Source organism: Paenibacillus sp. EB106-06-01-XG199, assembly GCF_058791575.1.
Map to the genome: position 1 here is coordinate 1 of NZ_JBYTDQ010000007.1, position 57,671 is coordinate 57,671.

General features: G+C 52.2%; 41 protein-coding genes, 1 rRNA gene, 3 pseudogenes and 3 riboswitches (1 of these 48 running past the window's edge). Of the genes and pseudogenes, 10 read left to right on the forward strand and 35 right to left on the reverse strand.

Features of this window, described 5'->3' with window-relative positions; genetic code table 11:
• The 13 genes from AC3WT9_RS23285 to AC3WT9_RS23345 all read right to left on the reverse strand — a co-directional run.
• Window positions 1–281: ribosomal RNA gene (locus AC3WT9_RS23285) — 16S ribosomal RNA — on the reverse strand; the annotation flags it as partial.
• Window positions 282–642: 361 nt separating this feature from the next.
• Window positions 643–1,449: a transglutaminase-like domain-containing protein gene (locus tag AC3WT9_RS23290; RefSeq protein WP_341377225.1), complete on the reverse strand. Its 807-nt coding sequence runs from the start codon at window positions 1,447–1,449 to the stop codon at window positions 643–645.
• A 13-nt stretch (window positions 1,450–1,462) separates the two neighbouring features.
• Window positions 1,463–1,545: riboswitch (cyclic di-GMP riboswitch) on the reverse strand.
• 73 nt (window positions 1,546–1,618) lie between these two features.
• Window positions 1,619–1,700, reverse strand: a riboswitch (cyclic di-GMP riboswitch).
• A 77-nt stretch (window positions 1,701–1,777) separates the two neighbouring features.
• Window positions 1,778–2,389 (reverse strand): class D sortase, encoded by a 612-nt coding sequence (locus AC3WT9_RS23295; RefSeq protein ID WP_341377224.1) that lies wholly within the window; start codon window positions 2,387–2,389, stop codon window positions 1,778–1,780.
• 96 nt (window positions 2,390–2,485) lie between these two features.
• Window positions 2,486–2,890: a GtrA family protein gene (locus tag AC3WT9_RS23300; protein ID WP_341377223.1), complete on the reverse strand. Its 405-nt coding sequence runs from the start codon at window positions 2,888–2,890 to the stop codon at window positions 2,486–2,488.
• Window positions 2,880–3,860, reverse strand: a complete 981-nt coding sequence (locus tag AC3WT9_RS23305; protein WP_341377222.1) for a glycosyltransferase family 2 protein — start codon at window positions 3,858–3,860, stop codon at window positions 2,880–2,882. The genes AC3WT9_RS23300 and AC3WT9_RS23305 overlap by 11 nt, the downstream gene beginning before the upstream one ends.
• A gap of 42 nt (window positions 3,861–3,902) precedes the next feature.
• The gene (locus tag AC3WT9_RS23310; protein ID WP_341377221.1) at window positions 3,903–7,727 is read right to left on the reverse strand and encodes a phospholipid carrier-dependent glycosyltransferase; all 3,825 of its coding nucleotides are present in this window, start codon (window positions 7,725–7,727) and stop codon (window positions 3,903–3,905) included.
• Window positions 7,724–9,727: a glycosyltransferase family 39 protein gene (locus AC3WT9_RS23315; RefSeq protein WP_341377220.1), complete on the reverse strand. Its 2,004-nt coding sequence runs from the start codon at window positions 9,725–9,727 to the stop codon at window positions 7,724–7,726. The genes AC3WT9_RS23310 and AC3WT9_RS23315 overlap by 4 nt, the downstream gene beginning before the upstream one ends.
• A 175-nt stretch (window positions 9,728–9,902) precedes the next feature.
• The gene (locus tag AC3WT9_RS23320) at window positions 9,903–11,303 is read right to left on the reverse strand and encodes an NCS2 family permease (RefSeq protein WP_341089655.1); all 1,401 of its coding nucleotides are present in this window, start codon (window positions 11,301–11,303) and stop codon (window positions 9,903–9,905) included.
• 128 nt (window positions 11,304–11,431) lie between these two features.
• A riboswitch (purine riboswitch) is annotated at window positions 11,432–11,531 on the reverse strand.
• 117 nt (window positions 11,532–11,648) lie between these two features.
• Window positions 11,649–11,975 carry a hypothetical protein gene (locus AC3WT9_RS23325; RefSeq protein WP_341089654.1) on the reverse strand — a complete coding sequence of 109 codons (327 nt, stop codon included), beginning with the start codon at window positions 11,973–11,975 and terminating at the stop codon, window positions 11,649–11,651.
• Between the two features lie 108 nt (window positions 11,976–12,083).
• On the reverse strand, window positions 12,084–13,622 hold the full coding sequence (guaA, locus tag AC3WT9_RS23330) for a glutamine-hydrolyzing GMP synthase (RefSeq protein WP_341089653.1): 1,539 nt from the start codon (window positions 13,620–13,622) through the stop codon (window positions 12,084–12,086).
• Window positions 13,623–13,840: 218 nt separating this feature from the next.
• Window positions 13,841–16,222 (reverse strand): DUF4129 domain-containing transglutaminase family protein, encoded by a 2,382-nt coding sequence (locus AC3WT9_RS23335; RefSeq protein ID WP_492407970.1) that lies wholly within the window; start codon window positions 16,220–16,222, stop codon window positions 13,841–13,843.
• Window positions 16,191–17,552, reverse strand: coding sequence for a DUF58 domain-containing protein (locus AC3WT9_RS23340; protein WP_492407971.1), 1,362 nt, complete (start codon window positions 17,550–17,552; stop codon window positions 16,191–16,193). Before AC3WT9_RS23340 ends, AC3WT9_RS23335 begins: the two co-directional genes overlap by 32 nt.
• Before the next feature lie 200 nt (window positions 17,553–17,752).
• Window positions 17,753–19,183 carry a polysaccharide deacetylase family protein gene (locus AC3WT9_RS23345; RefSeq protein WP_341089650.1) on the reverse strand — a complete coding sequence of 477 codons (1,431 nt, stop codon included), beginning with the start codon at window positions 19,181–19,183 and terminating at the stop codon, window positions 17,753–17,755.
• A gap of 108 nt (window positions 19,184–19,291) precedes the next feature.
• On the opposite strand from AC3WT9_RS23345, the gene AC3WT9_RS23350 reads away from it, so the two are divergent.
• Window positions 19,292–19,921, forward strand: a complete 630-nt coding sequence (locus tag AC3WT9_RS23350; RefSeq protein ID WP_341089648.1) for a DedA family protein — start codon at window positions 19,292–19,294, stop codon at window positions 19,919–19,921.
• 155 nt (window positions 19,922–20,076) lie between these two features.
• Here AC3WT9_RS23350 and AC3WT9_RS23355 read toward each other — a convergent pair whose 3' ends face one another.
• A complete protein-coding gene (locus AC3WT9_RS23355) occupies window positions 20,077–21,339 on the reverse strand; it encodes an MFS transporter (RefSeq protein ID WP_341089646.1) in 1,263 nt (420 codons plus the stop codon).
• 150 nt (window positions 21,340–21,489) lie between these two features.
• On the opposite strand from AC3WT9_RS23355, the gene AC3WT9_RS23360 reads away from it, so the two are divergent.
• Window positions 21,490–22,422, forward strand: coding sequence for a helix-turn-helix transcriptional regulator (locus AC3WT9_RS23360; RefSeq protein ID WP_492407972.1), 933 nt, complete (start codon window positions 21,490–21,492; stop codon window positions 22,420–22,422).
• A gap of 370 nt (window positions 22,423–22,792) precedes the next feature.
• Window positions 22,793–23,095, forward strand: a complete 303-nt coding sequence (locus AC3WT9_RS23365; protein ID WP_341377215.1) for a zinc ribbon domain-containing protein — start codon at window positions 22,793–22,795, stop codon at window positions 23,093–23,095.
• 79 nt (window positions 23,096–23,174) lie between these two features.
• Here the strand turns inward: AC3WT9_RS23365 and AC3WT9_RS23370 are convergent, their stop codons facing one another.
• Together AC3WT9_RS23370 and AC3WT9_RS23375 are read right to left on the reverse strand one after the other, a co-directional pair.
• Window positions 23,175–24,704 carry a DHA2 family efflux MFS transporter permease subunit gene (locus AC3WT9_RS23370; protein WP_341089643.1) on the reverse strand — a complete coding sequence of 510 codons (1,530 nt, stop codon included), beginning with the start codon at window positions 24,702–24,704 and terminating at the stop codon, window positions 23,175–23,177.
• A gap of 2 nt (window positions 24,705–24,706) precedes the next feature.
• Entirely contained in the window at window positions 24,707–25,153 is a 447-nt protein-coding gene (locus tag AC3WT9_RS23375) for a MarR family winged helix-turn-helix transcriptional regulator (protein ID WP_341089642.1), read from the reverse strand.
• 231 nt (window positions 25,154–25,384) lie between these two features.
• Here AC3WT9_RS23375 and AC3WT9_RS23380 point away from each other — a divergent pair, with 231 nt between their 5' ends.
• On the forward strand, window positions 25,385–26,071 hold the full coding sequence (locus AC3WT9_RS23380; RefSeq protein WP_341377214.1) for a DinB family protein: 687 nt from the start codon (window positions 25,385–25,387) through the stop codon (window positions 26,069–26,071).
• A 97-nt stretch (window positions 26,072–26,168) separates the two neighbouring features.
• Here the strand turns inward: AC3WT9_RS23380 and AC3WT9_RS23385 are convergent, their stop codons facing one another.
• Window positions 26,169–30,458: an acyl-CoA dehydratase activase-related protein gene (locus AC3WT9_RS23385; RefSeq protein ID WP_492407973.1), complete on the reverse strand. Its 4,290-nt coding sequence runs from the start codon at window positions 30,456–30,458 to the stop codon at window positions 26,169–26,171.
• Window positions 30,459–30,577: 119 nt separating this feature from the next.
• A complete protein-coding gene (gene bcp, locus AC3WT9_RS23390) occupies window positions 30,578–31,042 on the reverse strand; it encodes a thioredoxin-dependent thiol peroxidase (protein WP_341089638.1) in 465 nt (154 codons plus the stop codon).
• A 102-nt stretch (window positions 31,043–31,144) separates the two neighbouring features.
• Between bcp and AC3WT9_RS23395 the strand changes: the two genes are divergently transcribed.
• Together AC3WT9_RS23395 and AC3WT9_RS23400 are read left to right on the forward strand one after the other, a co-directional pair.
• Window positions 31,145–32,197, forward strand: coding sequence for an LCP family protein (locus AC3WT9_RS23395; protein WP_341089636.1), 1,053 nt, complete (start codon window positions 31,145–31,147; stop codon window positions 32,195–32,197).
• Window positions 32,198–32,296: 99 nt separating this feature from the next.
• Window positions 32,297–33,613 (forward strand): glutamate-1-semialdehyde 2,1-aminomutase, encoded by a 1,317-nt coding sequence (locus AC3WT9_RS23400; RefSeq protein WP_341089635.1) that lies wholly within the window; start codon window positions 32,297–32,299, stop codon window positions 33,611–33,613.
• Between the two features lie 140 nt (window positions 33,614–33,753).
• Here the strand turns inward: AC3WT9_RS23400 and AC3WT9_RS23405 are convergent, their stop codons facing one another.
• The 9 genes from AC3WT9_RS23405 to AC3WT9_RS23445 all read right to left on the reverse strand — a co-directional run bounded on the left by AC3WT9_RS23405 (window position 33,754) and on the right by AC3WT9_RS23445 (window position 41,498).
• Window positions 33,754–34,374 (reverse strand): hypothetical protein, encoded by a 621-nt coding sequence (locus AC3WT9_RS23405; protein ID WP_342481023.1) that lies wholly within the window; start codon window positions 34,372–34,374, stop codon window positions 33,754–33,756.
• 152 nt (window positions 34,375–34,526) lie between these two features.
• Window positions 34,527–35,090 (reverse strand): peptide deformylase, encoded by a 564-nt coding sequence (gene def / locus AC3WT9_RS23410; protein ID WP_341097536.1) that lies wholly within the window; start codon window positions 35,088–35,090, stop codon window positions 34,527–34,529.
• Window positions 35,091–35,241: 151 nt separating this feature from the next.
• On the reverse strand, window positions 35,242–36,528 hold the full coding sequence (locus tag AC3WT9_RS23415) for a stalk domain-containing protein (protein WP_341089631.1): 1,287 nt from the start codon (window positions 36,526–36,528) through the stop codon (window positions 35,242–35,244).
• A gap of 105 nt (window positions 36,529–36,633) precedes the next feature.
• Entirely contained in the window at window positions 36,634–36,924 is a 291-nt protein-coding gene (locus AC3WT9_RS23420) for a hypothetical protein (RefSeq protein WP_052091784.1), read from the reverse strand.
• Between the two features lie 22 nt (window positions 36,925–36,946).
• On the reverse strand, window positions 36,947–37,825 hold the full coding sequence (locus tag AC3WT9_RS23425) for an inositol monophosphatase family protein (protein WP_340895002.1): 879 nt from the start codon (window positions 37,823–37,825) through the stop codon (window positions 36,947–36,949).
• Window positions 37,826–37,987: 162 nt separating this feature from the next.
• Window positions 37,988–38,995, reverse strand: coding sequence for a UV DNA damage repair endonuclease UvsE (gene uvsE, locus AC3WT9_RS23430; protein WP_341089627.1), 1,008 nt, complete (start codon window positions 38,993–38,995; stop codon window positions 37,988–37,990).
• A complete protein-coding gene (locus AC3WT9_RS23435) occupies window positions 38,992–39,309 on the reverse strand; it encodes a hypothetical protein (protein ID WP_038585586.1) in 318 nt (105 codons plus the stop codon). Before AC3WT9_RS23435 ends, uvsE begins: the two co-directional genes overlap by 4 nt.
• 49 nt (window positions 39,310–39,358) lie before the next feature.
• The gene (locus tag AC3WT9_RS23440) at window positions 39,359–40,450 is read right to left on the reverse strand and encodes a D-alanine--D-alanine ligase (RefSeq protein WP_492407974.1); all 1,092 of its coding nucleotides are present in this window, start codon (window positions 40,448–40,450) and stop codon (window positions 39,359–39,361) included.
• Between the two features lie 19 nt (window positions 40,451–40,469).
• Window positions 40,470–41,498: an amidase domain-containing protein gene (locus AC3WT9_RS23445; protein WP_341089624.1), complete on the reverse strand. Its 1,029-nt coding sequence runs from the start codon at window positions 41,496–41,498 to the stop codon at window positions 40,470–40,472.
• 266 nt (window positions 41,499–41,764) lie between these two features.
• On the opposite strand from AC3WT9_RS23445, the gene acnA reads away from it, so the two are divergent.
• The gene (gene acnA, locus AC3WT9_RS23450) at window positions 41,765–44,509 is read left to right on the forward strand and encodes an aconitate hydratase AcnA (protein ID WP_492407975.1); all 2,745 of its coding nucleotides are present in this window, start codon (window positions 41,765–41,767) and stop codon (window positions 44,507–44,509) included.
• 174 nt (window positions 44,510–44,683) lie between these two features.
• Here the strand turns inward: acnA and AC3WT9_RS23455 are convergent.
• Both AC3WT9_RS23455 and AC3WT9_RS23460 read right to left on the reverse strand, forming a co-directional pair.
• Window positions 44,684–44,887, reverse strand: a pseudogene (locus AC3WT9_RS23455) (response regulator transcription factor); the annotation flags it as partial.
• 2,191 nt (window positions 44,888–47,078) lie between these two features.
• The gene (locus AC3WT9_RS23460; protein WP_341089622.1) at window positions 47,079–47,825 is read right to left on the reverse strand and encodes an IclR family transcriptional regulator; all 747 of its coding nucleotides are present in this window, start codon (window positions 47,823–47,825) and stop codon (window positions 47,079–47,081) included.
• 288 nt (window positions 47,826–48,113) lie between these two features.
• On the opposite strand from AC3WT9_RS23460, the gene AC3WT9_RS23465 reads away from it, so the two are divergent.
• Together AC3WT9_RS23465 and AC3WT9_RS23470 are read left to right on the forward strand one after the other, a co-directional pair.
• Window positions 48,114–49,154 carry an alpha/beta hydrolase gene (locus AC3WT9_RS23465; RefSeq protein ID WP_341089621.1) on the forward strand — a complete coding sequence of 347 codons (1,041 nt, stop codon included), beginning with the start codon at window positions 48,114–48,116 and terminating at the stop codon, window positions 49,152–49,154.
• Window positions 49,155–49,406: 252 nt separating this feature from the next.
• Window positions 49,407–50,582 (forward strand): Fe-Mn family superoxide dismutase, encoded by a 1,176-nt coding sequence (locus AC3WT9_RS23470; protein ID WP_341097534.1) that lies wholly within the window; start codon window positions 49,407–49,409, stop codon window positions 50,580–50,582.
• A gap of 146 nt (window positions 50,583–50,728) precedes the next feature.
• Here the strand turns inward: AC3WT9_RS23470 and folE are convergent, their stop codons facing one another.
• The 5 genes and pseudogenes from folE to AC3WT9_RS23495 form a co-directional block, all read right to left on the reverse strand.
• The gene (gene folE, locus AC3WT9_RS23475; RefSeq protein ID WP_492407976.1) at window positions 50,729–51,322 is read right to left on the reverse strand and encodes a GTP cyclohydrolase I FolE; all 594 of its coding nucleotides are present in this window, start codon (window positions 51,320–51,322) and stop codon (window positions 50,729–50,731) included.
• A gap of 50 nt (window positions 51,323–51,372) precedes the next feature.
• Window positions 51,373–51,624: a YneF family protein gene (locus AC3WT9_RS23480; RefSeq protein ID WP_341089619.1), complete on the reverse strand. Its 252-nt coding sequence runs from the start codon at window positions 51,622–51,624 to the stop codon at window positions 51,373–51,375.
• A gap of 103 nt (window positions 51,625–51,727) precedes the next feature.
• Window positions 51,728–53,495, reverse strand: a pseudogene (gene queG, locus AC3WT9_RS23485) (tRNA epoxyqueuosine(34) reductase QueG).
• 18 nt (window positions 53,496–53,513) lie between these two features.
• On the reverse strand, window positions 53,514–54,131 hold the full coding sequence (gene lepB / locus AC3WT9_RS23490) for a signal peptidase I (protein WP_492407977.1): 618 nt from the start codon (window positions 54,129–54,131) through the stop codon (window positions 53,514–53,516).
• Between the two features lie 181 nt (window positions 54,132–54,312).
• The gene (locus AC3WT9_RS23495) at window positions 54,313–54,732 is read right to left on the reverse strand and encodes a GNAT family N-acetyltransferase (RefSeq protein WP_076112803.1); all 420 of its coding nucleotides are present in this window, start codon (window positions 54,730–54,732) and stop codon (window positions 54,313–54,315) included.
• Between the two features lie 597 nt (window positions 54,733–55,329).
• Here AC3WT9_RS23495 and AC3WT9_RS23500 point away from each other — a divergent pair.
• Window positions 55,330–55,938: a superoxide dismutase gene (locus AC3WT9_RS23500; protein WP_341089615.1), complete on the forward strand. Its 609-nt coding sequence runs from the start codon at window positions 55,330–55,332 to the stop codon at window positions 55,936–55,938.
• Window positions 55,939–56,876: 938 nt separating this feature from the next.
• Here AC3WT9_RS23500 and mutY read toward each other — a convergent pair.
• Window positions 56,877–57,671 (reverse strand): annotated as a pseudogene (gene mutY, locus AC3WT9_RS23505) (A/G-specific adenine glycosylase); its annotated part runs 294 nt beyond the window's last position; the annotation flags it as partial.

Genomic DNA, 57,671 nt, shown 5'->3' on the forward strand with positions numbered 1-57,671 from the left:
GTGAGCCGTTACCCCACCAACTAGCTAATGCGCCGCAGGCCCATCTCCTTGTAGCAGGTTGCTCCGCCTTTCATCCTCCGTCCATGTGAACAAAGGAATTATCCGGTATTAGCTACCGTTTCCGGTAGTTATCCCAGTCAAAGAGGTAGGTTGCCTACGTGTTACTCACCCGTCCGCCGCTAAGTTAATCCGGAGCAAGCTCCTTCATAACTCCGCTCGACTTGCATGTATTAGGCACGCCGCCAGCGTTCGTCCTGAGCCAGGATCAAACTCTCCAAATTGGTATTTAGAAAGAGCGATTGCTCAATTTGAAACATCTGACGAGAATTTACATTCTCTAATTTTTGGATCTCACTTACGTGATTTCCATACTCACTCGTTGTTCAGTTTTCAAAGATCAAGCTCGTTGTCAGTGCCGATTATCTCGTCACCAGCAACTCTTATAATATATCATGTTTGATTTAGAAACGCAAGCTTTTTTTGAACCAACTTTTCAGCCACTTCTTATTTACTTGGGTGCGCTCTAACAACGCTTACCTATAATACCCCACATCAATATAAAAAAGCAACCCCTTAAACAAAAAAAGATAACCGGCTTAAATATTAAGCGGGTTATCTTAGGGTAATCATCATTCTACAGGATTAGTAGATCTTAGCTGCTGTATATTTGCTCGACGCTTTGGTGAAGCCTGTTTCTTTGTTCTTACCCAAACCGGCGTCCACTGTCGTATCGATCGTTACCCATTTGCCGTTAAGCAATACTTCATTCCAGGCATGGTATACAGATACATAACTCGTATTGCCCATTACCAGCTTCGTCGGAATCCCTTCACTGCGGAGCATGGTGGCGAACAAAGATGCATAATCGTAGCAAATCCCTTTCTTACTAGCAAGTGTGTTATCGTTGTTCGGGATATAATCCTGCGTAACATTAGCTGCTAAGGTGTAGTCGTACTTTACATTCGCCACGATGTAATTATAGATAGCTTGTACCTTTGCTTCATCAGTGGTCAGCCCTTGCGTGAGCTGCTTGGCTTTCAGTACTGCTTTATCGGAAGAATTCCATTTCACATTCTGTACGGAACTCAAATATACGGCGTTGGTGTTGCTCATGCTCAGGTCTACGGTTTCGGAAGAAAGCACTTTATATTTGTTGCCGCTGGTGTTCTCTAAGACTGACACTTTATAAGCGCCATTCCCCTGCTGTAGTGGAAACGTTTCTGTAGATTTGGAGGCATATAAGTTATAAGAGTAGCTCTTATTGTCTTTGGTAATCATGAGCTTGATACGTTTGTCTTTGGGAACATCATAGGAAACTTGGACAACCCCTTGGCTCAATTGCGATGTATTTAACCAGCCCGACTCTACGCCGGAAGCATTAGCTGTGCTTACTTGAACTGAAGTAACCAGGACGAACAAGGTCAAGAACATATAATAGAACTTCTTCATGGATAAAACCCCTTTCGGTAGCTGGCTGCCATCCATACCCGGGAAGGCCCTTTAGCTTTGCGTCCCTACCTTTCGATAGGTTTGCCGTTATCGTTTAAGCTTTATCTGTTCCTACTACTATTGGAATATACTAGATTCATCTTAAGAACAAACAAAAAAAGCCTCTTCATTCGGTAGCTGGCTGCCATCCTTACAGGGAAGGCCCTTTAGCTTTGCGTCCCTACCTTTCGATAGGTTTGCCGTTATCGTGTTTAGCTTTTATAGTTATATAGTATCATATTAATGCCTAGTTACAAGACCTAAATCACTAGATTTCTACTTCATTCATTTAAATTTTTATAATTTTCGCATGGATAATCAACCGATGGGTCGGATTTACCAAAGGATCACATGTAATGAGGGTAAGGATTTTATCTTGTTTATTCCCGTTCAGTACAGACACATCCGTAGGCTCAACAATCGAGATATCATAAACCTCATATTCATACTCCTGATCGCTTGTCTTGACGGAAATGGTATCTCCGACCTTCACTTCGTTCAGTCTGTTGAATAATCTCCCTGCAGTTCTGGATCTGTGTGCAGCTATGGCAGCATTGCCTATTTCACCGATTGGAGCGGTTTCCTTCATATGGGCTGCGGCATGCTTCATGTTGGCTTTGGTCGCCCCTTCCAATATGGGCAATTCCAAATCGATTTTGTCGATTGTGATAATTCCGGTTACTTTACCGCCGACCTCTATTTCCTGCTCTGCCGGTTCGGTAGCCTGCGCCTGTTCATCTCCAGCTGATTCTTCTGCCAGCAGTGCAGTGACCTCGGCGTAATGCTTTTTCAGATCGGGCTCTGACGAAGGGGCTAGCTCACTATAAGCCTGTTCAGCCTCCTTCAGCAGCTTCTCTTGCTGCCGGTCGTTATACCATTCGCTCGCTTTTGGATACAGCATAACTAGAACTCCTGCAATGATAATCAAATAGGAAAACTTACGCATCAAATCCCCCCGATCTTTAAGATAAAGAAACTCCACGGCCCAACATCTTACTTAAAATACCCATTTACGGCTGCCAAAGAAATTGATGATGACGGTAACAAACGTAACCAGTACTTTGGAAATCAGCACCTGAACTTCAAATTTGTCCGTTAGCAGATGCATCAGCAGCACTGATATCCCCAATACAACCAGGTTCAGTATGATGAATCGGATTAATTGCATACGGTCAAAACTGTCCTTGCTAGTCTGACTCTTATCCTTAAAGGTCACCTTCTTGTTCCAAAAGAAACTGTTCGCTGTCCCTGCGCTATAAGAAATAATCTGTGCCGGGGTATTCATCATACCCAGAGAATGCAGCAAGGTAAATACGGCGAAATCAATCAGCGTATTCAGTAAGCCTACAGCATTGAATTTTAAAAACTGGACAAATCCCGCATTCAGCTTCCTATCTGACATAATCATTGTCCTCTTGCCGCTCCTCATGCTCTCCACCCCGGTAACCCTTGGTCTCACGCACGATATACAGCGGTCTATCCTTGGATTCATCATATATCCGTCCAATATATTCACCTATTACGCCAAGCAGCATCAGCACGATGCCGTTAAACAACAAATTGACGCCGACGATGGAAGCCCAGCCCGGAACCGTCCATGAGGTGAAAAAGATTCTCTGGAACAATACAAAGAACAGATACACAAAACTGGAGAAGGAGAGAAAGAAGCCTATATATGAGGCTATCTTCAGCGGCTTATGTGAAAATGAGGTGATGCCGTCAACCGCAAACCGGATCATTTTCTTCAACGGGTATTTGGTTTCACCTGCAAAACGTTCCTCCCGCACATATTCCACCATCGTCTGCCGGAAGCCGACCCAGCTTACTAAACCTCTGACATAGCGGTTTTTCTCTTTGAGACCGCGCAGCACATCGCATACTTTACGGTCGATGAGCCGGAAGTCGCCTGTATCGGTTGGAATCTCCACACTGGTCATGCTGCTGAGCAGACGGTAAAAGAGCTTGGCGGTCACTTTTTTGAAAATAGTCTCCCCATGCCGTTTCAGCCGTTTGGCGTAAACTACCTCATAGCCCTCTTTCCACTTGGCAATCATCTGCAAAATGACCTCGGGCGGATCTTGAAGATCCGCGTCAATCACCACGACAGCCTGGCCTTGCGCATAGTCCATTCCGGCCGTAATCGCGACCTGATGACCGAAGTTACGGGAGAAGTCAATCAGCTTAACATGCTCGTCGCTGCTGCTGATTCCACTCATGATCTCAGCTGTGCGATCCCGGCTCCCGTCATTGACGAAGATCAGTTCATAGGTATCACCGCATTCGTCCATGACTTTCTTAAGCCGCTCATACGTATATTGAATAACTTCTTCCTCATTGTACATGGGGACAATTACACTGTATCTGGCATTCACCTTTGTTCCTCCTAAAAGTTTTGTAGCATTACGCCTCCCTTCCTAGAATACCCAGGAAGGGAACCAGCGCAGCACATCCGTCACATATTCTTTGTCAACCACCATTCCCGACAATACCGGATAGAACAGTACAAAAAGCAGGGCTGCGACAGCCACGTATGCATACCGGATGTACCTAGCCTCCCGGTATTTGCTGTCCAGCAGCCTCATGATATATACAATAGCAAGAATCATGAACGGTACCATCGCAAAATAATGGTATAGGAACGTCTCACGCGGTACAAGCATCCAAGGGACATACTGCGAGAAAAAGCCGATCCAGATCATATACATGCTTTTGTCTTTCCGTTTTATGGTAACCCATACCGTAGCCAGCATCGCGAAGATCCCGGTCCACCAGATTAGCGGATTGCCTATGGTGACTATGCTGCTTACCTTGCCTTCCGGCAATCCTTCGCCGCCGCTGAAGAACCATACCGGCCTTTTCATAAACGGCCATTCCCACCAGGAGGAAGCAAACGGATGCGTGGCGACAAGCTGGCTGTGGTAGTTATACATATTCTTTTGCGCATCGATCAAGCCTTTTACAGTAAACCCGTCGGCTGTTACGGACAGCACAGGGATAAAGGACAGGCTATAGATCACGGCAGGAATAACTACAAAGAATACAACACAGCTGGCCAGCGTAACGATGGTGTTCTTCCAGAAGGAACTATCTGCCGTCCGGCAGGCGTCCTTGAGCTCCTGGTCACTTAATTTGCCTTCTGCCAGCACACGCCCAGCGGCCTTATGTTCCCTATAGCGTTCAAATAAGGCAAGCGCCAGCATAATGGCCAGCCCGGCTCCTCCATAGAGCACAATCCATTTGGAGGCGACGCCGATGCCGAAGAACAATCCGGACCAGAACAGCGGGACGAGTGTCTTGCGCAGCGGAACACGGTAGAAATTCATCATGAAATACCGCTGCATGAAATAGAACATTAACATGATGAAGAATACGCCGTATACATCAATTGTAGAAATCCGCGTCTGCGTGAAATGCATGAAATCCAGTGCGAACAGTCCCGCGGCAAGGGCGGCGTAAATGCTCTTTTTGAACAAACGCAGCGCCATGATATAGATTAGCGGCAACATAGCGATTCCGAACAAGGTACCGATAATCCGCCAGCCGAACGGATTAACACCGAATACCTCCATGCCGATAGCAATCAGAAGCTTGCCGAGCGGCGGGTGGGTATTCTCATAAGGGACGATGCCATGCGTGTATTCATAAGCTGTCCGTGCATGGTAAATCTCATCAAAATAGGTGCTGTTCATGAAACCGGTATTTTCAGGTATGATTGACTGTTCGTCAAACAGGTTGGAGGGGACGCCTCTTTTTGGCGCTGCACCGGCATCCGGGGTGACACTTGTAACCGGAAGCGGAGTTTTTCCGCCCCCCTGCTCGTAGAAGGCCATTTCATTTAAAGTAAAACCCGGTGAAGTCACTGTAAGTTTCACGTATCTTGCCGCAACGTTCAGCGGCTGGCTTTTCCAGATGAATACATTGCCGACATCCTCATTCACATCGAGCGGACTGCTCCAGGCATCCGGCGTCTGGCTGAATTCGAGTTTGAATTTACCGGTCCCGACACCTCCAAATACGTTGACACGCTCCAACTGGCGGCTCTGGCCCAGGTCGACATAATAGCTTTCGCCGCTGGCAGCTGGTTCCCATAAGGTTTCGGGAGCTTTTGATGAGCCCAAGTGGTAAAGAGCCAGGGCTGCGTAGATGGCAGTAATAGCCAGCATCCAGATCCAGTCTTTACGCTGCAGTCTGAACCTGGATTTCTTACCCGGCTGCGGAAGCGGACGAAGCTCCCCGGCGAGTTTCATATCAGCTTCATACTTCTCTGCAGGGGCAGAAGGCAGCGGAAGCAGCTTCGTTTCGTTACGGATATACACCGAATACCCAATGTACAGCATATATAACAACAAAGCGAGATTGGCAATCGACGTAACCAGAACTATTCCGTCCGAAGGCGGATTATTTCCGGCGTTCAGATGGGCAAGCGTGTAGCCTACATTAATGTATTGCGTCAGCGAAAATCCGAGAAACAACGTCAGAAAACGGCGGTCCCGGCTTTCAATATAAGCGAACAGCGAGAGAATAAGAACCGGATACATGTAACGCTCATGCATTTTGGTTCCGAGTACAAACATAATGACAATCAGCACCATGCCGATGAAGAAAGATTTGGACAGCTCCTTGCGGTCCCGCTTGAAGGAATAATAAGCCGCCACGGCTACCGCTGCCAGGATGCAGACATAACCCCAGACTCGGTATGTAATCCCAAGCCATGTAAAATCGAGCGGGGACCACATCGGGTCAGTCAGTGCATAGAGATTAAACGCATTAACCGTAGAGTACGGATAGGAAGACAGCGTGCTCTTATACAGATCAATAAGCGCATCTAACCCGCCGTTATTCCAGAAGAATGGTGCCGCCAGCAAGGCAAAGATCCCAAGTCCGTAAAGAGCCCCCACCGCAAGCTGCTTCCAGGCCCGGTGATGATAGAAGGCAAACAGCAGGACTGGTGTGAAGATAAGTGCCTGCGGTTTGATCAGCGTGGCCAAGGCAAAAAATATCGCTGCACGCACAAAGGCCTTATCGGAGACCCCGGCAATGCTAAGCAGCAGGAACACTAAAAAGAACGAATCTGCCTGTCCCCAGGCAGCAGAATCCATCAGCACCGCCGGATTAAACAGGAAGAGCAGCGTTAAGCCGATTGCCATGCCTGATCCGAGCTTTTTGCGGCCGCCTTTGTAAATCAAATACCCCAGCACCAGATCGGAAAGGACCGCCGGCAGTTTAAAGAGCAGCGTTTCCCCGCCTGAGCCATGCGCCAAGCCGAATAAACCGCGGATCGAGGCCAACAGGTACAATATATATAAATACCCTGGAGGATAGTCTGCAAAATACCCCTCCTCATAGAACTTGCCCGGACCCAAATCCACCATGCGCTGACCCCAGGCTATAAAGGTATTCATGTCATTCTGATAGCCCTGCGCAGTCAGGCCAATCCAGACCCGCAGGATTAAAGCAGCTCCAACGATGAGATAAAGCCATCTTGTATAAATCACATCCGGCTGCTTCAGCAATCTGTCGCTCCTGAAGGCTCTATTATATAGAAAAGCGAAGAACACACTGAATAACGCCGAGATCAGCAGCAGCTTGGCTGGTGATACCTTATGCGGTGTTTCCTCTGCCGGATTGTCACCTCCCTGGGCGGCGGCGCCGCTATCCAGCGAAATGACGCCAGTTCCCTCGGGGGCGGCATCCAGCTGTTCTACAGCCAAATCATCAAAATAAGCTTTGCCCTGAATCAAATTGGCGTATCCGCCAAGGGCTGCACCTATACCAAGTTCGGTCTGCTCTTTCCCGGTCTGACCGATAAACTCAAGATACTGCCAGTCTCCGGCAGTATCCGTTGTAGCAGGATACCCGCTGCCGATGCCGACCGGGAATATATTAGCCCCCAGCCCCTGGCCTGCGGCGCTGGCGATTTTGACAAACCCCGAGATCTTGTAATAGCTGTCTGGAGCAACGCTTATGTTCTGCACCCATTTCAGATGGTTCGGTTCAAGATTCTCAATGACTGCGGCTTTACTGCCGGAATGAACCTCCTCAGACTGGACCGACAATACGCCGGAGCCGTCTCCGGATATCCATGCATCCTTGGTCCAGCTGGAGGGTGCACCCTCCTCCCCATCTTCAAAGCCTGGATTCTGCAATAAGTTTCCTTCTGCATAGATGCTTGTTGCCGGAAGCACAAACAATAACAGCATCAAAACAATGATAGCAGCCGCGCGTGTATTTTTGATCATCGTTCCAACCTCACCTCGTCAATGTTAATCCAGCCGTTCCCGCCGGTTATGAAAATCTCTGCCCGATCTCCCTGATTTAGAGCAACAGGCGGCAGTGTAATCTGATGGTATTCATCTCCCTTGGTCAGCTCTGCTTCAGCCTGCACGATACCGTTCACCCGCAAGCCGATCCTTCCACCCTCGCCGCCGGCACTGACCATGGCTGCCAGCTTGTATTCCCCCGGCTCTGTTGGTGCTGCAAAAGCCTGCACGACACTTTTGTCACCACCGGCATCAAGATAGGCAAGATAAGTTCCGGCACCCGGGTTATTGCTGGCAACCCCCGTTCCCTCTGAAAAACTCCAGCCTGCGGCCCCCTCTTCAAAACCACCGTTTGAAAACTCCTTATCCGCTGTTGTGTCCAGGGGCGTTCCCCCGTCTGCATACTCTTTAACAAGAAGAACACTATAATTAGCAAAATGCTTGACCGTCCCCTCTCCTGCCACGGCTTCAGGGAGGGGGGTTCCATTCCTGAAGAGGTATGCCGAATTCCCAGTCACAACATCCGGTTTGCCGAACCTGTATCTGCCAAAAGCAGATACCTGCTGAAACGCCGCCCCCGGATTGGCATAGACAACAGATTCCAGAAAATCATGCGGATTGATTCTTTCGTAAAACAGCACAAAGATATAAGGCATATTGATTTCGTCCGTAATGTAGACGTCTTCTGTACTGTGTTCAGATGCATATTGTATCGCCTCACCCAGCGAATCATAAAACGCCGGACCGATACGCCCGGGGAAATCACGGAAATATGCATTCGTGAATGACCCGAACAAAATGGTGAAAGTAAGAGCAGACAGGATACCTGCAATTTTTATTTTTTGGTATAGCCATGTAAAACCAGCTGCAACCAGCAGGATCAACGGATAAAAGATAATGTTGATCCGGTTGATATTCACAGTCGTGATAAAGCTCATGAGTACGGCAAGGGAGAGCCACAGCAGCACAACCGCATGCGGGATACCCTCGCGGCCGCGTGTCCGCAGCGCATGAATCATCACAAGAAGGCCAGCTATAGCAAAAGGCAAAGCGATCGGGTAAGCATAGCCATACGGTGAGATTGAATTCCACGGCAGGCCGTCGCTTCCGCTGAGTAGTATTTTGCCAAAAGCACTAAAATTGTCTGCAGCGGTCTGCAGCAGCTGTCCGCTGAATACGGAAGAGACCTCTTCTACACGCGGCATAGTTAATTTGGGAATAGAAAAGAATGGAGTCGCTATCCCCTGCTGTTCATAGCGGTTGATAACTACAAATAAAAATATGGGAAGGGCCAGCAGGATAAATAGTGCCCCGTTCCACAATAATGTCCGTAATTTTAGCGCTCTACTATACAATAGAAGAAGTGCGGTGCCTAAGGCAAATAAAGGTACAAAAAAGTAGGCTGTTCCGTATGCATAAAGCGACAGGGCAAGCATGATTGTAAAACCGTAAGTCCATTTGGCGCTGCGGAAGGATTTCAGCCCAAAATATACCGCAATACATACCAGGGTAGGCAGCAGGTTGGACTCCAGTGCCCATCTCGACATCATAATATGCCAAGGATTAATCGCGATAAAAGACATGGCGGCAAGACCCGCCACTTTTGATGGGAACAGCTGCCTCATAATTAAATAGAAAAATAGCATGCCCAGCAGCCCCATCACGATACTTACCGCCCGCACAGACAGTGGTGTCAGACCGAACAGCAGGAGAAAAGGCAGCGATAAATAGGCATAAAGTGCATTTTGCCCGCTGCCCCAGGAAATGAGATGAATGGGCAGATGAACGCCGTTCCGGTCTATCCCATAATGGAGGATAGCATAAGCATCATAGCCTATGGATGCTTCATCCTGGTTAAGTCCCGGAGGGATACTCCCTATGTATATCACCCGCACGATGGCCCCCAGCAGGAAGATCAGCAATGGCCAAGGGTTGTTCCTCCAGGAGCTGTACGCTCTATTAACAATGCCGGACAACATTAATCACCTCTTCAACAATATAATCTAAATGCCGGTTGAAGAAAAGACCGGGACCGGTTGATGTCCCTGGCCGAAACTGTAAGATACAGGTGCATTGATTCTTGTTCTGCTATAGCAAAACGGCCCCTTCATCACTGAAGGAGCCGTAATATTCGGGTTTATATTAAAAGTAAACTTAGCCTTGGCTGCCGATCAACACGTAGCGCAGCACAATTAGAACGGCAAGCACCCACATCATCCAGTGGATATCGTATTTTTTCTTGCCGGCCAGATTGGCTACACAAGCCAAGATTACATAGGTAACAATCCCGAACGAAATGCCGTTGGCAATGTTGTAAGTGAATGGCATGATGACGAAAGTCAGGAAGGCTGGAATAGCATAAACCATATCCTGAAAGTCGATCTCGCGAATCGATTGCGCCATAAGCACGCCGACCACAATCAATGCCGCTGCCGTAGCGGAACCAGGAATTAGCGCAACCACCGGAGCAAGGAACAGAGCAAGCAAGAAGCAAACACCGGTTGTTACAGCAGTCAGACCTGTCCGGCCGCCTTCAGCAACCCCGGCAGCACTTTCTACATAAGCAGTAGTTGTGGAAGTACCCAGCATCGCACCACCGGCAACAGCAACCGCATCAACAAACATCGCATTGCCGACACGTCTCTTGCCATCTTCCTTGTCCTTCATAATTCCTGCACGTTCAGCAGTACCGACAAGCGTGCCAAAGGTATCAAACAATTCTACGAACGTAAAGGTGGCAATGGCGGAAACAATACCGGTGTGCATAATGCCTTCCCAGTCAAATTCCCAAAAATTCAGCTGTGTGAAATCAGGAACCCAAGGCGTCTGTGGATTGTTCAGCGAGCTGAAATCAACTGCACCCATGAGGATGGCGACAACGGTAGTTCCCAGAATTCCGAACAAAATCGCGCCGCGGACTTGCAGCACCATCAGAATAGAAATCAGCAGCAAGCCGATGATGACCAGCTGGACATTGGTATTTTCAAGGCTGCCCATATGAATAACAGTTTCGAAGGACAAAACATCAGTGAACTTGTTAGCAGCAATGTCGCTGCCGGCTTCAACGCCGATAGTCATAAGACCGCTGTTCTTCAATCCGATAATGGTAATAAACATCCCGATCCCCACGGTAATGGCATGCTTCAGATTGTCAGGGATGGCTGTGAGTAATATTTGCCGCACCCTCGTTACCGTCAGCAGGATGAAGATGATACCGGAAATGAATACGGCAGTCAGACCCATCTGCCAGGTAAATTCATGTTCAGTTGTAGCCGAGGATAAAACCACGGATGCGAAATATGCATTAAGGCCCATACCAGGCGCCAGAGCTACCGGGAAATTAATGAAAAGTCCCATGGCAATTGTAAAAATACCAGCTGCCAGCGCTGTAGCCAGAAACACGGAATACCAGCCCATGTCAATCCGCCCAAAAGCCGTCAAAGTCCCGGGATTAACCGAGAGAATGTAAGCCATTGCCATGAATGTGGTCAGACCGGCCATAATCTCTGTGCGTACTGTGGTGCCGTTTTCTTTCAACTTGAAAAAGCGATTCAAATTGTTCTCCCCCTAAGATCTATGTGAGTGTCTCGCGTGCAACAGAAAAGCCGGTATCTTGGTAGACACCGGCCCGAAAAAAGAGGATTCACCTGCCTGTCTTCAGCGCAAAGGCCAAAGATGTCCGGGAACTCGCTCTTCTTAATCGTAGCCAGGTCATTACGGTGACCTTGTAGAGACTTTCGGGCCGATTCCCGAAATTATACGAATATTTATGTTGCTCAACGCTTTATCATTTTAGGTGTACATCACATAAGTTGTCAATGGCAAATACGAACAATACGCGTTATATTTTTAATATTGTTCGTAAATCAAACATTTTCATGACAAAATCTGCAGGAATGGTTAATCTGGAACCTCACTCATAGGATACGGGCGGTATTTCTCTGGCTCACTGCAGGAGATGATGGAGCATCCGTCAAAAGTGCTGGTTTTGCCATCATAAAGACAAGTAAAGCGCCAAACATTGCTTACGGTTTGCTCCTTGGCATCAAAAAAGGATTCAAGGATATCCCATTGCAGAACCTTATTCCCTGAATCATGCCAGCCGCGAAACCACTCCTGACATTCGAGAATGCCGGAGTATTCTGCCCCATCGCATTCTTCTATTCTGACCTCCGCCTCCGTTCTCCATTCATTCGTTAATGTCTGCGTGCAATTGCATGCTATCATTTTACCACCTGACACGAAATTCATTTTCTTACATTAAACAAAAAAAAGCCGGAAACACCCTGTTAAAATGGTGTTCCGGCTCTGGATATACTCTTATTCAACTGATTGCTATTCCCATTCAATTGTTGCAGGCGGTTTCGAGGTAATATCATAAACGATGCGGTTCACGTTATCCACTTCGTTGACGATCCGCACGGAGATCTTCTCCAGCACATCCCACGGGATACGCGCCCAGTCGGCGGTCATACCGTCGATGGAAGTTACTGCACGGATGCCCACGGTGTAGGAATAAGTGCGCTCGTCTCCCATAACCCCGACACTCTTCATGTTAGGAAGTGCAGTGAAATACTGCCAAATCTCCTGATCCAAACCGGCCTTGATGATTTCCTCGCGCAGGATGTAATCGGAGTCGCGGACAATCGTCAGCTTCTCTTCGGTCACTTCGCCCAATACGCGGATAGCAAGTCCAGGACCCGGGAATGGCTGTCGCCAGACGATGGCACGCGGCATGCCCAGCTCTTCTCCCAGTTTGCGGACCTCATCCTTGAACAGCGTGTTCAAAGGCTCGATCAGGCTGAACTTCATGTCTTCCGGCAATCCGCCGACATTGTGATGCGATTTGATAGTCTGTGCTGTTGCTGTTCCGCTCTCCACAATATCCGTGTACAGTGTACCTTGGGCGAGGAATGCGAAGTCACCCAGCTTGGCCGATTCTTCGTCAAAGCAATAGATAAACTCGTTGCCGATGATTTTACGTTTTTGTTCGGGATCAGATACACCGGCCAGCTTGCCCAGGAATCGCTCGCGGGCATCGATCTTCACGACATGAATATCGAACTTGCCGACGAATGTCTCCATTACACTCTCTGCTTCGCCTTTGCGCAGCAGGCCGTGGTCAATAAACATACAGGTCAATTGATCGCCGATGGCCCGGTGAATCAGCATGGCCACAACGGAGGAATCCACACCGCCGCTGAGTGCGCAAAGCACCTTCTTGTCCCCGACTTTAGCACGGATATCCTTAATGGCATCGTCAATGAACGATTCCATCGTCCATTTGCCCTCACAGCCGCAGATCTCGTACAGGAAGTTCGAAATCATCTCATTGCCGCTTACGGAATGGCGAACCTCCGGATGGAACTGAACAGCGAAGAATTTTCGGGCAGCATGGCTCATTGCGGCAATCGGCGCACTTTCCGTACCGGCATCCAGATTAAATCCGGACGGAAGCTCCACTACATGGTCGCCGTGGCTCATCCATACCATCTGTTTGCTCTCAAGCCCTGCTGCAAGCACAGCTCCCGCTTCGAAATCGACATCAGCTTTGCCGTATTCGCGTTTGGCTGCACGTTCCACCTTGCCGCCGAGCTGGTGAGCCATGAGCTGCATGCCGTAGCAGATGCCGAAAATTGGCAGTCCCAAATCATAAATAGCCGGATCCAGATGTGGTGCGTCCTCAGCATACACACTGCTTGGTCCTCCGGAGAATACGATCCCCTTCGGCGAAAGTGCTTTGATCTTCTCAATTGGCGTATTGTACGGCAGAAGCTCGCTGTATACCCCCAGGTCCCGAATTCTGCGCGCGATAAGTTGATTATACTGTCCCCCGAAATCGAGAACGACGATCATTTCATTTGGCTTGTTCATTACGTGCCTCCCTTGATTATTGGATTCATTATACTCATGGATAAATCTCATCGTCAAGGAAAGGAGGACACGTATCTCTTACGCTTTTGGCGCAGTTCATCCGGCCGCTTGAACGATCTGAGGATAGCGGAAAAGACTTATGGCATCTTTTGGTCAAGGTATCCGCTTCCATGCGGCCCGTAAGGATTTATTGCCCAGCCGGTGCCTGCCAGAAAGCCTCAGGTCAGGCGAAAAATGATGAGCAGGCAGCGGCTGATAAAGCCTGCGGCCTCCGCAGCGGCTGCATCCGGCGGTGGCGGCGCCGGGCCGGGACGCGGCGTGGCACGCTGAGCCTGTGCCGTACCGCTGTACGCCAGGGTTTCCCACTGGCGGACGAACCCCCGGACGGCGGCGCGCAGCCCCGCGTCCTCTATATTCAGGGAGGCAGCGTACTCCCTGGCCGTCACACCGGGCAGCGGCGGGCCGTACCGCGCCGCCAGCCCGTGCCAGGCCAGAGCGGCGGCGCGCAGCTGCCGCTCGCGGCTCACGCTGCCGGCGCGGCGCGCCGCCGGCAGCAGAGCCAGGCTGCGCCGCCAGCGCCAGGCGGCGGCGAGCACAATCGCCGCCACAGCAGCGGGCGGCGCGGGGTTCCCGCCTGCCAGCGGCAGGGCGGGCAGGATGTCCGCGCCGGCAGCTGCGGACGCGGGGGTTCCCTGCGGCGCAGATGCAGCCGCAGCGGGGGCCGCCGCCGGACCTGCTGCGGCGAGGGCAGCGCCGGGGGTGGGATCAAACGGGATCCAGCCGGCGCCGGGGAAATAGACCTCCACCCAGGCATGGGCATCGCCTTGGGTAACGGCATAACGCTGCGGCGAGGAATCGGCCTCCGGTGTCCCCGGTCCATAGCCCTGGACATAACGGGCCGGAATGCCGCTGCTCCGCAGCAGCACCGTCATCGCCGTGGCGAAATGCACGCAGTAGCCCTGCTTCGTCGTGAAGATGAAATCATCGGCGAAGTCGGCGCCGGCCGGCGGAATCCTAGTCTGCAGGCTGTAAGAGTAGCCGCTCTGCAAATAATTGCGTACAGCAGCAACGGCATCATAGCGGCTTACGGCAGAAGCTGTGAGCCGCTGTGCCAATGCGGCGACCCGCTCCGGCATTGCCGCGGGAAGCTGCAAATAACTATCGGCAATGGACTCTGGATCCTCGCTGCCCAGAACGCGCAGCACAGCCGGATCACTCTCCGGCAACAGAGAGCTCACTGTATACCCGGCAATCTTCGCAGAGCTTGCCGTCTCGGGCAGGCGGAAGCTATTCTTCTCCCGGTTCGCCAGCACATAGCCTAGCCGGCTGCCGTCCGCCAGCCTCACCTGTTCCACGTTCACCACGGTTCCGGCACTGAACAGCGGCAGGTTGCCGGAGGAAGGCACGGCAAACTGGATTTCCTGTACCAATGTCTGATCTTCGTTATTAGCGAATACCGGCAAGTCCCCGGCAGGCAAGCTCGTTAAACTAAGCGGGATGTATGCCGTCCCTTCCCTGATCCAGCGGCGGCCATCATAATAAGCTGAGCTTTCTCCTCTCCAGTAAGCCGTGCGGCTGGATGTGACCGTAAATACGGCTTTTGTACTGGGGGATAGCGCTGCCCCAAGCTCACCTTTGCCCGAACCGTAACCTGTAGTTCCTGCCTCAAGCCGGATTTCCTCCTCCGTCTGCCGCTGAACTTGTCCAGTCGCCCATTCCTGTAATTGGTTAAATACCGGCTTCAGGGTAATAGGTACAGCCGGCTGCGTTCCATACAGCTGGCCGCCTATCCAGGATGCTGCCGTCAGCAGCATTGCTCCTGCGAGAGCAGAACCTCCCCAGCGGACATAGGGAAGACTAACCCGGCCGGTTCGCTCCTTCAGGCGCAGCAGCCCGCTCATGCCCTGCATCCACAGAATCAGTCCCGCAGAGACCAGCACTTCGCCGGTTGTCTTTACCCCAAATCCTATATCCAGCATCAGAAGATAACATACAGTCACAGCTGCGAACAGAGCCGTGCTTCCTCTGTACAGCGCAAGCTGCTGCACGGAAGAAACCAGCAAACCCCAGCCCAATATCAGAATCAACAGCCGGCTGTGTTCACTTAGCTGCGAAATCTGTCCCGTGAACAACAGGACCGCGTCCTCCGGAATTCCTGCAACATAAGGGCCAAATTGCGCTATTCCTTCACTGCTGGCGCAGGTGTATAGCCAAGTCAGAGCAATCAGAATAGACCGGATACTGAGCTGCAGCAATCCCGGGAGCCTAAAGCAGCCCCATAGCAGCAGTGCCGCAGCAGAGAGCATCAGAATTTCGAGCAACTCCGCAGTAGGGGGCAAAGTTGTGGATCTGTGCAGCGGAAGCAGCCATGCCATAAACAAACCCATAATGGCCAAAGAGAACAGCAAACGATAATGCAGGGGGATGTCCTCCCTGTTATCGGTATAACTGTTCTCAGCTTGTCCATCCACCGCCTGCGGTTTAACCGTCACTGCCGGTTTGCCGAACGGCCCTTCGTCCTTCCAGGTGCTGGAAGAATCAGCCGATATTCCGGCAGTCCCCCGATATCTACCGTTCTGTCCGTTTCCCCGGAGATTCATGGAATTCCGCCCCCTTGTACCCGTATGACAGAGAGGAATTCTCCAGACAGTAGATTCGCGCTCCAAGCCGCTCCAGACTGCCCCTTACCGTCCCGGTATTACGCTGTGTGCCATTCCCCGGCCATTCTTTCATCTCCGTTGAATGCTGCTGATTTACCGGAGCAGGCAGGTCCCACACATAATAAATCTCCACCTGCACGCCCTGTACCAAGAACCGGGCAAGCGTCCGCGCGGATTCCTCCTCCAGCTTTCCTGTGATCACCGTTACCGTCATCCCCGGAATCCAGCTCCGTGAAGCATCTTCCAGCAGGCCGCTCAGGCTTCGGGTACCGTCGGGAGCAATTTCCGTTAGCATATCCTGCACTCTGGCAGGGATTTTGCCGAGTCCCTCATGTCTGGCTATACCTTCCGGCCATCCGCCGCTGAACAGCTGCACATATGTGCCGGAGCGCTCCGTTGCAAGCATCAGGCCCATTGCTGCAGATACGGCTTTTTCGAATGCCGGAGTTGTTGTGCCACGCAGCCCGCGCGGAGTGAGTGCTCCGTAGGGAATCTCATAATTTTCCGGGCTGTTGGCAAGAACGATACAAGCCATCCTGCCCTGTTCACGCACCGGTACCCTGCTCTGCAGCGTTCCCTTGCGGGCGCTGTTCTTCCAGTCAATCCGGCTAAGCGGATCACCCGGGGCATACTCACGGAGATCTGCCGCTTCACTGCCGCTGTCTCTTCCCCTGCCCATGAGCATCATATCCCCGGCCAGCAGGCCGCTCCCCGGTACAGCTGCCCCTACATAGAGCGGTCTGGGAAGCACTTTGAAGCTGTCCTTGAACTCCGGCTTGGTTCCGCCTGTGAACAGCCCCGGCAGATCTCCCCAGCTTATGCTGCAGCTCTGAAGCCGATGAGTTCCCCGGGGGACTTCCTGCAGCTCATAAGAATAAGTGAATTTGCGCCGGAACCCGGGAAACAGTAATTCCTGATGCCGCCGTCCGCCCCAGTAATCGGCAATGATCATCCACGGGAGTGGAATCCGTGAAGAGAAGCTAAGCTGTACTTCTACTGTCAACGTATCTCCGGCTGCCGGATGCAAAGGGGATATACGGCGGACAATCTGCACTTTCCGTGGACCGCAGAGCTGCAGCAGGAGTCCGCCGAACATAAGAATTCCGGCTGCCGACAAGAGGAACAGCAGAGACGCACCTCCGCGCCATGCATATAAAGCACCGATGACTGCCGTTATAGCCAGCATCCGCAGCCATTCACCTAAAACGCTGCGGTTTCGCGGGACAGGCCGGAGCATGTCTCCCGGAGAATCAGACTTCTGCTGCTGCATATTTTTTTCTTGCTCTATTAATGATGAAGAGGACAAGGTGACACCCTTCCTTCGGCGATAGACTAGCTCCGCCCTGCTGCCGCGATCAACGTGGAAGTACTTTCGGGAGCCTATTACTGTCTATTCTTCCCACGAACAAGAGTGCCCAAACCCTTGGAGTTACTTTGGTCCCGTACTTGGACGGCATGCCGAAGGGCTGCTTAAGTTGTTCTAACTCTGCGCTCCTCTGCCGTCGCGCGGGCCTCCTGCGGCAAATGCCCCGCTGTTGTGAGCAATTCCCGCAGGGATATCCAGAGAGAGGAACCAATCATTTGCACCTCTGCCCCGCTTGTTTCCAAACTTCCGTCAGGCAAAGCAAGTTTTAGCTGCTTCTGTAATGCATCCACTGTCAGGTTCCGCCCGTTCCAGGCAATCAGTCCGCTGCGGCTGGCGCTATCCCAGCTAACCCGTCCGCCCAGCCGTTCAATGACCGCGCGCAAGGGAACCATGTATTGCCCTTGGCTGATTCTGTATTCTCCCGGGTCCAGTTTGGTCTCCAGCCTGCCCACCTCCAGGACCAGCGGCTTGCCGGAGGCAAATAATCCGGCATTCGGCACAATGTTAGAATGAATCCAGTCCTGTGAAGGTTTCGAGCGGTTGGCGCCTGCCATAGTTGCAGATACTCTGAAGTGTACAGGCTGCTGACTTGCGTCCAGCTGACCAAAGTTATACCCGGCAGCCTTATAACGCTCAATAATCTTGGGCAGTGCTTTGGCACTCTCTTCATGTCCCGCACCGTCATGCAGCAGCAGGATGACTTGGGAGGAAGACATGTCCGCCACCGATCCCTGCAGGATTTCCGACGCCGGCACACCCCTGCGTCTGGAATCTCCGCTGTCCACTGTCCAGTCCATTACCGAGTAGCCCGCTTGCTTCAGCAGGTCGAAATAGGTTGCATCAAAATGTCCGAAGGTGCCTCCCGGCGCACGGACAAGCTGTGGACGGACCCCGGTAATCTCTCTGACAATCTCTTCAGTTTTCTTGATTTGCGTCCAAAATTCTGTGAATCCGCTATATAAATCATGATAATTATGATTATAGGTATGATTGCCAATGACATGCCCCTGCTCCCAAATCGCATTAATCAGCTCGGGGCTGCTCCGGGCCCGCTCTCCCAGCACGAAGAAGGTTGCCTTCACCTCCTGCTGGCGCAGTATTTCCAGCACCTTTGCAGTGACTTTGCTGGGCCCGTCGTCAAACGTAAGATATACTGTCTTCTGTGTTTTCTTTGGGGCAGCGGCCACCACAGCTGCTGCGGGTGCAGCCTTGGATTTGACTAACGCTGATATAGCTGCCGAATCTTCTGGATTCTGGAGATTTTGGGTCGATGTTATTGCCGTGGAGACAACCGGGGCTGGTGAGGCAGAGCCTCCTGAATTCACAGCCGGGGCAGGCAAATCTTGCGTCTGGGCAGCCGGCAGATTATTCTTAGAGAGTGCAGGCTCAATTTTACCAGCCTGTAGAGGATACATTTTCGGCGATGCCGAAGACTGTCCAGTTTCCCAATCAGGCTTTACCAATAATATAATTGCCATAGCAAGCAGCCCGCGGATAAGGATCCGGCGGATCTGGGTACTTTTGCTATCTTTCATCTTCTCTACCTCCAGCATTCTATTCACTTCCAGAACCATTTGGTAGATTGTATGAAGACAAGCTTCAAAATAGAATTAGGCATGCGGCCCTTGGAGAGTGACAATATTATGGAAATGTTGAGATGGATACAGGAATTGTTCGCCAGTTACGGATACAGTGTGCTCTTCTTCGGATTGCTGCTGGAATTTATTGCGCTGCCCTTTCCCGGGGAAACAACAATGGCTTTTGCAGGCTTTCTTTCCTATACCGGCAAGCTTGATTTCATGACACTGGTAGTACTGGCTTTTGCAGGTACAACAAGCGGGATGACCATTACTTATTTCGTCGGGCTCAAGGCAGGGATGCCGTTTATCCAGCGCTACGGCAAATGGTTTCTCTTTTCACCGGCCAAGCTGGAGAAAACGCAGCGCTGGTTCGAGCGTTACGGCAGTTTTCTGATCTCGATCGGTTATTTTATTCCCGGCGTCCGGCATTTCACCGGCTATTTCGCCGGTATTATCGCTTTGCCTTTCCGCAAGTTTGCCCTGTATGCTTATGGAGGAGCGCTGCTCTGGGTACTGGCTTTTCTGGGCATAGGCAAATTATTCGGGCCGCAGTGGATGGGCATCTTCCACCTGTTTGAGCTGTATGCCCTATGGATTGTCTCCGGTATCCTGGCTATCGCAGCCCTGATCCTTCTTTACCGCTACCGCCGGGGCATTTCCGCCCGCCTGCTGCGGCGCAAGGTCAAAGGTTAAATCTTAAGCATAATGCAAAAAATATAGAGAGTTTCCGGGGACGCCACGCAACCTGAAACATTAAAAAAGCAGCCGTTTGACGCATCATTCGAAGAACCCTTCGAAGAGCATCGACAGCTGCTTTTCTTATGCAACTCGAGATGAATTTACTGACTTTAAATACGGGACAGACTCTTTCGTTTGCTGCGAACCAGGTAATATCCTCCCAGCAGCAGCGCAATTCCGGCAAAGCCGGCACCTCCGGCAAACCCTAATTGCCGGGGTTTCACGTAGTCAAGCAGCCAGCCTGCGCTTAGCATTGATATCCCAATCAGTGAACCGCCCGCCGCCGACAGCATTCCGAAAATAACCGGCTGCATGGAAGACGGCGTCTCTCTCATCACCAGCGTGTCCAGACAGGCATTGCCAATTCCACCCGATAAAGACAGCAGAATATACAGGAGAAATGCGGCCGCAAAATGGCTGCTGGCACTGATCCCCATCAGCAGCAAACCTTCCGCCAGCAATCCTGCCAGCGCCACCGCGAGCAGCCTCTTCTTCACCAGGCGGCCGGCAAAAAAACTGAGGCTTAGCCCGATGCCAAGTGCCGCATAAAACGCTCCGACTCCGACATCGCCGGCATGAAACACCTGCACGGCATACACACTGATCAGCACATTGTCCCAGCCGTTGATAACCGGCACCAGCAGCTCATAACCAATAATAACCTGCAGCACGAGACTTCCCCCTGCCACGTATTTAAGCGTCCGCAAGCGCCCTTTATCGCCTTGCTTTAGTTCGCTCTGTTCTGCAGAAGAATCATGTTTTGTTCCCGCTTCAGCTTTCCCGGCATTATGCGGAAACTGCAAACCCCATAGCAATAAAGCTGCAACCAGAAAAGATGCGGCGTTCATGACGAATGCCGTCTCCGGCCCGAACCAAAGGGACACCAGCCCTCCCGTAAAGGCCCCTAGAATGAGCACAGAGCCATTCATCAGCTGTTCCAGGCCATTAATGCGGAGCAATGAACCCGGAGCAGCCAGGAGCGGGATAGAAGACTTGCGGACCGGACTGTAAACCGCCTCTCCCGCTGCCAGTATAAAACTGCCTGCATACAGCAGCCACAGCCGGTCCTCCCCATTGATCCAAAGAAAGGATAAGGCTACAGGCACTCGCATAATATCAACGGCTATCATAATCGTTTTGCGCGGCAGCCTGCCAGCCAGCATCCCGCCGAGCGGAGCCATAAAAAGATAGGGCAGCACCCTTACACCAAGCGATATGCCTACCGCCATTCCCGATCCGGTCAGTTGAAGCACCAGCGCCAGCATGGCCACACTGCTGAACCGGTCGCCTATTCCATTGATTAATCCGGCTGCGAACAGCCTGGAATACCCCTGCCCGCCCAGAACAGATAATCCATTTCCGGTTTGTGTCATTTCATGAGCCCTCACAATCGAAATTAAATATTTATCTAATTAGATAGTAATCGAATATTATATTTATGACAATGTATTATTTTCTTTCTTTAACCAAGATTATAGAATGAGGGTTGACTGTAACTCTCCGGGAAAGAAGGGACTCATCTTTTGAAAATAGATCGTTTGCTCTCCATAGTCATCCTGTTGATGAACCGCCCGCTCATTCAGGCCAAGGAGCTGGCCGACATGTTCGAGGTCTCCGTCCGCACCATCTACCGCGATATCGACAGCATTAACAGTGCTGGCATACCTGTCGTAACCTATCAGGGTGCAAACGGCGGGATTGGCCTCATGGAGGGATACCGCCTGGACCGCAATCTGCTGACGGAGCGTGAGCTGGCCGATATTTTCACCGCTTTGCAAAGCGTCTCTTCCTATGTCGGAGGAGAACACACGCTGCTGATGGAAAAAATCAGCAGTGTAATCCCCCCTGCCCAATCCGCCGCCTTCCGGAGCAAAACAACCCAGTTGATCGTCGATTTCTCTCCTTGGGGATTGAATGGACCCCTGGAAGAGCGGCTAACCCTGCTCAAGGAAGCGCTGGAGGAAGGTGTCACTGTCGCCTTCGAATATGTGAACGCCGACGGCAGGATGAGCAAGCGCTCCGTGGAGCCTTACACGCTGGTGCTCAAAGGGCAAGCCTGGTATTTGTACGGCCTGTGTGCAAAGCAGGGGGAGTTCCGCCTGTTCAAGCTGCTGCGTATGAAAGCGCTGGTGAAGGAAGACCGGGTGTATGTCCGTCAAGATATCCCCTTGAAGGATTTCCCCTGGACTAAAGGATGGATGCGGCCCGTTGACTCACTGCCCGTGGTACTGCATTTCTCGGCGGCAGGCAAACATCTAGCCGAAGATTATTTCGATGCTACTGAACTTCAGCCGGACGGCAGCGGCGGGTACACCGTTAGGGTTCATTATCCGGAGGATAACTGGCTTTACAGCTTTTTGCTGGGATTCGGAACCTCGGTTGAGGTGCTGGAGCCGGAACATATCCGCCTCCGGATGGGCGAGCTCGCTGCAGGCATCGCAGCAAAATACAAATAATTTCCAAACGCTATGTAGATTGAACTTGAGAATATACATTTGGGAAAAGTGCGGAGGGGAATTTTGGAACTGTAGGAGCGATAGCGTCCGCCTGAAAGCTTTCCGTAGGAAAGCTTTCAGGCGGACGCATGGGCAAGGTTTGGATTTCTACGGCGATTCGCAGTTAAATTCAGGAAATCCAAACCTAGCAGCGGCCGGAAGTCCAAACATTCTCTGTAGTCACTGCCAGTCCCAAAATAGAAGAATTATAAGTTCAATCTATATAGCAACTCTCCAACAAACCTGACTGAATGCTGTCTAGTTTGATGGTTTATACTGGACTGGAATGCGGGCGGAACTCGTCCCGCGAAATCTAAGGGAGTGTGTTGATATGAATATAGAAAAGACTTCGCCCCATCAACATGAGGCCGTATTCTGCCAGAGCTGCGGAATGCCAATGCCTGAAGCGGAGCTGCTGGGCAGTGAGCAGGATGGCACTAAGAATGAGGATTATTGTATCTACTGTTACGAAGCCGGAGAATTCAAGCAGCCTGAAATAACACTGCAGGGTATGACCGATCTCTGCACCGGATTCATGGTGGAGGAAGGCATGGATGAGGCTGCGGCGCACAAGCTGCTCGCCGAGACGCTTCCTTTACTGAAACGCTGGAAGACGGCAGCCGCGGTGCAGTAAGCGGGGTCTTCTCCATAACAAAAGGGACTAGCCATACACCCGCCGGTGCTGGATAGTCCCTTCTTTAGTACATCACAAGTTATGCCTGTTGAGATTTAACTGCTTGAGGTTGTAAAGACTCGGCTTCTTCCGTCTTCAGAAAGTCCGGCTGCGGTGAAGTCTTCTTGATGAACAAGGCCAGCACCAGAGCCACTACAGTCACCCAGGTTGCCACGGCGAATGCATGGGTAATCCCATTGATTGTCGCTTCCTGTGTAAGTTTGAGCATCGCCGCCTTATCGGTCTGTGAGACAGCGCCGCTGGTTACTGCTTCCGTAATATTGCTCTTCGTGCGGTTGGTCATCAGGCTGACAAACAGCGCCATCCCAAGTGCTCCCCCGACCGTACGCAGCGTGTTCGACATCGCTGTACCGTGCGAGCTGAGCCGCTGCGGCAGCTGGTTAAGTCCGGCTGTCACAATCGGCATCATCAGCATCGACATCCCGAACATCCGCGCCGTATACGTCAGGATCAGATGTGTATAGGTTGTGGAATCCGTAATTTGACTGAATTCCCATGTTGTAATGGTGGTAATCAGCAATCCGATAACCGCCAGCCATCTTGCACCAATCTTATCAAAGATAATTCCGGTGATCGGAGACATAATCCCCATCAGAATGGCACCCGGCAGCAGCATCAACCCGGATTCCATCGGTGTAAAGCCGCGGATGGTCTGAAGATAGATTGGCAGCAGGATCATACCTGCGTACATGGCCATGGTAATAATAATATTGATTACCGTTGTAAGTGAGTACATGTTATAACGGAAAATGCGGAATTCGAGCAGTGGTTTGTCGGCGGTAAGCTCGCGCCATACAAACAGGGCCAATGCCAGGGTTCCGAGGATCAGACAGGCAATAACAGTCGTGCTGCCCCAGCCGTCTGTTCCGGCATCACTGAAGCCGTACAGCAGTCCGCCGAACCCAAGGGTCGAGAACACGATGCCGGTCTTATCCAGCTTCGGAGAAGTCAGCTTCCCGACGTTCTGCATGGTCTTCATCCCAAGCAGTGTGGAGAAAATGGCCAGCGGCAGTACGATAAAGAACAGTACGCGCCAGGAATAGTTTTGCACAACCCAGCCCGAGAGGGTAGGTCCGATCGCCGGGGCAAAAATCATTGCTACCGCCATGAGTCCCATGGCTTTACCGCGTTCTTCAATCGGGAAGATACGCAGGAACACAATGTTCATCAGCGGCATCAGAATTCCAGCACCGACGGCCTGGATTACTCTGCCGACCATAATCATTTCAAATCCGGTTCCGATACCGCAGACAAGCGTACCTATAGAGAATAGTATCATTGCTGTAGTAAACAATTGGCGGGTGGTAAACTTCTCCACCAGATAAGCACTGATTGGAATGAGCACACCGTTCACAAGCATAAACCCTGTGGTCAGCCATTGTGCCGTATTGGCGACAATGTTAAGATCCTCCATCATTTTCGGAAGCGCCACATTCATCAGCGTTTGATTCAACAACGCGACGAAAGCGCCAATTAAGAGCGCTGCGATGATAGGCCCTTTGCGTATAGCCTTAGTTTCCGCAGCAGCGTTAGCAGTTATTGTACTCATGGCTACTTTTTATCTCTCCCTTGTACCAAAATTTTTACGATTTCACCATGAAGCCGCAGCAGTTCCTTGACATCCTCTGGAGGGATGCCGGACAGCGGCTGCAAATGCTTTCTCATGGACTGCTTGCTTCGTTCCCGGATTTCCTGACCTTTGTCCGTCACCGCAAGATTGAATATACGCCGGTCGCTCTGAGAGCGTTGTCTGGTGATCAGTCCTGCCTTTACCATACGGTCAACTACTCCGCTAGCAGCGCTGTTCCCTAAATGGAGCAGGTCGGCAAGCTCGGTAATTCCGATGTCCGGGTGCATGGCCAATTTGCGCAGAACCATCAGTTGGGTGGAGGTAATCTGCAGCTCCTCTGCGTCCTTCCACAAAAGCTGCTGGAAATTATGATTGATACAGCGGAAAGAGCTCAGAATATCATCAAGCTGCTGTTCTTTTTCCTCCAACACCATCACCCCGTTAGTTTGATAAATAAATACTTCGTATACGAACTATTTTACTATTTACCTATTTATCCGTCAATCAAATTACTGAAAATTTCTGAAAAACTCTTTCTTTGTTTCATTTAACTAACATGCTCTGCCGCCCCGGAATAGACACCCTTCCAGAGTGCCCAGCTTTGGGGATTTTAGATATAATTCAGATGGATGACAATACTCGAAAGCGGTGATTGTGCAATGAATCCTGAACAGCGAAAAATTTGGAGTGACGGACATAAAACTTTAACGGGACTCTTGAAGCGGCCGGAGGAGCATGAGAATGCGGTTGCTTTATTCCTGAGATTGCATGCCTCTCTTTACGCGTCAAACGGGGAACATCCGGAGCAGCCAACCTTTGAAGACGAACTTCTGAAAGATATCCGCGAGTCGACCCTGCGCAGCTATCCGGTACATACCCCCGGCAGTAAAAATTCTATAGTGTGGCATCTTTGGCACAGTGCGAGAATTGAAGATATCACAATGAATATTCTTGCCGCCGGCAGCGGGCAGATTCTTCACGAGGCGAATTTTACCGACAAATTACAGACAGTTTACATCCATTCAGGCAATGGCATGACCGATGAGGAAATTTCCGGTTTCAGCTCGTCGGTTCATATCGAGTCTTTATTGGAGTACAGGAGAGCGGTTGCCGGCAGAACGCGGAGCATCATATCTTCATTGAGTTCCGAGCAATTGAGGGCGAAGCTGAGTCCTGCCAGGATCAGAAGAATATCAGAAGAAGAGGCGGTAAAAGATACGGAGCAATGGCTGATTGACTACTGGGGAAATAAAAACATCGCCGGTCTGGTGCTGATGCCTGCCACAAGGCATAATTTCATCCACCTCAACAAGGCGATGCGCGTAAAGCTTAAACTTCAGAAATAAGATCATTCAAATGTTTCTTATAAATTAAAGCGGGCCCGGGAGAATTGCCCCGGACCCGCTGTTTAATGTGGATTGCACTTTATGGATTGTACTTTTCTTATATCCCGCTCCCTAAGCTCCCCACCACCACCGGCCGCTGTGGTCCTGAGATTTCAGCAGGCGTTGAACTACTGCCGCTTTCCAGACCGCAGGCGATCGACATCATCAGTTTGATCCGGTTGGCCTGGTTCACTACACTGACCCCGGCATCATAATCAATAGCTGCGATATTGGCCCCGGGATACAGCTCCTTCAGTCCTTTGATAGAGCCGCGTCCGGTAATATGGTTCGGCAGACAGGCAAACGGCTGGATGCAGACAATGTTATTCACACCGTTATCCAGCAAATCCATCATCTCCGCCGTCAGGAACCAGCCTTCGCCCATCTGATTGCCGACAGACACAAGCCGGCTGGCCTTCTCCGCGAGGCCGTAAATATTCTCGCGGCCTTTGGCCAGTCCCGCTTCCTCCAGCGCCACTTTAACCGGCTTGCGGTAGATTTCCAGGTACGAGATCAGCATGGGATTGATGTATCCCAGCTTCTTGCTTTTGCCGAATTGCTCCGCTTTGTAGATCGGATTGTACACGCAATAAAAGATAAAATCGAGGAAGTCCGGCATTACTGCTTCGCCGCCTTCGGCTTCGATCATCTCAATGATCCGGTTGTTGGCGTCCGGATGGAACTTAATCAGTATTTCGCCGACAATGCCCACCCGCGGCTTCACTGCCGGTGTGACCGCCAGGCGGCTGAACTCGGCGACGATCTCGCGGATCACCCGCTTATACTCCCGGAAGGAGAATGTCGACAAGCTGCTCTTGCAGCGCTCCATTCCTTTGCGGTAGAGGGCTTCCGTGCTTCCCGGAATCCGCTCATAGGGTCTGAAGCGGTGTAGCAGCCGCATCATCAGATCACCATAGCAGGCAGCGGCGATCAGCCGGTTTGCCAGCTTGAGGTGGATGCGGAAGCCCGGCTGATTCTCCATCCCTGAAGCATTGAGAGAGATGACCGGAATTTGCCCCAGATCGGAATCCTTCAGCGCCTTGCGCAGCAGCGAGATATAATTGGTAGCCCGGCAGCCTCCGCCTGTCTGCGACATGATGACCGCCGTCCGGTTAGGATCGTAGTCCCCGCTCTTCAGAGCCGAGAGGATTTGCCCGATGGTGACAATCGCCGGATAACATGCATCATTATTGACGAATCTGAGGCCTTCCTCGGTCTCCTGCGGACCGGTGGTTTCCAGTACCTTGAGACGGTACCCGGCGTCACGGAAGACGCGTTCGAACAATTCAAAGTGAACCGGCGACATCTGCGGCGCCAGAATGGTATAGGTCTCCTTCATTTCCTTCGTAAACGGAACGTTGGCCTGTGTCTTATAGAGGAGCTGCGGCTGCACATCGCCCTTCTCACGCTCACGCATCGCTGCCTGCAGCGACCGCAGCCGGATACGCGCAGCGCCGAGATTACTGATCTCATCAATCTTGATCAGGGTGTATACCTTGTTGTGGCGCTCCATAATCTCCTGCACGGCATCGCAAGTGATCGCGTCGATGCCGCAGCCAAAGGAGGTGAGCTGCACCAGCTCCAGATCATTTCTGCCGGCTGCAAGGCGGGCGGCACGGTACATCCGGGCGTGGTACGTCCATTGATTCACCACAGCCACATCGCCTTCGCTGCGGTCCAGATGGCAGACCGAATCCTCGGTCAGCACGGCGAGCCCCATTCCGGTAATCATATCGGCGATGCCGTGATTGATTTCCGGATCGGCATGGTAGGGATGGCCGCAGAGCAGAATCCCCTTTGTCCCGGTGGAGGTCAGAAACGCCAGCGTTTCTTCGCCCTTCGTACGCAGATCATTTTTGGCTTGCTCAGCTTCGGCAATTCCAGCCTGTACCGCTGATGCTATCTCTTCTCTCGGAATATCCATAAAGGTCTTGATCAGACTCTTGGTCAGGGCCGAAATATCGTCGAAGGTCAGAAACGGGCTGACGAGCGGAACCCCACTTTCCTTGAGACCATCCATATTATTGCGGATAACCTCAGGATAAGAAGCAACCACCGGGCAGTTGAAGTGATTCTGTGCCGCATCGTCCTCCTTCTTCTCATACACAACCGCCGGATAAAAGATAAAATCGACGCCTTTGCCGATCAGGCTCTGCACATGTCCATGGGCCATCTTCGCGGGATAGCAGATCGATTCCGAAGGAATCGTATCCATTCCGCTCTCATACAGCTTCTTGCTGGACTTCGGCGACAACACTGTCCGGTAGCGCAGTGTTGTAAAAAAGGTGTGCCAGAACGGATAATTCTCGAACATATTCATGGTCCGCGGAATGCCGACGGTGCCCCGCTCTGCCTGTTCTTCCGGCAGCCCTTCATAGTCAAAGAACCGTTCATATTTATACTGCATCAGGTTCGGCAGGTTGTTCTTCTCTTTCTTGCCTCCCGCACCGCGTTCGCAGCGGTTGCCTGTAACGTGAAAGCTCTTATCGGGGAAACGGCTGATGGTCAGTGCGCAATTGTTGGCGCAGCGGCTGCAGCGGCCCGGCGATACCTGATATTGGAAGGTTTCCAGCTCTTCCGGGCCAAGAATCGTGCTGAAGCCGTCCAAGCCGGCATGTTCTCTGGCAATAATCGCACAGCCGTAGGCTCCCATAACACCGGCAATATCAGGTCTGACCACAGTCCGGCCAGTCAGCAGCTCAAAGGCCCGCAGTACGGCTTCGTTATAGAAGGTGCCACCCTGCACAATGATATTGCGCCCGAGGTCCTCGGGGTTGCGGATTTTGATAACCTTTTGCAGAGCGTTCTTGATTACGGAATAGGCGAGTCCTGCGGACAGATCAGCCAGGGAAGCCCCTTCCTTCTGCACCTGCTTCACCTTGGAATTCATAAATACGGTACAGCGCGAGCCCAGATTCACCGGTTTGCTAGACTGCAGCGCGGACTTGGCAAATTCCTCGATACCGAGCTCCAGCGCGGAGGCGAAGCTCTCAAGAAAAGAGCCGCAGCCCGCCGAGCAGGCCTCATTCAGCATCAGGCTGTCAATTGCCCCTCCGCGGATCTTGATGCATTTCATATCCTGTCCGCCGATATCCAGAATAAAGTCCACCTCAGGCATGAACTTGGACGCAGCCTTATAGTGGGCCACTGTCTCCACTTCACCGCCGTCGGTACGAAGCCCGGCCTTAACCAATCCTTCACCATAACCGGTCGCATAGGAGCCGGCAATATAGCAGCCTTCCGGCAGAATCCGGTAAATCTCCTTCAGTGCATCGGTGACGGACTGCAGCGGATTGCCTTTGTTGCTTCCGTAAAAGGTATAGAGAATTTCATCGGCGGCGCCGGTAATAACAAGCTTTGTTGTCGTCGAACCGGCATCAATGCCGAGATAGCAAGGTCCGCGGTATGAAGCCAGCTCAGCGCGGGCAACCGAGGCCCTGCCATGGCGGAGCCGGAACTCGGCTAAATCCTGCGCCGTCTCAAACAGAGGCGCCAGTTCAGCATCCTCTGCACGGTCCGCCTTGAAGTCCACCGCTTCAATCCGTTCCAGCCAGCCGGATAGCGGCAGCACGAGCTGATCGCTCTGTGACAGCGCCGAACCAATCGCCACAAAATATTGCGAGCGTTCCGGGAACAGCACCTCCCCTTCCTTCAGCCCCAGCGTCTCCGCGAAACGCTCCCGCAAGGCGGGCAGAAACGTCAGCGGTCCGCCCAGGAAAGCCACCCGCCCGCGAATCGGACGGCCGCAGGCGAGGCCGCTGATCGTCTGGTTCACGATACTCTGGAAGATTGAAGCCGCGACATCCTCGCGCCGCGCCCCTTCGTTCAGCAGCGGCTGTACATCGCTCTTGGCGAATACGCCGCAGCGCGAGGCGATCGGGTAGATCCGCTCATGCTTCTCTGCCAGCGTATTCAGTCCGGCAGGGTCAGTCTGCAGCAGCGAAGCCATCTGGTCGATGAACGCTCCGGTGCCGCCGGCGCAGGCGGTATTCATGCGCTGTTCGATGCCGCCGCTTAAATAAATAATCTTGGCGTCCTCCCCGCCAAGCTCAATCGCCGTATCGCATCCTGGAATCAGCTCGCTGATCGCTTTGGTGCAGGCGATGACCTCCTGGACAAAGGGTACTCCGCCAAGCTTTGATAAGGACAACCCCGAGGAACCGCTTACAGTCAATGCTGCCTCTCTATCCGGGAACCTGTGCTGTACGTTTGACAGGAGGGATAGAGCCGCTTTTTTTATATCGCTATAATGTCTCACGTAATCCTGATAAATAATTGTACTTCGTTCCATAACAACCAATTTGGCCGTAGTTGATCCGACGTCCAGCCCAATACGCAGTATCATCATGCCATCACCATGCCTTGCTCCAAATTTGAAGTAATATGAGGCAACTATATCATGAGAGCGCATTAGGAAGGCTGTTAAAAATGTAACAGACATTTACAATTCACTACTAGCATACTTAATTATTTCGTGATTTCACTCAATGCTGTCTCCACATGACCTTTAACACGAATTTTTCTCCACGCCGCCGCAAGCTTGCCTTGCTCATCTATAAGAAAGGTGGAGCGCACGATGCCCATAAACTCCTTGCCGTACAGCTTTTTGAGCTGCCACACCCCGAATATCTCGCTTACACTATGCTCCTCGTCGGACAAGAGCGGAAAAGGCAGGCTGTTCTTCAGGGCAAACTTAGCGTGCGAGGCCAGATTGTCGGCACTGATTCCGAGTACCACGGCACCCTGCGCAGCAATCCGGTCGTGGGCGTCACGGAAATCGCAAGCCTCCTGTGTGCAGGCGGGTGTCATATTCTTCGGGTAAAAATAAAGCAGCACCTTGCGGCCGCGATATTGGCTTAAGCTGATGTTCCGGCCCGTGGAGGCGGGAAGGCTGAAGTCAGGGACTTCATCACCGATTTCGATTTCCTTCATTTATGCTTCACTCCTAAAGTTATTGGGGGAATAATCCGAAATTGCTTGTATTCCTAAAAGAAATTATAATGTAGAGAATGCAAATGTGAAAGGAAGAACGAAATGCCTCCAAGAAAGAAACGGCACGTAAAAGCCGGCAAATCGAAGAAGAAACCGCTGCTCTGGACTCTGGCAATTATACTTCTCCTAGTGATCGGCGGAATTGTCTACTATTTCTCCTCTGTCTACAACCAGCTCGACAATATGCACAAGACGGGTGATAAATCGCCGTTCGCGTCTGTTCCCTCCCCTTCGGCGGATATAGCTGAGCCTCCTAAATGGGAAGGCACGGAGCCTGTAAATATCCTGCTTATGGGCGTGGATGCCCGTGGTGTGAAGAAAGGGGAAGTCCCGCGCTCGGATACGATGCTGGTTGCCTCCCTTGATCCGGTGCGAAAGAAGTTCTATGTCTTCTCCATTCTCCGGGATACCTATGTATCTATACCAGAACATGGCAAAGACCGTATTAATTCGGCAATTACACACGGACCCAATACGGCGATGCAGACAGTAAGCGACTTGCTGGGCATCCCGATTCAATATTATGTCTATACCGATTTCCAGGGCTTCATCAAACTGGTGGATGCCGTCGGCGGGGTGGATTACGAAGTTGAAAAAGACATGGTCTATAAGACAAAAGCTGACGGGCCGGAATTCGACATTGATCTGAAGAAAGGCTTTCAGCATCTTGACGGCAACATGGCGCTGCAATATGTGCGTTTCCGTCATGATAAGACATCCGACTTCACCCGGACGGAACGGCAGCGGGGTTTCCTCAAAGCTGTTGCGGACAAGGTGATCAGCACCACTTCCATTCTTAAACTGCCTAACATATTGTCTGAGGTGATCCCATACATCGATACCAACATGGAAATCAGCGATATGTGGAAGCTTGCCACCGTCGGTTATGACGGCTCGATGGGCGGCAGTGAGCAAATACCGCCGATGAACTTGCTGACTGAAGAGACAACAAGCGGAGGCTCCTCCGTTATTGGCATCAGCAGTGAAGATAAACTGAAGCAATTCGTGCAGGATACCATTACTGCACCTGAGCCGACGCCATCGACTGAGGCTTCCCCGGACAGCAGTCCGTCCGCTAGCGCAGAGAACAATTAAATCAACAACCCATGCTTGGCCTCAGGACGGGCGAACAGCGGCATCCGCCGCCAGTTCGCCCGTTCCCTTGCCCCAAGACATATGAAAGGATGATTATTCATGAACCGTACCACATCAGAACAGTTGTATCAGGAAGCCCTTCAGCATATCGTCGGAGGCGTCAATAGCCCCTCCCGGTCCTTCAAGGCTGTTGGCGGCGGCGCGCCGGTATTTATGAAACGCGCGGGTGGCTCACGCTTCTGGGACGAGGACGGCAACGAGTACATCGATTACCTCGCAGCCTACGGGCCGATTATTACCGGCCATGCCCATCCACATATCACAGCGGCGATTACGGAAGCCGCACAGAATGGCATCCTGTATGGCACACCCACCCAGCTTGAGATCAAGCTGGCCAAAATGCTCAAGGAAGCAATCCCTTCGATGGATAAAGTGCGGTTCGTCAACTCCGGCACGGAGGCCGTAATGACCACAATCCGGGTGGCCCGCGCTTATACCAAGCGCAGCAAGATCGTGAAATTCGCCGGCTGCTACCATGGCCACTCCGACCTAGTGCTGGTCGCTGCCGGCTCCGGCCCTTCCACACTGGGCATTCCTGACAGCGCCGGAGTTCCCGGCAGCATCGCCCAGGAAGTCATCACCGTTCCGTTCAACGATCTTGGCGGACTGCGCGAGGCGCTGGAGAAATGGGGTGCTGACGTAGCCGCTGTTATGGTGGAACCGATCGTCGGCAACTTCGGTATGGTTATGCCGGAGCCAGGTTTCCTGGAGGGGCTGTGCAAGCTGGCCCATGATAACGGATCGCTTGTCATTTATGACGAGGTCATCACCGCTTTCCGTTTCCATTACGGTTCTACTCAAACTTATGCAGGCCTTGATAATCACGAAGACATTACACCTGACCTGACCGCGCTCGGCAAAATCATCGGCGGCGGTCTTCCGATCGGCGCTTACGGCGGCCGCAAGCATGTGATGGAGCAGGTTGCGCCGCTCGGTCCGGCATACCAGGCCGGAACTATGGCCGGCAACCCTGCCTCCATCTCAGCAGGTATCGCCTGTCTTGAGGTGCTGCAGGGTGAAGGGGTGTATGAGGAAATGGAACGGCTCGCCATCCGGCTGACAGAGGGACTGCAGCAATCGGCAGACCGTCACGGCATTCCGCTGACGATCAACCGGATCCGCGGGGCGTTCTCCACCCATTTCTGCGCTCATCCGATCACCAATTATGAGGAAGCCCAAGATACAGACGGCGAAATGTTCGCCAGCTTCTTCCGCCATATGCTGAACCGCGGGATCAACCTTGCCCCGTCCAAATATGAGGCCTGGTTCTTGACCACAGCGCATACGGATGCCGATATTGACGCAACACTGGAAGCTGCAGAAGCTTCCTTCCAGGCAATGTCGGCAGAGAAATAATCTTTAACACCTGCCCGGCTGCAACACTGATTACTTAAGCTTACTAGACCTGCTTCCATTAACAAATTCAAACCCACTGCGGCAAGCCGCAGTGGGTCATTTGCATTGCCGGATTCAGGTGTGAGAATCAAGCCAGCTGATCAATAGAAATCAATCTGCTTGTCCAGTTTGACCTCTTCGAACGCGGGACGCTGGAATCTGCTGCTTCCGGGCACCAGAGAAAACTGTGTGGTGCTGAGATCGTCCGGAAGCGGCGGAGAGATCATGAACTGCATGTGAACATGCGCTCCGCCGCCGTTTGCACCGTGATTTTCTACTTCATAGCTTGTCTCACTTAGAACAGCAAGCTTAAGCATGGGATTAATATGGACACGCTCCACCGTTTCTTTCAAGCACTTGATTTCCAGGGTGACGATGCTTAACTTCTCATACTGCATGGAGTGGGTCAGCATATATTCAAAATCGCCATCCAGCGTAGTCTTCATTATTGCCAGCACCCCCAGCAGCGGCCCGGGCTCATCCCAGAAATGCCGTCTGGGCCGGGCTTCGTTCAGATTGCTTAGAATCAGCGATATTTCCGAAACCTCAAGACCAGACTCCACCGCCAGCTGATTCATGGCTTCCTCTTCCGGAAAAAGCCCCCTCCCTCCGGAGAGCGCCTTGCGCTGCTGCACCAGTCTTAAGATCTGTTCATCAATTACTCTAGCCTCATCATTATAATCATTCGGTATTCCCCGTAGTGGCATCCTGCTCCAGCCCATTTCTTTCCCCTCCCGGATTCAGTGTAATCTGTTAACATCCTATCTACGATTGTTCTATTGTATCATTTTTTCCATTTATAAGAAATTCAGATACACAGCACAAAAAGCTGTCATCCCTAAGGACAACAGCTTTCTGCCATCAACAACTCTCTTCAGTTTGCTTTCTGATCATATAGGCTGCGGATTTCTACATCCTGCGGAAGCTTGAACGGATTCTCCTGGTTGATCCGGTCATAGAACATAATCCCGTCCAGGTGGTCCATTTCATGCTGAATCACAATGGCCTGGTAACCCTTGAACTTCAGGACGACTTCCTTGCCGCTCAGATCATAGCCCTTTACTTTTACCGTCTCATATCTCGGAACAAAACCATGAACCGGGCGGTCCACAGACAGGCAGCCCTCGCTCTCCGGCAAATACACCATCGCCAGCGAATGGCTGATGATCTTGGGATTCACCCAGGTATGCTCCACAATCTTGCCCTTGTCATCCTTCAGGTACATCACGAACATCCGCTTCTGAAGGCCGATCTGGTTCGCGGATAAGCCAATGCCGGAACGCAGCTTATGTTTGGCGGAAGCCTCCGGGTCCTGGCTGTTCTTCAGAAACTGCATCATGCATTGCAGCGCTTCACGGTCAGTATCCTGCAGCGGCAGCTGTACCGGCTCGGTTACACTGCGGAGAATAGGATGACCTTCCCGTATAATATCATCCATCGTGATCACATAATCTGCACTATATTTTGTACTAGACAACAACACTCATCCACCTTTGCCATGCGGGCTAAATTCATAATGATGATTTATAAATTGCAACTTGCACCTATAAGTATTTGCTCAAGGCGTTACACTATTATCTTATGCAGCTTTATGGATTTATGAAAGCAGTCTTCAACTGGCTGCTGTATTTCACGTCGAAACCGAGTCCCGTAGCAAGTGCGGCAAGCGGCAGGTAAGTTTTCTCCTCTTTGCCGACCTTTTGCAGAAACGCCGGTGTATCAATTGCTTGATCTTCCCCGTTGACCTTAATATACTTCGAGCCAATGGTAATAACCACCGTCCGGTCACCGTAAACAATTGTTGCGCTGGCTGTCTTCCTGTCCCACTTTCCACTGGCACCCACAGCATTAAGAACATCGCGCAGTGCGAGAAAGTTCTGGCCGTTCTTAATGACTGGCTTATTTGGGGTATTAAGCTCTGTGCCTTTTACCACAATCGACATCGGTGCCGAACCCGGCGCTGTTGCAAGAGCAGACGGTGTGCGGTATTCTCCCCACTGCAGTTCTGCAAACACCCGGGCGATTTTCTCATACCCCAGCTGTGTGGGATGAAAATCCAACGATATGATATGTGTCAGCGAGCCCTCAAGACCCACGAATTGTTTGGCAATATGGGCTACCCGCACCGGTGCTCCGGTCTGGTCGAAACTGGCCGCAATACTGTCCGCCATGGCTGTCAACCGCTCCGCTGCGCCCATCAGCTTGGGATAGGCCTCTTTTACCGCAAATTTGGGAGCCGGCTGATACTGGTCGGCTAGCAGAATGGTTGCTTGCGGGTTCACGGCACGAATGTTCTCAAGCGCTGTCTTCACATTCGTATTGTAGGCGCTCAAACGCTGCTCCAGCTGAGCCTGGAAATCTTCATCCGTCAGTTGCTTGTACTGAAGGAATAGGCTGCTGACATCATTTCCGCCGATCGTGACTGTAATTAGATCCGCCTGAGCAAGCTCGGTCCGAATCTGCGGAGTCAGTGCCGCAAACTGCTCTATCCGCGGATCGGGCAGCCCTGCCTGAATACCCTCAGCTGTAATCACAGCCCCGTCTTTAATCGCTCCGGTATAATTAAGCAGCCCTGTTGAGGTTAGCCCCAGAATACCGTAATTGCCGAGTGTGCTTCTTCCATGATAATACCCCTGTTCCAGCAGTCTTTCTGCGTAACCGTAGGGTTTCACGTTTACATCGGTCATCCCCGGCTCATATCCGGCAGTTATCGAATCTCCCAGTGCTACAATGCGAAAGATATCCTGCTCCGCTCCCTGGGTTGCTGCAGCAGCCTCCTCGGCCTTGGCGTATCCTGCACCTGCGCTAACCAGTATGGCGAGCAGCAGCAGACCGCTTGTTCCGGCAGCCGCTATTTTCCTCCATGTATTCAGCATCGTTCCCCTCCTAAAAGTAATATAATTCCATTCTAACATTCGGCCGCTCTGCGCAGAAGAGCGGTTTCCCGTTCGGGAAACCGCTCCTGCTGTTGGCCCGGTGACTTATTCCTGTCCGCTGCCGGACCCGGTGCTGTTCTTTGTACCCTCGGCGTTGCGGGGAGCATGGCTCTTCCCTGCACGCTCCAGATATCTGTCATAACGGTCATCCAGTTCATAAGCTATTTTACGGTAGCGCAAGGTTTCTTCTACAATAGGATCGAGTGTAGTCTGGATCCGGATTTCATACTTGGGCGAGATTTGACGGATTTCTTTGTCCTTGTTGTCGCCCTGCTCCATGTCCCCGTCTTCCAAAAGCTCACTGAGCTTGCGCTCCAGATCATCATTTCTGCTCATGGTTCCAGTTGCCTCCTTAAAGCTAAAATCCCGTTGCTTTGGCTTCCTTCAGGGATGAAACCAGATAATCATGAATTTTACCGTTGCTCGCCACAACATGGCGAGTGCCGATGTCATAAGGATTACCCAAGGTATCGGTAACCTTGCCGCCGGATTCCCTAACGAGCAGCACGCCCGCTGCGCAATCCCAAGGACTCAGGCCGACCTCCCAGTAACCATCCACCCGGCCAACCGCCACGTAGGCCAGATGCAACGCAGCTGAACCTCCGGCACGGATGCCGCGGACCTGAGGCAGAATCTGCTGCAGTCCCGCCATATTTGCCGGCTGTGCAAAGGTGCGGTCCGGTGGAAAACCCATCGCAATAAGACTGTCCCCAGGCACCGTCTCGGCAGAAACCGAGGTAGGCACGCCGTGCATGTAAGCTCCTTTACCCTTCTCGGCGACGAACATCTCGTCACGGATAGGGTCGTAAATAACACCAACAGTCAGTTCTCCCTTAACGGCGAGAGCGATGGAAACACAGTAGAACGGAAATCCGTGCACAAAATTGGTGGTGCCGTCAATCGGATCGACAATCCACAGGTATTCGTGTTGGCGTCCCTCTTCCAGAGCGGCGGCAACCGAATCTGTTCCCGGCTGAACACCCTCTTCCCCAAGGATAGCATGGTCGGGATAATGGGTCAGGATCAGCCGGCGGATCATCTGCTCCACGCCTTTATCAACTTCCGTTACCAGGTCCTGGGCCGATGTCTTGCTGCCCAGCTCCTTCACTTGACCTTGTCTGCTCTTGATCCATTCCCCCGCTTTGGCTGCCGCGTTAATCGCTGCCGCCGTGTGCCCCTTGCTTGTAACTACATAGGGCTCCCGTTCCTTCCGGTTCTCAGGATTTAAAGGATTCATATCTTCACTCCACTTTCTTTTACTTAATCGCTCTCCCATGAAACATTGCTGCTACACACAGGCTCACTGCTGCTTAAGTTTCATTCAACGTACCTTATTTCAGTCTACTTATCAAGTCAAACCTGCCAGGCTTCCTGCCCAAATCTTCTGGCATGGTGCAGGTTACGGCTCAATATTAATACTCGCCCCGTCCAATATCGTAATTCCGTTGCCGGCCTCCGCCAGCTCCTTCATAGCCTCCATCAGACCAAACAAGGCACCATCCTTCGATTTCGCTTCAATCATGGCATCCACAGCAGGGGTATCGGCTGCAATCCGCTTTAGAAAAGCCAGCAGCGGCGCCGGTTCCACACCATCGGCATGGCTGCGGGGATCAGAAGGACTGCGCGGACTGGAGACATGGATCTTAGGCGGCAGCAGTTCACCTGGAAGCACATCCTTCAGTGCCAGCGGACTCTTCCAGGTCTTCTGAATCTCCGGCCACAGCTCCCATGGAAGCTCGCCTTCATTATTCACCCACTGGTGATGAATATCGAGCACCATCGGCAGCCCGAGACTACGGGCAACCTCCAGCGTCTCCCGCGCGTTAAATGTCTTATCGTCGTTCTCGAGCGTAATCCGCTCCTGCAGTTCAGGCGCAAGCCCTGCAAACTGCTCCCGGAACCGCGCTGCCGCCACAGGCTTGTCCCCATAGGCTCCGCCGATATGAATGTTGCTCTTGGCCGTTGCCGGCAGCCCCATTGCAACGAGCATATCCGTATGATGCTGCAAATCACGGATAGAACTCGCCAGCACCTCAGGACGGGGCGTGCTGAGCACCGTAAAGTGATCAGGATGAAAGGACACTCTCATCCCGTGCTTCTTCACATAGCTGCCCACTTCGGCAAACTCTTCAGCCAGTACGGCCAACGGGTTCCAGTCCCGCAGATCAGGATGCGTTGCCAGCGGAATCAGCTTGGAAGTCATGCGGTACACCATAATATCTGAGCCGGCATTATGCTTCAGGAGGCGCAGCGTATTATGCAGGTTCATCTTCGCAAGGGTCGCCAGACGCCGCAGCCCGGCTTCACGGTCGTTCAGCTTCGCAAAGCTTGCCATCGTCATTGTCTTGGATGGTGAACAGTCTGGGATGACAGTGGACATGGCTACATATCCGAAGCGGACAATCATCCTTCTTCTCCGAAGAACATCTCATAGGCAAGCGCCGTCTGCACCCGCGACTCTTCTTCGTTCAGCTTGCGTACCAGCTCCATCTCGACCGCTGTAACCTCATTGCCCTGGAAGTTGATCTCCGCGATCGAAGCGGAGATCTTGACGATCGCCACAGCCACATTCTCCGGTGTATAGGCAATAACCTTCTGGCCGGTCGGATACACGCGAAACCCCTGCTTCACCATCTTGGTGCGGCCGTACTCGAGCAGTTCATACAGCTCCTGCTCATTCTTGAACTTGCAGACCGAATTAAATTCCGATTGAAACCCCATGCTGTTGTCTCTCCTTTCCGGCCGGAAGGACCCCGCCGCTCACCTGATTTTATTCATTGTCGTATTTGAGGCCTTGTTTATACTTGTAACGCTCCAGCGCCAGCTCGATCATGCGGTCCAGCAGAGCAGGATACGATATACCTGTCTCGCGCCACAGCAGCGGGTACATGCTGAACGGCGTAAAGCCCGGCATTGTATTCACTTCATTAATCAGAATTTGGCCGTCGGATTTCCGTACGAAGAAGTCGGCACGGGTAATCCCGCTGCCTTCGATCGCCCGGAAGGCAGCAATCGCCGATTCACGCAGGCGGTCCGCCACCTCAGGATCGACAGGAGCCGGAATCAGCATCTGCGATTTGCCGTCGATATATTTTGCCGCATAGTCATAATATTCTCCGGAAGAGACGATTTCACCCGGAACAGAAGCCTCGGGGTCCTCATTGCCAAGTACGGCAACCTCCACCTCGCGGGCATCAACAAATTCTTCAATGATGACCTTGGTATCATAGCGGAAAGCAAAATCAACAGCCTTGATTAGACTTTCCTTGTCTACGGCTTTGGAAATGCCCACACTGGAGCCCAGATTGGCCGGCTTGACAAACACAGGGTAACCCAGCTTATCCTCTACCCCCATAATCAGCTCATGGCTTTTGTGCTTCCATACGGCAGCGTTGAAATAACAATACTCGCATTGCGCAAGACCCGCTTCGCCGAACAGCTTCTTCATCACGACCTTATCCATACCAGCGGATGAAGCCAGCACACCTGCGCCGATATAAGGAATATTCGCCATTTCAAACAGGCCCTGAATCGTACCGTCTTCCCCATTGGTACCGTGCAGCAGCGGGAACATCACATCAATGCTCTTCTCCCCGCCCGCTAGCCCGCTGAATACCGTATTCAATGCTGCGCCCATATCTCCGGCTGCCCCGGCAAGCTTCAACTGCTCAATTCCGCTGTAAGCGGCAGTGAGTGTTTCGCCGACCTTCCACAGCCCCTGTTTGGAAATATAGAAAGGAATAATCTCATATTTATCGTAGTCAAAAGCGTTCATAACCGCGAATGCCGTCTGCAGCGATACCTCATGCTCTCCGGATTTGCCGCCGTACACCAGTCCTACGGTTAATTTTGTGTTCCCCATGCCCTAACCTCTTTCTGGATTATAAGTAGTCATTGATATGAAAAAAACGGTAGGCCGTTCTGTCGGTCCATGCATAGGAATCACGGTAATCCCAGAAACGGTGACGGCTGCTGACCGTTCTTGCATTCACCAGCGGCATTCCGCCCGCGTCAAAAGCAGTGACGATCGTGCTGTGCTGGTAATGGCCGTTGCCGTCCCAGTCGTACAGGATGACATCGCCAAGCATCAGCTGATCCGGCCGCTCCACGGCCTCAGCGCGAAGTCCGCTGTTCCGCTCCCCGCTCAAATAGCGCTGCAGGCTGTCCGACACAGCCCAGCTGAAGCTCCACCATTCCTGCGCTCCATTGTAGCCTTTGTACCACCAGCCGGTTTCTCTTTTACCAGTATAGTTGATAGGTGCGCCCCCTGCAAAGAGACATTGAGACACATAATTTGTGCAGTCCACATCAAAAACCTCAAACTCCGGGTTGCCGTCCTTCCACCAGCGGTCAGCATAAGCCGCCGCTTCTTCCCGGCGGTAACGGACCTCCTTTGATCCGGCAATCCCGCGGAGCACATTCCGGTTAAGCAGGGGCTGCGACGGCTGCGGGGCAGGCAGTACCTCACCCCATTTGGACAACCGCAGTGCGGGATCCGCCTCCAGTGCTCTGCGCTGCGTATTTCTTTCCTGCACACTGCGCTCCACAGTGGCTATCTCCCATGAACTGCCTTCCCGCACAAAAGTCAGACGTTCCGTCTCGATCGTATCCTCGCGGTGCGTCATTCCGCCCTTCTCATAATACAGTGCACTGTGCAGCGCTACATCGGCTACGACCTCACCCGGATTCTGGCGGACGGTGCGCAGTGTCCTGACACCGGTCTCCGCACGCAGAGGAGTAATCCCCCGGCGGTTATACCACTGGGCAAGCCGCCGGGAGCGCTCCCCCTGGGCCACGAGATAACGCGGGTCCATGACGGCAGTACGGCGCGGATCGGCCCCCGGTGCCACACGCGCCTTGTTTAACTGATCCACATAAACATACAAGCTTTTCTTCCACTCTAATTCCATCCCGTTTCCCGCCCCTTCATCCCTGTTTGGCTGCTGTCCTATGTATATGAAGGAATACCTGCGGCTATACAGATGGAATCAGTGAATGACAAGCAGGCCAAGCTAATTTCCAAGCTTTAGGCAAAGCGCAAGAAAGCGCACGGGACAGGGCAAATCTGGGTAAAAAAGCAGCAAAAAAAACTTTACTCCCCCCTTTGTAACCGTTATACTTAACATACAAACAATATGAAATGATGTTTCATCAGATGAAACGAGGAGGCGCATATATGCCAAGCAAGGACCATTTTTCCCTGGCTAAGAACCTGGAGTCAGGCGGCAAAACCTACCGCTACTATCATCTTAATTCCCTTGAAGAACAAGGCGCAGGCAGCATTTCATCCCTGCCATTTTCCATCAAAGTACTGCTTGAGGCGGCTGTCCGCCAGTATGACGGACGGGCGATCACGGAAGAGCATGTAAAACAGCTGGCCGGCTGGTCAGGTGGCATAGACCGCAATAAAGAGATTCCTTTTATTCCTGCGCGGATCGTCCTGCAGGATTTCACCGGTGTGCCCGTGGTCGTCGATCTTGCTGCAATGCGCGATACCGTCAAGAAAGCGGGAGGCGATCCCAAGAAGATCAATCCGCTCGTTCCGGTTGACCTTGTCATTGACCACTCTGTCATGGTCGATGCCTTTGGCACCGCCGATGCGCTCGAATACAACATGAATGTGGAATTTGAACGCAATGAAGAACGCTACCGTTTCCTGCGCTGGGCGCAGACAGCCTTCAACAACTTCCGCGCTGTTCCGCCGGCAACAGGAATTGTGCATCAGGTCAACCTAGAGTATTTGGCGTCCGTGGCCACCACTAAGTCCGTTGACGGTGAAACTGTAGTCTATCCCGATTCCCTGGTCGGCACAGATTCCCATACCACTATGATCAACGGTCTTGGAGTCGTTGGTTGGGGTGTGGGCGGTATTGAAGCCGAAGCAGGCATGCTTGGGCAGCCGCTCTATTTTGTTACACCAGATGTGGTTGGCTTCAAGCTTACAGGCAGCCTGATGGAAGGTGCTACGGCAACCGACCTGGCCTTGACAGTAACGCAAATGCTGCGCAAGAAAGGCGTTGTCGGCAAATTCGTAGAGTTCTACGGACCGGGCCTTGCCAACATCAGCCTTGCTGACCGTGCGACCGTAGCCAACATGGCTCCCGAATACGGAGCGACCATCGGGTTCTTCCCGGTTGATGAAGAGACGCTGGCCTACCTGCGCAGCACCGGACGTCCGGATGAGCTGGTCGAGCTGGTTGGTGACTATTACAAAGCTCAAGGCATGTTCCGCACCGCGGATACACCGGACCCGCAGTTCAGCGACATCATCGAGCTTGATCTTGCCTCTGTTGTTCCCAGCCTTGCCGGACCGAAACGTCCGCAGGACCGTGTCGAGCTGACACATATGAAAGAGAACTTCGAAGGCATCATCCGCACCCCTGTAGACAAGGGAGGCTACGGCCTCAGTGATGAGAAGATTGCTGAAGTCGTGGAAGTGCAGCACAAGAACGGCAGCACCAGCAAGCTCAGCACCGGTGCCGTCGTAATCGCAGCGATCACCAGCTGTACGAATACCTCCAACCCGAGCGTTATGCTTGGAGCCGGGCTGCTGGCCAAAAAAGCCGTGGAACGCGGTCTGACTAAGCCAGGCTACGTGAAGAGCAGTCTCACTCCGGGATCGCTTGTGGTTACGGAATACCTGGAAAAAGCCAATCTCCTGAAGCCGCTTGAGGCTCTGGGTTTCTATCTGGCCGGCTACGGCTGCGCTACCTGTATCGGCAACTCCGGCCCGCTGCCGGATGAAGTCAGCCAGGCCATTTCAGAACATGATATGACAGTAGCTGCAGTAATATCCGGCAACCGGAATTTCGAAGGCCGTGTGCATGCCCAGGTTAAAGCAAACTACCTGGCCTCCCCGCCGCTCGTTGTAGCCTACGCCCTGGCCGGCACTGTGAACATTGATCTGAAGACTGAGCCGCTGGGTTATGATCCGCAGGGTGAGCCTGTATTCCTTGCAGATATCTGGCCGACTTCGGCAGAGATTCGTGAAGCAATCAGCCTTTCCCTAAGTCCCGAGATGTTCCGGCGTAAATACGAGAATGTATTTACTGCCAACGAACGTTGGAATTCGATCCCTGTGCCGGAAGGCGAGCTGTATGAATGGGATGACAACTCCACATACATCCAGAACCCGCCGTTCTTTGAGCATCTGGCGGATGGTATCGGAGATATCAAGGATATCAGCAACGCGCGGGTATTAGCGCTGCTTGCCGACTCCGTCACTACCGACCATATTTCACCGGCGGGCAATATTTCCACCTCCGGTCCTGCCGGAGAATATCTGCGCAGCCATGGCGTGGAACGCGCCGACTTCAACTCCTACGGCTCACGCCGCGGGAACCATGAGGTGATGATGCGCGGCACGTTCGCCAACATCCGGATCCGCAACGCGGTTGCACCGGGTACGGAAGGCGGAGTAACCACCTTCCTGCCGAGCGAAGAAGTGATGTCGATCTACGATGCGTCTATGCTGTACCAGTCGGCTGGACAGAACCTGATCGTTATCGCGGGCAAGGAATACGGCACAGGCAGCTCACGTGACTGGGCCGCCAAAGGTACACTGCTGCTTGGGGTCAAGGCGGTCATCGCCGAGAGCTTCGAGCGGATTCACCGCAGCAATCTGGTCGGCATGGGCGTTCTGCCGCTGCAATTCCAGGAAGGTCACGGCTGGAGCAGCATGGGGCTGACCGGACGCGAGACCTTCAATATCACCGGACTTGACAACTACGTGCTCCCAAGCCAGGAACTCACCGTCACCGCCACCCGCGAGGACGGCACACAGTTTGAATTCCCGGTCATTGCCCGGTTAGACAGCACCGTTGACATCGACTACTACCGCAATGGCGGCATTCTGCAGACGGTACTCCGCCAGATGCTGGCTGATGCTGCCGCTTCGGAAACTGCACTGCCTGTAGAATAACTACAGCTGGTCAGGATGGGTGGAACCCACTGTGGCTTGCCTTCCATCCTGACGGTGCTGAACAGACTAAATAGCCCCCGACAATCCCGTAAGGGAGATTGTCGGGGGCTATTTAGCTTACCCTGTGGCTATGCTTGATCCAATCCAAGCGGTATCCGCAGCTTCGGATCGGGCCTAAATCTCGATGCGTTCAGCATCTAGTATCTTCTTATAGATAAGTGCAATTATTTGCGAGCGGTCGGTTACGTTCATCTTGTTAAAGATACGGCTCAGGTGATTTTTGACGGTATGTTCGCTGATAAACAGCGTGCTGGCAATTTCCTTATTCGTCTTCCCATGGACAATTAGCTCAAGTACTTCTTCTTCCCGGGGTGAGACCCCCCATTCTTCCTTCAGTGTAGTCAATGCCGGGCTATCCAGCAGCCTCGCTGCCGATACGATTCTCTTCTTAGGCCGCGAATCCTCCCGGCTCAGCAGAAACGACTGGAACGAGGAAATCCGTTCATCCTCAATCCAGGAAGCAATATTGTAGTCCTTGCTGTATCTGGATGGATCAATCCATTTGTGCGGAAGGCTGCCCAGATGTTGCTGATCGGCACCTCTTCCTGTATGCTGCAGTATCAGCGCAAGCACCTGGCCGGATAGAGGCAGGGGAGGCTTCTCCACAGTAAAGAATTGAGAGGCCAACTCGTCTACCTGCTGCAACAGCAGGATTTCATCCGGGTAATATCCAAACTCCGTTAACGCGTCAATCTGGAAAGGAGACAGCAGAGCCGCCCTTACCACCCTTTCAGCTTCCTCTTCAGTCAGGCCTATGTAACGGGCAAAATCTGCCGCCATATTGGAAGCGTCCAGCGATAGACTGCTCAGTTCAGTGTTTACATTCTGGAGGTAACGGCGCAGTTCGGTCAAAAAGGCCTCGGCCTGCTCTAGATACCTTTCTTCCTTCTCAAGAAGACGAATGGCAGCAGTGGCCAGACAGGCTACCGATTCGATGAAGGTCTGCCATTGCTCCGCTTCACTTCTCCCCCTGAATCCGACAGACAAGAGTCCTTTGAACTCGTTCCCGGATAGCAGCGGACATTCGAGCAGAACCGAACCTCCTGCCACCTCAAAGATGACAGCAGACGAGAGAAAGGATTGCCGGGAGTAGCGGGACTCCAGCCCTTTGACATACAATGCATCCTCATCTGAGGCCCAGCCCCTGGAAAAATACGTAATGTTTGAACTCACGATTTCCTGAAAGTAAACCAACGTGGATAGGGGATAAAAAGGCATGGCCATGACAACATCCAGCAGTTGCATACCCAGGTCTTTCCTCGACAACGCTTGCGGCAGCAGTCTAGCAGCTTCCTTAAGAAGGAACGTCCCTTCTTCAAGCAGTTTTCCCCTGCGCAGCAGCATTTCTCCCCAGTCGGATATTCCCAGCAAAGAGGCAACGATTTGCTCCTGCCGGTCGTAGCCCTGAACCTGTTCGTTTCTTCCAAAGCTGATTGCCAGCATAAGCGATCTTTTGCCGTTGTTGATCAAAACCGGATAACAGGACAGGCATTCCGGCAGCGTCATCCCCCGCCGGGTGAAGTAAAGGGATCTTGGATCCTTGGCAATGTCTGTCCAATGTCTCGGATCTTTGCCGAGGACCGCTTGTCCAAAAAAACCGTCCCCTTGCGAAAATACAGCATTCAGCAAAAGATGTGCCTCTTTTCCCGCAGCATAATTCACCTTGAATTGCCCTTCATCGTTCTCCTTGGCAAACGCATACAAATCAGCGGCTGAAAAAGTCCCTGCCAGTTGCTGGAGCACCTCTTCAATCTTCAGGAAATCCTCCTCCAGATGAGTCAGAAGCCGCGAAATCATCATAGCGTTTCTTTCCGTCACCGGCTTAAGGGCAGAGCCTCCTATTAATTTGCACAGGATACTGCCAAGAACGGCTATCTTGTCCCTGATCTCAAATATACGTTCACTACTGCTCTCGGGTAAGGCAGATAGCTCGGAACTTAGCTGATCATATTCCGGATGATTCTTCATCTTGGACTCGAATGCTTGCAATACCAGTTCCTTCGCACCTTCCTCCATATAGAGGCCTGACCAGAGATAGTAAATCTCTCCGTACTCCGGAACCAGCGGGGTAATGATATACTTCAATCCAGGAATCCACCGGTCCAAGACGGCAGGATATGACAAGGCCCCCAAGCGGCGCAGTGTCTGCTCAAAAGGACGGTGTATGTGCTGCAAGGAATCAATAATTTCCTTATAAAACCTTCCTGCAATGGTTGGACGGGTTATCAGGTTTCCTTCCTGATCCGTTAGCACAAGAGCCTGACTCGTAACAGCACCGAATGTGTCTTGAAGTTGTTGAATCTCTTCCATTAATGAATCGGGTACTGCAGCGCTCAATGGAATCACCCATCCCCCCCGGAATAAAAGTTTAATTACTTATAAAATCTGAAACTTATAATTTGTAATCATAGTTCATTTTTACTATAGTTACAAATTGAATATTACTGTTCCTGGCAGTTTTCTCTTTAATTTACCCCCATAATTCGACTACATAACCAGACTTTCCCGATTAACCCATCATTAATCCCATTTCGGCTGCATTTTCCGAGAGAACCACAGCATATTCCTCGAGAGTTTCCCGGGACAAGCGGCTGACAGGGCCGGACAGGGAAAGGGCTGCCACCACGCTGCCATTGCGGCCGACAATAGGCACAGCCACCGCAGCAGCTCCTGGTTCCCGCTCCTCGAAGCTGGTCGCATAACCCCGGCGGGTAACTTCCTTAAGCTGCTCCAAGTATAGGCTTCTATCTACAGTTTCCGGCCAAGCCGGATCTGCCAGCAGCCGGATCTGCACCTCATGCGGCGCATAGGCGGCCAGCACCTTGCTGGAAGCGCCAACAGATAAGGGCAGCCGGGCACCAATCTGCGCCACCCGGCGGATTGCCTGCCGGCTCTGCACAGCCTGAATGCGCACACGTTCCAAACCATCGCGCAGATAGAGGCTGACCGTCTCTCCCAGCCGGTCGCGCAGCCGCTCCATCGCCGGAAGCAGCAGTGCCGCCGGCTCATCCAGCGTCGGCAGATGGGTTGACAGCTCCCAAATCCGCATACCGAGCCGGTATTTCTCGGTACTTTCATTGCGCATCAGAAAACCCTTCTCCTCCAGGGTAGTGAGCAGCCGGTGCACAGTACTCTTATGGAGGCCGATTTTGGCAGCAATCTCAGTCAAGCTTAAATCATCATTCTCCTTCGTAAAACACAGCAATATATCCAGCGCCCGCTCTACAGCACGTACGGTCAGTTTACGATCCTCCACAGCAATCTCCCCTTACCTGTTTCATTAAATGAAACCCGGTTACATAATTGTACATAGTTAATTCTATCTTAGAGCAAAAGCCCAAGGAAAGTCCAGTATATTAACTAACAGGAAAAGGCTGGGCCGCACTTTACAGTTAGATTACAAAAACGGCGAATTCATTGACTTTATGAGGGCGTCACCATACGATTAAACATATGAATTAATTATGCCGATACAAATGGAAATAGTTCATAACATGAAGCAGTTCAGCTTGATTTTGACTTTGCGATTTTAGGAGTGGATCTTATGGATCTGGCAACTCACCGTACCGGCAGACCGGTCTCACGCAAGACCAAGGAGGATAAGTCAGACATCGCCCCCAACCTTTCACTGGGGATGATTCGCGTTAAACATATTGTAGTTGCATTGCTGTTATCCGTATTTTTCTTCTTTGTGTTCTGCTTCATTGCCCTGCATGGCTATATTGCCTGGGTGCTGTCTAATCCGACAGTGGCTCCCCTGTACTCCAACCCTTCACTGGCCAAGGGGCTGGACTATGAAGATGTGACCTTTCAGGCGCATGACGGAAGCCGGACGATGCAGGGCTGGTATATCCCGTCCAAGGACTCTACCAAAACCATTGTCTTCAGTCATGGCTACGGCGCCAACCGCGAGGAATCCTGGGTACCGATGTATGATCTGGCCCATTATGCCCATAGCCTGAATTTCAACGTCGTCATGTTCGACTACGGCTTCGCTGCCCAGACCAACAAGGATATCGCTACCGGCGGCAAAAAAGAATCCCAGCAGCTCTTAGGCGCCATACAGTTTGCTAAGGACCGGGGGGCCAGAGAGATCGTCGTTTGGGGCTTCTCCATGGGTGCCGGCACAGCGCTTCAGGCGGGGTTAGTTACCAAGGACGTCGATGCGATGATTCTGGACAGCACTTTTTTGCTGGAGCCGGATACACTTTACCATAATATCAAACAAAATATCGATCTTCCCCGCCAGCCTTCCCTGGAAATTATGGAGCTGCTCTTTCCGGTACTGAACGGCACAGGGCTGAATCAAATTCCGTATTCCAAGGTAAAAGCTGAAGATTATCCTTTTCCCGTTCTGTTCATGCACGGCACGAAGGATGACAAGGCGCCATACCCGATTGCCGAAGAGCTTGCGGCCAACCAGAGCAACCCGTACTCGGATTCATGGATCGTCGAGGACAGCCACCATGAGCTGCTGTTCCGCGAGCATCCCCGCGAATATCTGCGCCGTGTTTCCGCTTTTCTGGGCAATGTGCATTTGGCTAAGAACCAGGAGAATGAGCAGACTTCCATTGCTGGCAAATAACCTCATAAGGTATCATCTTTTTTCAAAAATAATAGCGTGCAGAATGTATTCATAAAATACAACTCTGCACGCTATTTTTGTTATTTAGCTGCTACCGTCTTAGCAAAGCCCATGAAATCAGCCAACCCTTTGCAGTCTGCAGCTTTGCAAATGATCTCTTTAAAGATGTTCTCTCCCGGCAAGGCCACATAAGACACTGCTTCCGCTCATATAATGAACCGTTTAAGAAATCGGACGGGGGGACTGCATGTAATGCTATATGTATACGGACCGCTGCTGCCAGCACGAATACTCGAAGAAACTGTATTTTGGAAAACCCAGGAGAAAGAGCATACCGAAGTCATCAAAGCAATTGTGCCTCAATTGGAAGAGCCTTATGTCAAACTGCTCGATGAATGGGCTGTTGTCTTTGGTGCCACAGAGCAAGCCGCGCGGCGGCTGCTGGAAACTTCGCTCACTCCGGCATTTGCCGGACAGCGTGAGCTCGCTGCCCAAACAGAGCTGCTGCTGCAGACTGTCTGTTCCCAGTCACGTGAGTTCATCCGCCAGCTATACGCACTGTGCGAAAGCAGCAAGGCGGTGAAAGCCCAGCCGCTGGCGGCTATTGTACTGCTGCATATTATTCGCGAGTCCGAGTATTTCCTTGCTGTTCTGGAGGGACTGGGCACGCCCGGACAGGTTTCGGTTCTAATGCGGGATAGCGCAGCGGACCCGGCGGAGTATGCGTCTGTAGCTTCTGCAGAGGGCAGCGGCAACGGGTTTGGGCCTGCAGCCCCGGCAGTCCAAACCCGTGAACCCGGTTCTGTGCCTATAGGCGGGCATAAGCTGCCTCCGCTCCCTTATGCTTATAATGCGCTTGAACCGTATATCGACGAGAAGACCATGACTATCCATCATGACAAACATCACCAAAGCTACGTAGACGGACTGAACAAAGCAGAAATCAAGCTGGCGGAGGCCCGCAAAACCAACGATTTCGATCTCGTCAAACATTGGGAACGAGAGCTTGCTTTTAATGGTGCCGGACATTATCTTCACACCATCTTCTGGAACGTAATGTCTCCACAAGGCGGCGGACGTCCAACCGGCGCCTTGCTGGACGCCATTGAACGCAGCTTCGGCAGCTATGATGCCTTTAAAACGCAATTCACCGAAGCAGCGAATAAGGTTGAAGGCGGGGGCTGGGCTATTCTTGTCTGGAGCCCGCGCAGCCGCAGACTGGAAATTCTCACTGCAGAGAAACACCAGAATTTGTCGCAATGGGATGTTGTGCCATTGCTCGCCCTGGATGTGTGGGAGCATGCCTATTACCTCAAGCATCAGAACAACCGCGCCGCCTATATTCAAGACTGGTGGAAGGTCGTCAATTGGCCTTATGTCTCACAGCGTTATGCCGCCGCCCGCAAGCTGGTCTGGCAGCCCTTTTGACACTCCGGGAAAAAACCAATAAGTTCTAAGCCCCGTGGACTGCCATTGCGTTACGGCAACTTATAAATAAACAGAGCCCTGCTCTCATCTAAAGTGAAAGCAGAGCTCTGTATGTGTACAAATCCGGGAGAATCTCCCCTATCATCTTATTCCTTGATCAAAGCCAAAAACTCCGCGCGTACGGCAGCATCCTCACGGAAGCTTCCTCTCGTCGCCATGGTCACCGTCTTGCTGCCGGGCTTCTTCACCCCACGGGCACACATGCACAGATGCTCGCCTTCCACGACGACCATAACCCCATGAGGATTCAGTACCTCGGTCATGATGTCGGCAATTTGAGTCGTGATCCGCTCCTGCACCTGCAGACGGCGGCTAACCGCTTCAACGAGACGGGCCAGTTTGCTTAGTCCGGCAATACGCCCGCTTGGGACGTAGCCGATATGCACTTTGCCGAAGAAAGGAGCCATGTGATGCTCGCATTGGCTGTAATAGACGATATCCTTTACAATGACCAGCTCTTCGTGAGATTCATCAAAAGTTACACCTAGCGCCTCTCGGGGATCTATCGAATAACCGCCAAATATCTCCTCGTACATCCGCGTGACCCGTGCCGGTGTTTCCAACAGCCCTTCGCGGCCGGTGTCCTCTCCGATTAACTCCAATATCTTCTCAACATGGTACTCGATCTGCTCGCGGTTCACCGTGACCTTGCCGTTTACGTATTCCTTGATGCCCCCCATGAAACCTCCCCCTTCCGCACCCGCGTACACCTTCATCTATCCGGACCGTGTTACTTGCCCTTGCGCCGCTGCCCTTTGTTTGCAACAGGAGCACGTCCAGGCTGATTATTGTTCTTCATCATTTGCTGTGCACGCTGCATTTGCTTGCCGTTCAGGTTGTAACCCATTTGCTTCGCAACCTTCTGCAGCATTTCCGGATCATTTTGCATCGTTGTCATTTGTCTGCGTAGATAATATACGCCGATAAAGAATCCGCCGATCAGACCAACAACAAGCGTAATAATAGGCCATACAATATCCATCTGGAATCCACCTTTGTACTCAATTGTCTGCAGCGCCCGCTGCGGGCATGCGAATCTATCATAGCATTTCAAGAACTGGACAGCAATTGGTAAATCCCATGAGTCAGAAGAGGTAGGTTCCGGTGCCATCCGGGAGGGCGTGCTCTGCTTCGAGCTGCAGCAGCCGGGTCTTGATCGCAAGGCCACCGGCGTAGCCGACCAGCGTTCCTCCCGCACCGATTACCCGGTGACACGGTACAATTACCGGAACAGGATTGCGGTTATTAGCTCCGCCTACAGCGCGCACAGCCTGCGGATTGCCGATCCGCACAGCAATATCCTTATAGGAAGCGGACTCTCCGTAGGGAATACCGCGCAGCGCCTCCCATACCTGAAGCTGGAAGGCCGTGCCACGCATATCCAGAGCCAGCGTGAAGTCCTGCAGTCCTCCGGTAAAATATGCCTCAAGCTGTGCTATAGCCGGCTTCAGCCGGGACTCATCTTCGATTAATATCACGGTTCCAATCCGTACCTTGAGCCATTTCTCCAGGTTCTCCCGGCTCCCGGCAAATGTCCCGAATTCTATAAGACATAATCCCGCCTCTGTTGCACATAAGGTCAGCGGGCCAATCGGCGATTCCATTTCACTATAATACACAGCAGTTTCAGTTCCCAGACTGCCCCCCGCCAGCTTGCTCATTACTCTCCGTCTCCTCCCGCTTCAGCAGCTTCTCCCGCGCCCGTTCAAGCATCTCCCGGACCTGGTTGTCCTCTTCAGCCAACTGTGCCTTTTCAACAGCCGCCAGCGCCTCTCCGCCGCCAATGCGCCCAAGCGCCCAGGCCGCAGTCCCGCGCATTTCCGGGCGTGACTCCCGCAGCACAATTTCGGTCAGCTTCGGTACAGCGCCAGCCTCTTTGAAATTGCCAAGCGCGATAATCGCATTGCGCTGGATCGGCTTTTTGCCACGCCAGGCCGCCGAACTGCTGCCGAATTTCTCTTTAAACTCACGATTGCTGAGCTCAAGAATCGGCAGCAAAAGCGGCTTGACGATCTCCGGATCAGGCAGCAGCTCCGGACGGTGGTTCCAGTTCTTCCCGCGATTTATCGGGCAGACAATCTGGCAGGTGTCGCAGCCATACAGCCGGTTGCCGATCTTGGTCATATACTCATCGCTTAAGAACCCTTTGGTCTGCGTTAAATAGGAAATACAGGCCTGGGCGTTAAGCTGACCCGGGCCAACAAGTGCCCCGGTAGGACAAGCGTCAATACATTTCGTACAATCTCCGCAGCCTTCCTCCACGGGTTCATCCGGGGGAAACGGAATATTCGTCACCATTTCCCCAAGATAGATCCATGACCCCCACTTGGGAGAGATGATCGCACAGTTCTTGGCACTGAAGCCGATTCCTGCCCGCTCCGCTACAGCTCTGTCTACCAGCACGCCTGTATCCACCATACTCTCCAGCACAGCATCCGGCACACGCTCACGGATAAAAGCCTCCAGCTTCCCCAGCGCTTCACGCAGCACATGATGGTAATCCTGGCCCCAGGAAGCCCGGGCCAGAATGCCCCGGCGTGCACCCGGTTCAGATTTGGGCGGATTCTCCATCTTGGAAGGATAGGCCACCGCAATCGCCAGAATGGATAGCGGCGTCTCACCGGACGGAAGTGCCGGAATAGTCCGCTTATCCAAATCAGGCTCTTCAAAACCGGATTCATACCCCTTGTCCCGGTGATCCTGCAGGATGTTTTTTAAATATAGAAACGGCTCCGCTGTCGCAAAACCGATATCATCTATGCCCAGCGCCGGAGCGGCAGCCTTGATCTCCGCCTTGAGATCTTCCCATATGGAAGGCGGCGGAGCATAGGATGACTGAGTTTTAATGTTCATTTCCGCCTTCACCTTCTCTTATAATGAATTCAGTTTGGAAAGCGGCCACCAGATATAAACTGCCTTGCCGACAATACTCTTCTGCGGGACGGTGCCAAAGTAACGGCTGTCCTTGCTGGCTCCGGCATGCCGGTTATCACCCATCACAAAATAGCTTCCCTTTTCAACAGTCAGCCCCGAAAAATCAGGATCCTGAATCTCCGTATCAATATACGGCTCATCGGCCATTTTTCCGTTAACATACAGTTTATGGCCCTGTACCTCTATGAAATCACCGGGTACCCCAATGACGCGTTTCACCAGATATTCCTTGCGGTCCGGGCCGGTGCTGGGATCATGCAGCACAATAACATCTCCCCGCGACGGGTTCGCAAAGCTCAAAGTGATCTTGTTAATGATCAGCTTCTCCCCCTCAACCAGCGTAGGCTGCATGGACTGGCCGACCACAGTAGATATGTTGAAAATAAATATATTCAAAAGCGACATGAACCCAAATACAATTGCCGCGGTGATTACCCAATCCCGCAGTTCTAGAATCCATCTGTTTCCCGGCTGCAGTTTGGAGCCGTGATGTGTGACAGATCTGTATCTTTGCTTGCGGCTTCGCATAAATTCCCCTTCAAGCTCCCGGTCCATATGCCACCTTCTTGCCCAGATTGGTAGATCAAGTCTATAACAATAGAAAAGCATATCTCCCGGCCATTTGCAATGGACTCCAGGGAGATATGCTTTAGTATAATGGATCAGACTATGCAAGTCGCTATAGTTCTCTATTTAGTAAATGTTTCCGCTTACGCAGCACCCAAGATAAAGGACATTATCCAACGATGCTGAGCTTCCGTACTGATTTGAAGATTTGATTCTCGTCATATCCCATAGCTTCATACAGCGGCAGTGCAAAGGAATTGTGCTCATCAACGGCTACGAAAATACCGCTGACCTTGCGCGCCTGAAATCTGTGTTCCATCGCCGTTACAAGACTTCTGCCGATTCCTCTGCGGCGGTAGTCGGGATGGACGGCAATTCGGAAATAACAGCCGTGGTTCTTCTCGATTGTACCTATCAGCGCACCAACAATTTCTTCTTCATCCTCAGCAACTACAATGAGATCTGAATCCCAAGAAAGCTGTCTGGAGAAGGGCTCGATCGTGCTTTCAAAACATTCTTCCGATAATGCGCTCTGCAGCAGTTCAGTCACAGGGGTAACGTCGCTTAATTGAAAGGAACGAACGTGCATTCTTTAAAATCTCCCTTTTCTATGGCTTAGAATTTAACAAAAAGAAGGAGTTCCCGTAACAGTATAAAGAGGAAAAAAGGCATCAGAAAAGCAAAAATGGATGAATTTCGAGAATGTTGTCGAATCCATCATTTCAAGCAGCTTTTCGTGCGATCAAAGAAGTATTAACCTAATGTAAAATAGTCGGAAACTTCTCTAATCTCCAAAAACCGAGGAATACCTGCTTTTGACTCTATTAAAGCACACTTTTCCCGTTATATCACCATTTTTCTTTTGAAAGCGCTTAATATCAAGCGTTTTCATGAAGTATGTTTACATATTTTCTTTATAAAGGTAAATTCTAAGGTATAAAAGTAGAGTCTCCACGGAATTCTATAAGTTTAACACAGCATTTACACTTCCGGTCAGGTTTGTTAGATCGCAACTTTTTAAACGTTTATGTTTGTTTAATGTTGCATTATTGTTCCAGATACGGTTTAATAAAAGTATCTTATCGGATATAACCAATAAGAGGCATTGGAAATAAGGGGTTTTGACGTCAAGACTGCCAAAATTCTTTATCTATACAATTCTAATAAACTCAGGAGGGATTTTTCCATGGCATTTCAATTACCGGCACTTCCTTATCCGAACAACGCTCTTGAACCGCACATCGACGCATTGACGATGGAGATTCATCATGACAGGCACCATAATACTTATGTGACGAACCTGAACGCCGCTCTGGAAAAAGCACCTGAACTTCAAAACAAGAGCATCGAAGAGCTTCTCACCGACCTGAACGCTGTACCTGAAGCCATCCGCACTGCTGTTCGCAACAATGGTGGCGGACACGCCAACCATACCCTGTTCTGGGAAGTCATCGGACCAAACGCCGGCGGCGCACCTGCAGGTGCACTGGCAGCTGCGATTGACAGCGAGCTGGGCGGATTCGACAAATTCAAAGAAGATTTTGCTACTGCAGCAACTACCCGTTTCGGCAGCGGCTGGGCTTGGCTCGTGGTTAAGGACGGCAAACTTGCTGTAACAAGCACACCGAACCAAGACAACCCAATCAGTGAAGGTGCTACTCCGATCCTCGGCCTCGATGTATGGGAGCATGCTTACTACCTGAACTATCAAAACAAACGCCCTGACTACATCAAAGCCTTCTGGAATGTAGTAAACTGGGAAGAAGTCGGCAAGCGTTACGAAAGCGCGAAGTAAGGAACTGCGGCGACATCGCCGCGCCTCGCTCAGCCTACTCTAATCTATAACTCAAACGGCCCCGTCCTTTTTTAAGGACGGGGCCGTTGCTGTACGCAGGATGTGGTGTCCAGCTTACACCTTATCCCTAGATGTGAAAACGGCTGCGCCGTGTCCGGATTGGACATAGTGCAGCCGTTTTTCATTGATAGGCCCGTTATCTAGACTGAACTTGATTCGTAGCGCTTATGTCTGATTCCTGCCAGGCATTTATATGTGAATGCACTTTCTGCAGTAGAGCTCATTGCTCAGCAATAAATGACATTCTGCTGTATTTTGTACAACAGATTTCTGGATTTATCGCCAAAAACGCCTTTTCCACTAGATTCTGCTGTACAGCGTGCAATAGATTCTATTCTTTCCCGGACTTTGGACACCATTTCGTACCGCCCGTTCCGCCAGCCTATTCAGCCCTATTCCCCTCATCAAACCAATCTCCTCCGGTCTTACAGCTTCTGTGCTTCCAGCTCATCGAAATAATGGTTAAGCAGCTTTAAAAAAACGTTCGGAAAGGCGTAGTTCGCCATGTCCTCGCGGTTGATCCACCGCACGGCTCCGGCATCCTCCGGATTTCCGCTGCCGTCTGCGAACTGCTCGACCGGGCTGTCCGCGGCGGAGAAGAGATCAACCACATACGCATCTGGCGTGTCCATGGCGGGCACAACACTGGCTGCCGGCATGCCTGAGGCCAGTGCAGCACCAGCTTGCGTGCCATCTGCGGGTGCAGCGCTACTCGGTGTGCCATCAGCAGGCACACCGCCGCCTAGTGTGCCATCTGTGGGCACAGTAGTGCCTGGTGTGCCATTTACAGACACAGCACCGCCTTGCAGGCCATCAGCAGGTGCAGCACCAGCCTGCGTGCCATCTGCGGGCCCTTCGCTACCAGCCGTGGGCACGGCGGCAGCCGCGTTCCCAGCCGCGTATGCCGCCCGTCCCTCCGCCGCCAGCGGCAGCGCCCGGGCGTCCTCTTCCCTGCAGCGGTACACCTGCAGGGTCCACACGATATGGCTGAACGTATGTTCCGCAGCCATCCAGTGCTCTTCAGGCCGGGCGAAGATCCCGGCCTGCCGCAGTGACCGGCGCAGCCGGTCCAGCGCTGCCGCCTCAGGCAGCAGCGCTGCGGAAGCGCCGCCCTCCGCAGGCGGCGCCGGCCAGTGCGGCAGCTCCCACATGCGGGCCAACAGCCCGCTGGATGGCCGCTGCCGGATCAGCACCCGGCCCGCGTGCTCGCCGCGGCCCGTAACAAGGGCCGCCAGCCGCTCCTCGGGGCGCGGCGGCTTGGCCTTGGTCTTGACGGGCAGCGACGTCTCGCAGCCCGCCAGGCGCGCGGCACAGTGCTCCATCACCGGGCAAGGCAGACACCGCGGTGATTTCGGCGTGCAGACGAGCGCCCCGAGCTCCATTAGCGCCTGGTTGAAATGCGAAGCCTCCCCCTCCGGGATCAGCTCCGCCGCCAGCCGCTCCATCTTCACCCGCGTCGGCCCCTTAGCGATGTCATCCTCCATCAGAAAGTAGCGGGACAATACCCGCATCACATTTCCGTCTACCGCAGGTTCAGGCCGGTTGAACGCAATGCTGAGAATAGCTCCTGCCGTATAGGGGCCAACCCCTTTAAGGCTGAATACGGCATCGCGGTCATTCGGAACCATTCCGCCGTATTGTTCCTTCACCTGCCGCGCGGCATGCTGAAGATT

Bases quoted from the DNA above. Each gene is read 5' to 3' on its own strand.
- AC3WT9_RS23290 (WP_341377225.1), bottom strand. From the start codon at position 1,449: ATGAAGAAGTTCTATTATATGTTCTTGACCTTGTTCGTCCTGGTTACT.
- AC3WT9_RS23295 (WP_341377224.1), bottom strand. From the start codon at position 2,389: ATGCTGTATCCAAAAGCGAGCGAATGGTATAACGACCGGCAGCAAGAG.
- AC3WT9_RS23300 (WP_341377223.1), bottom strand. From the start codon at position 2,890: ATGTCAGATAGGAAGCTGAATGCGGGATTTGTCCAGTTTTTAAAATTC.
- AC3WT9_RS23310 (WP_341377221.1), bottom strand. From the start codon at position 7,727: ATGATCAAAAATACACGCGCGGCTGCTATCATTGTTTTGATGCTGTTA.
- AC3WT9_RS23315 (WP_341377220.1), bottom strand. From the start codon at position 9,727: ATGTTGTCCGGCATTGTTAATAGAGCGTACAGCTCCTGGAGGAACAAC.
- AC3WT9_RS23325 (WP_341089654.1), bottom strand. From the start codon at position 11,975: ATGATAGCATGCAATTGCACGCAGACATTAACGAATGAATGGAGAACG.
- guaA (WP_341089653.1), bottom strand. From the start codon at position 13,622: ATGAACAAGCCAAATGAAATGATCGTCGTTCTCGATTTCGGGGGACAG.
- AC3WT9_RS23335 (WP_492407970.1), bottom strand. From the start codon at position 16,222: ATGAATCTCCGGGGAAACGGACAGAACGGTAGATATCGGGGGACTGCC.
- AC3WT9_RS23340 (WP_492407971.1), bottom strand. From the start codon at position 17,552: ATGCAGCAGCAGAAGTCTGATTCTCCGGGAGACATGCTCCGGCCTGTC.
- AC3WT9_RS23345 (WP_341089650.1), bottom strand. From the start codon at position 19,183: ATGAAAGATAGCAAAAGTACCCAGATCCGCCGGATCCTTATCCGCGGG.
- AC3WT9_RS23350 (WP_341089648.1), top strand. From the start codon at position 19,292: ATGGAAATGTTGAGATGGATACAGGAATTGTTCGCCAGTTACGGATAC.
- AC3WT9_RS23355 (WP_341089646.1), bottom strand. From the start codon at position 21,339: ATGACACAAACCGGAAATGGATTATCTGTTCTGGGCGGGCAGGGGTAT.
- AC3WT9_RS23365 (WP_341377215.1), top strand. From the start codon at position 22,793: ATGAATATAGAAAAGACTTCGCCCCATCAACATGAGGCCGTATTCTGC.
- AC3WT9_RS23370 (WP_341089643.1), bottom strand. From the start codon at position 24,704: ATGAGTACAATAACTGCTAACGCTGCTGCGGAAACTAAGGCTATACGC.
- AC3WT9_RS23380 (WP_341377214.1), top strand. From the start codon at position 25,385: ATGAATCCTGAACAGCGAAAAATTTGGAGTGACGGACATAAAACTTTA.
- AC3WT9_RS23385 (WP_492407973.1), bottom strand. From the start codon at position 30,458: ATGATGATACTGCGTATTGGGCTGGACGTCGGATCAACTACGGCCAAA.
- bcp (WP_341089638.1), bottom strand. From the start codon at position 31,042: ATGAAGGAAATCGAAATCGGTGATGAAGTCCCTGACTTCAGCCTTCCC.
- AC3WT9_RS23395 (WP_341089636.1), top strand. From the start codon at position 31,145: ATGCCTCCAAGAAAGAAACGGCACGTAAAAGCCGGCAAATCGAAGAAG.
- AC3WT9_RS23400 (WP_341089635.1), top strand. From the start codon at position 32,297: ATGAACCGTACCACATCAGAACAGTTGTATCAGGAAGCCCTTCAGCAT.
- AC3WT9_RS23405 (WP_342481023.1), bottom strand. From the start codon at position 34,374: ATGGGCTGGAGCAGGATGCCACTACGGGGAATACCGAATGATTATAAT.
- def (WP_341097536.1), bottom strand. From the start codon at position 35,090: ATGGATGATATTATACGGGAAGGTCATCCTATTCTCCGCAGTGTAACC.
- AC3WT9_RS23415 (WP_341089631.1), bottom strand. From the start codon at position 36,528: ATGCTGAATACATGGAGGAAAATAGCGGCTGCCGGAACAAGCGGTCTG.
- AC3WT9_RS23420 (WP_052091784.1), bottom strand. From the start codon at position 36,924: ATGAGCAGAAATGATGATCTGGAGCGCAAGCTCAGTGAGCTTTTGGAA.
- AC3WT9_RS23425 (WP_340895002.1), bottom strand. From the start codon at position 37,825: ATGAATCCTTTAAATCCTGAGAACCGGAAGGAACGGGAGCCCTATGTA.
- uvsE (WP_341089627.1), bottom strand. From the start codon at position 38,995: ATGATTGTCCGCTTCGGATATGTAGCCATGTCCACTGTCATCCCAGAC.
- AC3WT9_RS23435 (WP_038585586.1), bottom strand. From the start codon at position 39,309: ATGGGGTTTCAATCGGAATTTAATTCGGTCTGCAAGTTCAAGAATGAG.
- AC3WT9_RS23440 (WP_492407974.1), bottom strand. From the start codon at position 40,450: ATGGGGAACACAAAATTAACCGTAGGACTGGTGTACGGCGGCAAATCC.
- AC3WT9_RS23445 (WP_341089624.1), bottom strand. From the start codon at position 41,498: ATGGAATTAGAGTGGAAGAAAAGCTTGTATGTTTATGTGGATCAGTTA.
- acnA (WP_492407975.1), top strand. From the start codon at position 41,765: ATGCCAAGCAAGGACCATTTTTCCCTGGCTAAGAACCTGGAGTCAGGC.
- AC3WT9_RS23465 (WP_341089621.1), top strand. From the start codon at position 48,114: ATGGATCTGGCAACTCACCGTACCGGCAGACCGGTCTCACGCAAGACC.
- AC3WT9_RS23470 (WP_341097534.1), top strand. From the start codon at position 49,407: ATGCTATATGTATACGGACCGCTGCTGCCAGCACGAATACTCGAAGAA.
- folE (WP_492407976.1), bottom strand. From the start codon at position 51,322: ATGGGGGGCATCAAGGAATACGTAAACGGCAAGGTCACGGTGAACCGC.
- AC3WT9_RS23480 (WP_341089619.1), bottom strand. From the start codon at position 51,624: ATGGATATTGTATGGCCTATTATTACGCTTGTTGTTGGTCTGATCGGC.
- lepB (WP_492407977.1), bottom strand. From the start codon at position 54,131: ATGGACCGGGAGCTTGAAGGGGAATTTATGCGAAGCCGCAAGCAAAGA.
- AC3WT9_RS23495 (WP_076112803.1), bottom strand. From the start codon at position 54,732: ATGCACGTTCGTTCCTTTCAATTAAGCGACGTTACCCCTGTGACTGAA.
- AC3WT9_RS23500 (WP_341089615.1), top strand. From the start codon at position 55,330: ATGGCATTTCAATTACCGGCACTTCCTTATCCGAACAACGCTCTTGAA.